Annotated in this window: 53 protein-coding genes, 1 tRNA gene and 3 riboswitches (2 of these 57 cut by a window edge); of the genes, 6 read left to right on the top strand and 48 right to left on the bottom strand. The window is 34.1% G+C overall.

Going from position 1 to position 57,671, the window contains the following annotated elements:
- The 7 genes from HSACCH_RS08085 to HSACCH_RS08055 all read right to left on the bottom strand — a co-directional run.
- Positions 1-126 carry the 5' portion of a metal ABC transporter permease gene (locus HSACCH_RS08085; protein ID WP_005489096.1) on the bottom strand. 681 nt of this gene lie to the left of the window's left edge, so 126 of the gene's 807 nt are visible here — the first part of the coding sequence; it begins with the start codon at positions 124-126; its stop codon lies off the left edge, out of view.
- Positions 119-889 carry a metal ABC transporter ATP-binding protein gene (locus HSACCH_RS08080; RefSeq protein ID WP_005489095.1) on the bottom strand — a complete coding sequence of 257 codons (771 nt, stop codon included), beginning with the start codon at positions 887-889 and terminating at the stop codon, positions 119-121. The genes HSACCH_RS08085 and HSACCH_RS08080 overlap by 8 nt, the downstream gene beginning before the upstream one ends.
- Positions 889-1,785: a metal ABC transporter solute-binding protein, Zn/Mn family gene (locus HSACCH_RS08075; protein ID WP_005489094.1), complete on the bottom strand. Its 897-nt coding sequence runs from the start codon at positions 1,783-1,785 to the stop codon at positions 889-891. The genes HSACCH_RS08080 and HSACCH_RS08075 overlap by 1 nt, the downstream gene beginning before the upstream one ends.
- A 24-nt stretch (positions 1,786-1,809) precedes the next feature.
- Positions 1,810-5,559, bottom strand: coding sequence for a DUF445 family protein (locus HSACCH_RS08070; protein ID WP_005489093.1), 3,750 nt, complete (start codon positions 5,557-5,559; stop codon positions 1,810-1,812).
- On the bottom strand, positions 5,550-6,602 hold the full coding sequence (corA, locus tag HSACCH_RS08065) for a magnesium/cobalt transporter CorA (protein ID WP_005489092.1): 1,053 nt from the start codon (positions 6,600-6,602) through the stop codon (positions 5,550-5,552). Before corA ends, HSACCH_RS08070 begins: the two co-directional genes overlap by 10 nt.
- 241 nt (positions 6,603-6,843) lie before the next feature.
- Positions 6,844-8,688, bottom strand: a complete 1,845-nt coding sequence (locus HSACCH_RS08060; RefSeq protein ID WP_005489091.1) for a sensor domain-containing diguanylate cyclase/phosphohydrolase — start codon at positions 8,686-8,688, stop codon at positions 6,844-6,846.
- 35 nt (positions 8,689-8,723) lie between these two features.
- Complete coding sequence (locus HSACCH_RS08055) at positions 8,724-9,611, bottom strand: cation diffusion facilitator family transporter (RefSeq protein WP_005489090.1); 888 nt, start codon at positions 9,609-9,611, stop codon at positions 8,724-8,726.
- 157 nt (positions 9,612-9,768) lie between these two features.
- Between HSACCH_RS08055 and HSACCH_RS08050 the strand changes: the two genes are divergently transcribed.
- The 3 genes from HSACCH_RS08050 (at position 9,769) to HSACCH_RS08040 (ending at position 13,785) form a co-directional block, all read left to right on the top strand.
- Positions 9,769-11,475, top strand: coding sequence for a LytS/YhcK type 5TM receptor domain-containing protein (locus tag HSACCH_RS08050; protein WP_005489089.1), 1,707 nt, complete (start codon positions 9,769-9,771; stop codon positions 11,473-11,475).
- Positions 11,475-12,242: a LytR/AlgR family response regulator transcription factor gene (locus tag HSACCH_RS08045; protein WP_005489088.1), complete on the top strand. Its 768-nt coding sequence runs from the start codon at positions 11,475-11,477 to the stop codon at positions 12,240-12,242. The genes HSACCH_RS08050 and HSACCH_RS08045 overlap by 1 nt, the downstream gene beginning before the upstream one ends.
- Before the next feature lie 106 nt (positions 12,243-12,348).
- A complete protein-coding gene (locus HSACCH_RS08040; protein ID WP_005489086.1) occupies positions 12,349-13,785 on the top strand; it encodes a carbon starvation CstA family protein in 1,437 nt (478 codons plus the stop codon).
- A 114-nt stretch (positions 13,786-13,899) separates the two neighbouring features.
- On the opposite strand, the gene HSACCH_RS08035 is transcribed toward HSACCH_RS08040, so the two are convergent.
- The 26 genes from HSACCH_RS08035 to pdxR form a co-directional block, all read right to left on the bottom strand.
- The gene (locus HSACCH_RS08035; RefSeq protein ID WP_005489084.1) at positions 13,900-14,193 is read right to left on the bottom strand and encodes a DUF2325 domain-containing protein; all 294 of its coding nucleotides are present in this window, start codon (positions 14,191-14,193) and stop codon (positions 13,900-13,902) included.
- A gap of 55 nt (positions 14,194-14,248) precedes the next feature.
- Entirely contained in the window at positions 14,249-14,401 is a 153-nt protein-coding gene (locus tag HSACCH_RS13935; protein WP_005489083.1) for a hypothetical protein, read from the bottom strand.
- A gap of 25 nt (positions 14,402-14,426) precedes the next feature.
- On the bottom strand, positions 14,427-14,600 hold the full coding sequence (locus HSACCH_RS14025) for a hypothetical protein (protein WP_005489082.1): 174 nt from the start codon (positions 14,598-14,600) through the stop codon (positions 14,427-14,429).
- A 95-nt stretch (positions 14,601-14,695) separates the two neighbouring features.
- Positions 14,696-16,744 carry a ferrous iron transport protein B gene (gene feoB, locus HSACCH_RS08030; protein ID WP_005489081.1) on the bottom strand — a complete coding sequence of 683 codons (2,049 nt, stop codon included), beginning with the start codon at positions 16,742-16,744 and terminating at the stop codon, positions 14,696-14,698.
- Entirely contained in the window at positions 16,744-16,974 is a 231-nt protein-coding gene (locus HSACCH_RS08025) for a FeoA family protein (RefSeq protein WP_005489080.1), read from the bottom strand. The genes feoB and HSACCH_RS08025 overlap by 1 nt, the downstream gene beginning before the upstream one ends.
- A gap of 5 nt (positions 16,975-16,979) precedes the next feature.
- Positions 16,980-17,663, bottom strand: coding sequence for a metal-dependent transcriptional regulator (locus HSACCH_RS08020; RefSeq protein WP_235044006.1), 684 nt, complete (start codon positions 17,661-17,663; stop codon positions 16,980-16,982).
- A 262-nt stretch (positions 17,664-17,925) separates the two neighbouring features.
- Positions 17,926-18,561 carry an ABC transporter ATP-binding protein gene (locus tag HSACCH_RS08015; RefSeq protein WP_005489076.1) on the bottom strand — a complete coding sequence of 212 codons (636 nt, stop codon included), beginning with the start codon at positions 18,559-18,561 and terminating at the stop codon, positions 17,926-17,928.
- Positions 18,561-20,198 carry an ABC transporter permease gene (locus HSACCH_RS08010; RefSeq protein WP_005489075.1) on the bottom strand — a complete coding sequence of 546 codons (1,638 nt, stop codon included), beginning with the start codon at positions 20,196-20,198 and terminating at the stop codon, positions 18,561-18,563. The genes HSACCH_RS08015 and HSACCH_RS08010 overlap by 1 nt, the downstream gene beginning before the upstream one ends.
- Positions 20,199-20,271: 73 nt before the next feature.
- Positions 20,272-21,291, bottom strand: coding sequence for a Fe(3+) ABC transporter substrate-binding protein (locus HSACCH_RS08005; protein ID WP_005489074.1), 1,020 nt, complete (start codon positions 21,289-21,291; stop codon positions 20,272-20,274).
- 449 nt (positions 21,292-21,740) lie between these two features.
- Positions 21,741-22,937, bottom strand: coding sequence for an EAL and HDOD domain-containing protein (locus tag HSACCH_RS08000; protein ID WP_005489073.1), 1,197 nt, complete (start codon positions 22,935-22,937; stop codon positions 21,741-21,743).
- A 321-nt stretch (positions 22,938-23,258) separates the two neighbouring features.
- Complete coding sequence (gene purH, locus HSACCH_RS07995; protein ID WP_005489072.1) at positions 23,259-24,833, bottom strand: bifunctional phosphoribosylaminoimidazolecarboxamide formyltransferase/IMP cyclohydrolase; 1,575 nt, start codon at positions 24,831-24,833, stop codon at positions 23,259-23,261.
- Positions 24,834-24,835: 2 nt separating this feature from the next.
- Complete coding sequence (gene purN, locus HSACCH_RS07990) at positions 24,836-25,450, bottom strand: phosphoribosylglycinamide formyltransferase (protein ID WP_005489071.1); 615 nt, start codon at positions 25,448-25,450, stop codon at positions 24,836-24,838.
- Between the two features lie 13 nt (positions 25,451-25,463).
- On the bottom strand, positions 25,464-26,498 hold the full coding sequence (gene purM, locus HSACCH_RS07985) for a phosphoribosylformylglycinamidine cyclo-ligase (protein ID WP_005489070.1): 1,035 nt from the start codon (positions 26,496-26,498) through the stop codon (positions 25,464-25,466).
- A 2-nt stretch (positions 26,499-26,500) separates the two neighbouring features.
- On the bottom strand, positions 26,501-27,976 hold the full coding sequence (purF, locus tag HSACCH_RS07980) for an amidophosphoribosyltransferase (protein ID WP_005489069.1): 1,476 nt from the start codon (positions 27,974-27,976) through the stop codon (positions 26,501-26,503).
- Between the two features lie 212 nt (positions 27,977-28,188).
- Positions 28,189-28,908, bottom strand: coding sequence for a phosphoribosylaminoimidazolesuccinocarboxamide synthase (gene purC, locus HSACCH_RS07975; protein ID WP_005489068.1), 720 nt, complete (start codon positions 28,906-28,908; stop codon positions 28,189-28,191).
- Between the two features lie 3 nt (positions 28,909-28,911).
- On the bottom strand, positions 28,912-30,324 hold the full coding sequence (purB, locus tag HSACCH_RS07970) for an adenylosuccinate lyase (protein WP_005489067.1): 1,413 nt from the start codon (positions 30,322-30,324) through the stop codon (positions 28,912-28,914).
- Positions 30,314-30,844 (bottom strand): 5-(carboxyamino)imidazole ribonucleotide mutase, encoded by a 531-nt coding sequence (gene purE / locus HSACCH_RS07965; RefSeq protein WP_005489065.1) that lies wholly within the window; start codon positions 30,842-30,844, stop codon positions 30,314-30,316. Before purE ends, purB begins: the two co-directional genes overlap by 11 nt.
- Before the next feature lie 102 nt (positions 30,845-30,946).
- Positions 30,947-32,110 (bottom strand): 5-(carboxyamino)imidazole ribonucleotide synthase, encoded by a 1,164-nt coding sequence (locus tag HSACCH_RS07960; protein WP_005489064.1) that lies wholly within the window; start codon positions 32,108-32,110, stop codon positions 30,947-30,949.
- Between the two features lie 21 nt (positions 32,111-32,131).
- Complete coding sequence (gene purD, locus HSACCH_RS07955) at positions 32,132-33,403, bottom strand: phosphoribosylamine--glycine ligase (protein WP_005489063.1); 1,272 nt, start codon at positions 33,401-33,403, stop codon at positions 32,132-32,134.
- A gap of 269 nt (positions 33,404-33,672) precedes the next feature.
- Positions 33,673-33,773, bottom strand: a riboswitch (purine riboswitch).
- Between the two features lie 116 nt (positions 33,774-33,889).
- Positions 33,890-34,381: a YbhB/YbcL family Raf kinase inhibitor-like protein gene (locus tag HSACCH_RS07950; RefSeq protein ID WP_005489062.1), complete on the bottom strand. Its 492-nt coding sequence runs from the start codon at positions 34,379-34,381 to the stop codon at positions 33,890-33,892.
- Between the two features lie 233 nt (positions 34,382-34,614).
- Positions 34,615-35,832: an ABC transporter substrate-binding protein gene (locus tag HSACCH_RS07945; protein WP_005489061.1), complete on the bottom strand. Its 1,218-nt coding sequence runs from the start codon at positions 35,830-35,832 to the stop codon at positions 34,615-34,617.
- A gap of 66 nt (positions 35,833-35,898) precedes the next feature.
- Positions 35,899-36,852, bottom strand: a complete 954-nt coding sequence (locus HSACCH_RS07940; RefSeq protein ID WP_005489060.1) for a branched-chain amino acid ABC transporter permease — start codon at positions 36,850-36,852, stop codon at positions 35,899-35,901.
- Positions 36,853-36,856: 4 nt separating this feature from the next.
- Entirely contained in the window at positions 36,857-37,717 is an 861-nt protein-coding gene (locus tag HSACCH_RS07935; protein WP_005489059.1) for a branched-chain amino acid ABC transporter permease, read from the bottom strand.
- Positions 37,718-37,721: 4 nt separating this feature from the next.
- A complete protein-coding gene (locus tag HSACCH_RS07930) occupies positions 37,722-38,420 on the bottom strand; it encodes an ABC transporter ATP-binding protein (RefSeq protein ID WP_005489058.1) in 699 nt (232 codons plus the stop codon).
- Positions 38,421-38,432: 12 nt separating this feature from the next.
- Positions 38,433-39,191, bottom strand: coding sequence for an ABC transporter ATP-binding protein (locus HSACCH_RS07925; protein WP_005489057.1), 759 nt, complete (start codon positions 39,189-39,191; stop codon positions 38,433-38,435).
- A 209-nt stretch (positions 39,192-39,400) separates the two neighbouring features.
- The gene (gene pdxR / locus HSACCH_RS07920; protein ID WP_005489056.1) at positions 39,401-40,837 is read right to left on the bottom strand and encodes a MocR-like pyridoxine biosynthesis transcription factor PdxR; all 1,437 of its coding nucleotides are present in this window, start codon (positions 40,835-40,837) and stop codon (positions 39,401-39,403) included.
- A gap of 174 nt (positions 40,838-41,011) precedes the next feature.
- Here pdxR and pdxS point away from each other — a divergent pair, with 174 nt between their 5' ends.
- From pdxS to HSACCH_RS07905, 3 genes are all read left to right on the top strand, one after another.
- Positions 41,012-41,890 carry a pyridoxal 5'-phosphate synthase lyase subunit PdxS gene (pdxS, locus tag HSACCH_RS07915; protein ID WP_005489055.1) on the top strand — a complete coding sequence of 293 codons (879 nt, stop codon included), beginning with the start codon at positions 41,012-41,014 and terminating at the stop codon, positions 41,888-41,890.
- Position 41,891: 1 nt separating this feature from the next.
- Entirely contained in the window at positions 41,892-42,479 is a 588-nt protein-coding gene (gene pdxT / locus HSACCH_RS07910; RefSeq protein ID WP_005489053.1) for a pyridoxal 5'-phosphate synthase glutaminase subunit PdxT, read from the top strand.
- 156 nt (positions 42,480-42,635) lie between these two features.
- Positions 42,636-43,097: a PTS sugar transporter subunit IIA gene (locus HSACCH_RS07905; RefSeq protein WP_005489051.1), complete on the top strand. Its 462-nt coding sequence runs from the start codon at positions 42,636-42,638 to the stop codon at positions 43,095-43,097.
- Here the strand turns inward: HSACCH_RS07905 and HSACCH_RS07900 are convergent.
- From HSACCH_RS07900 to selD, 15 genes are all read right to left on the bottom strand, one after another.
- Complete coding sequence (locus tag HSACCH_RS07900) at positions 43,092-43,676, bottom strand: DUF3841 domain-containing protein (protein WP_040477250.1); 585 nt, start codon at positions 43,674-43,676, stop codon at positions 43,092-43,094. The two genes, HSACCH_RS07905 and HSACCH_RS07900, sit on opposite strands and share 6 nt — an antisense overlap.
- A complete protein-coding gene (locus tag HSACCH_RS07895; protein ID WP_005489049.1) occupies positions 43,660-44,250 on the bottom strand; it encodes a DUF3841 domain-containing protein in 591 nt (196 codons plus the stop codon). Before HSACCH_RS07895 ends, HSACCH_RS07900 begins: the two co-directional genes overlap by 17 nt.
- 82 nt (positions 44,251-44,332) lie before the next feature.
- The gene (selB, locus tag HSACCH_RS07890) at positions 44,333-46,258 is read right to left on the bottom strand and encodes a selenocysteine-specific translation elongation factor (protein WP_005489048.1); all 1,926 of its coding nucleotides are present in this window, start codon (positions 46,256-46,258) and stop codon (positions 44,333-44,335) included.
- On the bottom strand, positions 46,258-47,673 hold the full coding sequence (gene selA / locus HSACCH_RS07885) for an L-seryl-tRNA(Sec) selenium transferase (RefSeq protein WP_005489047.1): 1,416 nt from the start codon (positions 47,671-47,673) through the stop codon (positions 46,258-46,260). The genes selB and selA overlap by 1 nt, the downstream gene beginning before the upstream one ends.
- 110 nt (positions 47,674-47,783) lie before the next feature.
- Positions 47,784-47,882 (bottom strand) — tRNA-Sec (locus HSACCH_RS13870).
- 53 nt (positions 47,883-47,935) lie between these two features.
- Positions 47,936-48,838, bottom strand: coding sequence for a DMT family transporter (locus tag HSACCH_RS07880; protein ID WP_040477248.1), 903 nt, complete (start codon positions 48,836-48,838; stop codon positions 47,936-47,938).
- Between the two features lie 156 nt (positions 48,839-48,994).
- Positions 48,995-50,134 (bottom strand): glycine/sarcosine/betaine reductase complex component C subunit alpha, encoded by a 1,140-nt coding sequence (grdD, locus tag HSACCH_RS07875; RefSeq protein ID WP_005489044.1) that lies wholly within the window; start codon positions 50,132-50,134, stop codon positions 48,995-48,997.
- Positions 50,135-50,144: 10 nt separating this feature from the next.
- A complete protein-coding gene (gene grdC / locus HSACCH_RS07870; RefSeq protein ID WP_005489043.1) occupies positions 50,145-51,686 on the bottom strand; it encodes a glycine/sarcosine/betaine reductase complex component C subunit beta in 1,542 nt (513 codons plus the stop codon).
- A 32-nt stretch (positions 51,687-51,718) separates the two neighbouring features.
- Positions 51,719-52,924, bottom strand: a complete 1,206-nt coding sequence (gene trxB / locus HSACCH_RS07865) for a thioredoxin-disulfide reductase (RefSeq protein WP_005489042.1) — start codon at positions 52,922-52,924, stop codon at positions 51,719-51,721.
- An 86-nt stretch (positions 52,925-53,010) separates the two neighbouring features.
- Positions 53,011-54,336, bottom strand: coding sequence for a glycine reductase complex selenoprotein B (grdB, locus tag HSACCH_RS07855; protein ID WP_005489038.1), 1,326 nt, complete (start codon positions 54,334-54,336; stop codon positions 53,011-53,013).
- Between the two features lie 38 nt (positions 54,337-54,374).
- Positions 54,375-54,845 carry a glycine/sarcosine/betaine reductase complex selenoprotein A gene (grdA, locus tag HSACCH_RS07850; protein ID WP_005489035.1) on the bottom strand — a complete coding sequence of 157 codons (471 nt, stop codon included), beginning with the start codon at positions 54,843-54,845 and terminating at the stop codon, positions 54,375-54,377.
- Between the two features lie 51 nt (positions 54,846-54,896).
- Positions 54,897-56,183, bottom strand: a complete 1,287-nt coding sequence (locus tag HSACCH_RS07840) for a glycine/sarcosine/betaine reductase component B subunit (protein ID WP_005489034.1) — start codon at positions 56,181-56,183, stop codon at positions 54,897-54,899.
- A 21-nt stretch (positions 56,184-56,204) separates the two neighbouring features.
- The gene (trxA, locus tag HSACCH_RS07835; protein WP_005489032.1) at positions 56,205-56,522 is read right to left on the bottom strand and encodes a thioredoxin TrxA; all 318 of its coding nucleotides are present in this window, start codon (positions 56,520-56,522) and stop codon (positions 56,205-56,207) included.
- Between the two features lie 26 nt (positions 56,523-56,548).
- Positions 56,549-56,914 (bottom strand): GrdX family protein, encoded by a 366-nt coding sequence (locus tag HSACCH_RS07830; RefSeq protein WP_005489031.1) that lies wholly within the window; start codon positions 56,912-56,914, stop codon positions 56,549-56,551.
- Between the two features lie 61 nt (positions 56,915-56,975).
- Positions 56,976-57,055, bottom strand: a riboswitch (glycine riboswitch).
- 3 nt (positions 57,056-57,058) lie between these two features.
- Positions 57,059-57,165: riboswitch (glycine riboswitch) on the bottom strand.
- Between the two features lie 120 nt (positions 57,166-57,285).
- On the bottom strand, positions 57,286-57,671 hold the end of the coding sequence (selD, locus tag HSACCH_RS07825; protein ID WP_005489028.1) for a selenide, water dikinase SelD. Its footprint extends 655 nt past the window's final position; 386 of the gene's 1,041 nt are visible here — the last part of the coding sequence; its start codon lies off the right edge, out of view; its stop codon occupies positions 57,286-57,288.

The following is a 57,671-nucleotide window of genomic DNA, read 5'->3' as shown; positions in this document are numbered from 1 at the left end:
CCCACTTAGCATCACCAGTTTCTTCTCTACAATAATTGTTCCAATCAAACCACAGACAATACTGGCCAGTATCGCTGCAAAAAAAGCATTCTGCATAAATTGATAATTTAAAATTGCATCAATCATTATTTTCCTCCTCTCCGTGAGGAGCAAATACATGGTGAGGATGACCGTGAGCAATTAAATCAACCGGACAGCCAAAAACCTGTTTAGTTGTTTCCTGGTCCAGATGTTTATCTCCATGATGATATAATTTTTCATTTAGACAGGCCAAACTATCAAAATAAGAAGAAACTGCTGCCATATCATGAGTTACCACAATAATTGTTTTTTCCTTATTTAATTCTTTTAATAATTCATAAATTTGGGAGGTTGAACTAGCATCAACACTGGCTGTTGGCTCATCTAAAAGCAAAATTTCTGGCTCAACTGCCAATCCACGGGCAATTAAAACCCTCTGCAGCTGCCCTCCAGAAAGCTTACCAATTTGCCTCTCCTTAAGATGCAATAGATTAAGTTGATCCAAAACAGATTCCGCCTGCTCAATATCCTCTTTTCGATATTGATGAAAAAACCTAACTTTCCCACCAAGTTTAGCCATTAAAACAACATCTAAAACATTGATTGGAAAACTGCGGTCAAAATTAGAGACCTGTGGAACATAACCAATTTTATCAATTGCCTGACTCAGAGGACGGCCAAAAATCTTGACCTCTCCCTCTGGCTTAATCAAACCCAGAATAACCTTTAAAAGAGTAGTTTTACCAGCACCATTAGGTCCAATAATACCTAAAAAAGAACCTTCTTCAACCTGAATACTGACATCTTTTAAAGCATCTAAATTACCATATTTAACTGAAACATTTTTCAATTCAACTGCATAAGCCACTACTGACCATCTCTTCCTGCTAGCTCAGCGGCCATTTCTGCAGCCATTTTTTCTAAGTTTTCAATATAATTTTCTGCTAAAGGATTAAGTTTTACAATTTCTCCACCAAGTTCTTCGGCTACCGCCCTCGTTTTAGTACTGTCAATTTCCGCCTGATAAAAAACATTTTGGATTCCCTGTTCTTTAGCATTTTCTATAATTTCCTGTAGATGCTGTGGGCCAGGTTCTTTACCATCTTTTTCAATCGACAGCATTTTTAATCCATAATGCTCGGTAAAATAACCAAAAGAAGGATGATAAACTAAGATTGCCTCTCCTTTGTATGAAGATAATAATTCTTTATTTTTCCGATCAACTGCAGCTAGTTTTTCTAAATACTGATCTGTATTTTCTTTAAATTCAGCTTCATATTCTGGTAAAAGCTCTATTAATTCATCTCTCATAATTTCTACCATATAACTTGTACGGGCTGGAGATAACCAGATGTGAGGATCTCTGCCCCCAGCATGACTGTGTCCATGATCAGCATCCTCTTCCCCAAAGTAGCGGTGGGGATATTTGGCTTCAATTCTTTCAAATAATTTTACCACTTCTAAATCAGATCTTTCTTCTGCCCGTGGTAAAATATTCTGCATATCTGCCGGGACTCCAATCGAAAAATAGATGCTGGCTTCACTAAAAGCTCTCATTTTTGATGGAGAAGGAGAGTAATTAGCCGGACTAAATCCTTTGGGAATCATCTCTATAACTTCTACTCTTTCTCCAGCAATGGCCTCTAACATTTCTATCTGAGGTACAATAGTCACAGCTATTGTTGCTTCAGCTGCTCCAACACTTAGATTAACTAAGATTAATAATAACAAAAAAGCAATGATTGTTATACTCAAATTTTTCATTTTTTTCATCTCCCAATTATCAGTTTAAATCAAAGACCTAATTAAAAGCTGCAGCAGACCAAAGATCCCGCCAAACCACCCGTACTGTTTAAGATGGGCAAAATAGCGGCCAGCAAAACTGTCAAAAACCTCTTCAATCTCTGCTGGATTCATTTTGCTTATTTCTTCGGCTGTCAACTTCTTTAACTCCAAACTTTTAAGCAGAGCTTCCGAATTAGCCTTAAAGCTATCAACTCCGCTTTCTATAAATAATTCAAGCAGATATTCTAAGCTGGCTCTGTCCATTTTTTCTAACAGCAACTCAGTTCCTCCAGCAATATCTGCTGCTGACTGAGATAAAATGAGTTCATTTAGCTCAGGTTCTTTAATTAACTCTGAAATATTATTTAAAATTTCTTTTAACTGCTGATCATCTATTAGTGCAAAAGAAATAAGTTCTTTATTCTTAAAAAGCTGACTGAGTTCACTGTTAAAACTTTTAAGTTCTACCTCACTTAAAAGCTGTTCTACTTCCCCTTCAATTAAATCCTCTGCCATCAGATTTTTCAATTTAAGCAGAAGCTGTAATTTCTGTTCAATTTTTAAATGATGATTGATAAAATACTCAATCTTATCTGCTTCTATTTCCAGCTCAAAGATAAATAAATCCTCTTTTTCCTCCCTCAAGCCTGCTTCCAGCAGCTCATTTATCTCAGCTTCACTTAAGTAAAGAACTTCTGTCAATAAATCAGATCCCTGCCTGGAAGCAAAGAAATTACTTAAAAGCTGGCTTAAATTAATCTTTTCACTACTCAAAAATTCACTCTCATTTGTCTCAGCAAGCAGTTTAAAATACATATTTTCTAACTTAGACCTTTTTTCTACAAAATACTCCGTTTCTAAACGTTCAAAAACCCTTGCTGTAACGGAATCAACAAATTCATCCAGATCAGCCATATAAACGGCACCTGAAATCATAGTATTTTTTAAAAGCCCGCCTTTTTTCTCTTTTTCCGCCTCAATAATCTCATCTTTTTTGAAGTTAATTAGCTGAGCTGTTTTTTCCTGCTGCTGATTGATAAAATTCAGTCCCTGATCAAGATAATACCCAGAATTTGTTTCTAAAATTTCTATTAGCTTTCCTTTTAAATTATAATCAATTTCTGTATTTAAAAGTTCCGGCATAATGAATTTCAAAAAGGGATAAAGTTCTTTATTCTTAAGCAATTTTTTTAACTGAGCTGAATTAAGATTAAAATTATATTCTCCCCCCAAGGCTGCTGTAATTTTTCCTAGATCAAACTTTGAAATAAGCTGATCCTGCAGTCTTGTCAAATCAAGTTCGTTATTTACAAGATAAGAATTAATCATTTCTGCAAAATTTATTCCTGAAAGCTTTTTATCTAGATATTTATTTAGTTTTTGATTAAATGGTTCTTTAATCTCTGCTAGATTTTCATCATCAAAATTCAAAATTAGCTTATCAATTTTCGCCAATACTTCGGCAGCCAAAAAATTATTATTATCTTTGAGCAGATCAAAAAACTGCTGATAATCATTCTGCTCAAAATACTCTAATATAGTTTCTTTAATATGACTGCGATTTTTTTCAATGATCTCTGCAGCTGAATCTGCTTTAAGCAGTTCTTTTTCTACAAATTTACCCATTGAATCAGCAAAACGACTCCTGTTTTTGGCTACAACTCCAGGCGTAAATGGAATTTTTAAGCCTCCAACTCTTTTTGCTGCATAGGGATGAAAAATCATCCAGATGGCCAGCACATTGGTTAACCAGCCCACACCCCCATATAATACAGCGGAACTCAAATAATTCAACCAAAGAGGGGTGGAATTAAAGATTGCTGCCTCTGCCCCACTAAAAGCAAAGATTAGACCGGCTGCTGCACCTAAAAGTGCACCTAAATAAGTAATTGGTTTTAACTCTTTCCCCATAAAATCCTCAATCGCCTGCTGAACTTCCTGATCAGAAAGCTGATGTAAGTTTGCTGCTGCTGCCTGGGCCACCCGACCTTCGATTAGTTCAGGTAGATTATTATAAAAGAAAGTTGTAATTGAATCAGTTAACTTAACAACAGTTCCTTCGCCTTTAAGTAATTGATAAAGCTCTTTTAACTCTCTGTCAGCAAAATTCTGTTCAATACCTTTAAAATAATTTCCTGCTTCCTGCTTAAGCTGAGACTGATTGGCAGTTAATTCGGAATTAACGAGAGCAAAAAATTCATTATTTAGATACTGACTCAGCTCGCCTGCAATAAAATTATTTTGGCGTAGATACTGATAGATTTGATCTGAATTTTGTCTGCTTTTTTCAATCAGATTTTCTTTAGTAATCACATCCTGCAGTTTGAATTCAGCCAAATAGTCACCGACTAAATCTACTGATTCTTCTTTACCAATCAACTTCTTGAGCAGAGAAAACAAAAACTCAATTATTTTTTCTTCAAACTGCTGCTGTTGAAAAACATCGTCTGAGAAAAGCTCAAACAGCTGTTTTTCTTGATTTTGCTGATAAAAATCCCAAATAATATTTTCTAATTCACCGGCCTGAGCTTTAAAATCAACCCCGTTAAGCAGCTGCTTTAAACTAAAATCTTTAATTTTGGCCAAAAGAGACTCTGCCAGCTCTTGGCTCTCAGAATTCAATTTTTCTGAAAGCGATTTTTTTAAATGGGTTACAGGTAAACCGTATTCTTCTATGTTTTCTTGGTATTTACTGTAAATCCCCTGCCGGCTCATTGCCTTAAAACCAGTGCTGGCTTCAATCTCAGCCTCCACTGATTCTAAAATAAGTCTATTTAAATCTTCTGCTTCAGACTCCAAGAAGCTTAAAATTTTAGTTTCTGATTCACTAATAAGAGCCGTCAGATCTGCAACTATCTTTTTTTCCAGCTTCTCAGTTAATAAATTTTCAATTTTTAAGTCAGAGTTATCAACTTCAATTTTTAAGTTGAGCAAAATCTCACTCAAAGTCTTCTGCAAAATTTTATTCTGCTTCAATTCATCCAGTTCTGCAGCTGTTTTAAATAAATCACTAATTTTAATTTCTTTTAGCTCTTCCATTAAAGAACCAGCTAGATTTTCTAGATTAAAAAGCTCCTTAATTTTATCTTTAAATTCAGTTCTGCTTTGCTGATCTAGATTCTGATAGTTTTCAGCAAAAAAACTGATTCCCTCTTTCATAAAATTCTTTAACTCAAACTGAAGCTCACTGCTTAATAGCTGCTCCAGCTTTTTATCTTTTAGTTCCTGATAAAGACCAAGGCTGACGTTTTCAAGGCTTCCTTTTTGCTCTGCCTCATCTATAGTTTTGAGATAGATTTCCTGCAGCAGACTCTGTAGTTCAGACTGAGAAATTATTTTATCAAGTTTCTCCTTAGTTAGATATTCTGTAATTTCCTGTAGAACCTTAACTGAACTATTTCCAAGAAGAGATGCTAAAAGTTCATAATTTTCTTCCCAGCCAGGAAGATCACTTAAAATAACTTCTTTAGTTCTCTGATCTAAATAAATATTTAAAAAATCATTTAGGCTCCGAGTAAAATTTTCTTTAAACTCCGGACGAGAAAATTCCTCCTTCAAAGTCTGGTGGTTAATTAGATCCCTTTCTACCAGGTCAGAAATACTATCAATAAATTCTTCTTTAGTCTTAATAACCACTCCCCCAAGTGGTCCATACTCTTTGAAAATCATCTTTAGTGCCAGATTATTTGTTAGATAACCAGTGACTGCTCCTGTACCAGCTGCTGAAATAATTGCTAATAGATCTAGAGCCATTTCTTTTTCCTAAAATAAATAAGTTGAATAATTGCAATTACAAACATCAGAAACATTACAACTGGATAAGCAATTTTATAGTCTAATTCTGGCATATAACTAAAATTCATTCCATACACTCCAGCAATAAAAGTAAGGGGAATAAAAATCGTTGAAATTATTGTTAAAAATTGCATTACTTCATTCATTTTATTACTTTTATTAGAAAGATAAATATCCAGCATACTGGATAGCATATCACGACTGACATCAATTTCATCCATTAACTGACCTATATGATCATAAACATCACGCAAATAATAGTCTGTTTCTTTAGATAACAAAGGTGATTCAACCCGATAAAGATTACCAAAAATAGTATTTAAAGGCCAAATAGTTTTACGTAAAAATACTATTTCCTGCTTTAAATCCTGTATATTTTCTAAGGTATCAGGTCCGGTTTTAGCTGCAACAACCAAATCATCTAATTCTTCCAGCACCTCTTCATTTCGTTCTAATATATGAAAATAATTATCCACTATTGAATCTAAAAGAGCATAAAATAAGTAATCAGCCTTCTTCTTTCTTATCTGCCCTTTATTTTCTTCAAGTCTAGTCCGAACTGGATTAAAGTCATCTCCATGAGCCTCCTGGAAGGTAATAACTGTATTTTCTAATAAAATTAAACTAACTTGTTCTGACTTTATGTATTCTCCTTGATAACTCAACATATCTAAAATAGTTATAATATAATTATCAAATTCTTCCTTTTTGGGACGCTGTCTAGTATTAGTAATGTCCTCTAAGGTAAGCGGATGTAGATTTATTAAATTGCCAATCTCTTTAACTAATTCTACATCATGGATACCTGTAATATTAATCCAACTAATATAATTATCATTTTCAATAGTAGCTAGAGAAAATTCTTCAATCATTTTTCTCTCTACTTGATCAGCATTAAATTGAATTAATTCAATTTCTGCATCAATTTTTTTATCTATACCATGTAAAGTTCCCGGTGTATGACCAATCTCACTTGATTTAATTCGAGAAAATTTTCTCATTTTTTACCTCCCTATTAGTTATCCACATTTATTTTTTTATACCCTGATAAAATGGTAATTTATTACAAATTATTGCCTATTGTAAGTAATAATCATTTTTAATATCCACAGATTGTGGATAAGTTGTTGGTAACTGCTGATATTTATCCACAATTTTTGTTAATTAAATGTTAACAACTGTGGATAAAACACCTGTTTTGTTAGTAACTTGTGGATAACATCAAATTAAATTCGTTATTTTCTATTTATTTTCATTATTTAAAAAATCAATGAATCTATCCACAATTTCTGGATCAAATATCTTTGATTTATAGTGATTAAATTCTTTAATGATTTCTTGATCCTCCAAAGCACCAAAATAATATTTATCTTTAAGCAGAGGAAAGTAAATATTTGATTTCACCTTGCTGTAAAAATTAATTACAGCAAATAATCTGCTCAAATAAGGTATTTGATCACCATTTAAAGCTTCCGGCCAACCACTTCCATCATAATGCTCGTGATGAGAATAAATAAGATTACATATACCAATTAAATCATGATAATAAGCCACAAAATTTGTTGAATTTATTACATATTTTTGATATTCATCCCATTCTTCTGTTGTTAATTTTTCACCTTTTTTAACAATATTTTTATTAAGAGTTAATTTACCCAGATCATAATGCCTTGCTAAAAGCAATAAATCAGTCTTTTCTTTTTGATTTAAATTAAAATAATCTGCAGCCTTTTCTGATATTTTTAATAACTCACCACCATTACGTAAATTTATATAATTATTGTCTTCTATGTAGTTCATTAATGAATTGTAAAATTTACTTTCTTGGCTCTGTTTATGTCTATTAAAATTTATTTTTGAAATCCCATCACAAAAAAAGTCTTGAGCAGTTGTTTTATTATTACTTTTAAACATTGAAACTGCAGCAGTATCTATATAAATTCCATTAATATTTAATTTTGCAAGTTCGTTTTTAATAAAATCTAGTGTTTGATCTACTTCAGAATCATTTTTGTTTTTCAAAATTACAGCAAAGTGATCATTAGATAAATGAGCTGCAATTTTATCTTTTCCTCTGATTTTAACAAGAATAGAAGCTATTTCTTTTAAAAGTACATTACCCTGCTGATAACCAAAAAATTTATTTACTAAATGAAAGTTTTCTACATTAATTAAAATTAATGCTAAATTATCTTTTTTACTTTTATTCAACTCTTCAAATAGATGATTAAAATATTCTTTATTATATAAGCCAGTTAGCCTGTCATATCTTTTTATATAATTTAATCTTTCCTCTTTTTCTTTTAAGTCACTGATATCATAAGAAGCTCCCACAATTTCTTCAACTCTGCCATTTTTCATAACTGGATATAATGTAGTCTGCCATATTTTTTCCCCAGCAGGAAAATCTAATTTTTCAGTATAATTAATTCTCCCTTTTTTCTTTAAGCATTTACTGTAATTTTCTTTTAACTTTTCTGCAACTTCTTTATCAAAAATTTCTTTAATTTTTTTACCCCTTATCTCTTCATTAGTTAGTGCTGTTAAACGTTGATGAGTTCCATTAATTCTTTTATAATAAAAATTATTATCACAGTCAACTTTAACTAAAAATATCGCATCATGTGTATGGTCAATAATTGTACGATAATCATTTAACTTATCTTCTTCTTTTTTCAATTTATCATTTTTTCTTTGCTGCTTAAGCATTGTTAGCAATAAATGATTAGCAAATAATGAATAGCTTTCATTTTTATTGAAAATAGCTGTTAAATTATTAATGTTTTCATAATTAAGCTCTAATTCATTGTCAGTCTCGTTTAAAAGCATAATACTTGATTTAGTAAATTCTTTTTCTGCCAAAGTTAATAAATCAAGCCCTGAAAAAATTTCTCCAGCCTTATTTTCAACTATTATTATATCAATATCATCATTTTGATAAAGATAATTAACTGCCTGCCGATTATCATCAAATTCTTTAACTAGCTCAAAATCTATATTTTTAATCTTTCTTTTAGCACGATTGAGATAAGTTTTTATTTTATTTTTTTCTATTACATCTTTTATTATAGTAATTATTTTTAACAATGCTTTTCTCTCCTATATTGAAAATAGTGAAATTCTTAATTTTGATGGATGGAAAGCGGATCTACATGTACCATTACATCCTTTACATCTTCACTGTTATTTATAATTTCATTTTCTACCCGACAGGCTATATTGTGTCCCTCAACTACTGAAAGTTGATCCTCAACAACTATTTTTAAATCAACAATATAATTTGGGCCATAACTTCTCAGCTTAATATCATGAATTTCAATAACTCCATTTATTGCTGCTGCCAACTCTCGAATTTCATTAATTTTTCCTTTTGCTGGACGACCATCCATTAATTCATAAGAAGTATCTCTCATAATTTCATAACCAACTTTTAAAATTAGAAAAGCTACAACTAAACCAGCAAGCGGATCTAAAAATCTAAATCCCAATTTTGCTCCCCCAATTCCAATTAAAGCTGCAATTGATGAGAATGCATCTGAACGATGATGATGAGCGTCTGCGATCAAGCCTCGACTGTTAATTTCTTCTCCAATTTTTATAGTAAATCTATATAGTAATTCTTTTACTATAATTGAAATAAAAGCGGCAAACAAAGCCCAGCTCCCAGGCTCAGCAATATTACCACTCATAATTGTTAAAATTGCATCTCTTCCTAGAAAAACAGCAGTTAAAATTAAAATAACTGCTAAAATATTGGTTCCAAGAGCCTCAGCTTTTTCATGGCCATAAGGATGATTTTTATCTGCTGGTGTTTCCGAAAATTTAATACTAGCCATTACAATAATAGTTGATGCCATATCTGAAACTGAATGAAAACCATCTGCAATTAAGGCTTTGCTATTGGCAAAAAATCCTATTGATATTTTTAGTAAAGCGAGTAAAGTATTACTTAAAAGGCTGATTATTGATATTTTTTTACCCTGTTGATAACGCATATTTTCTTTTTCCATTTTTACCACCTAAATTATTTTAATATTATTATTCTCTACTATACCCTTTAGTATATCAATTAAGCTAAATAATAGCAATCAATCAAATTTGAATAAAAAATCAGATTGTAGTATCATTGAATTAGATATTAAATTTGACTTTTTAAAGGAGTGGATCATGTTTAATAATCGAATTTTAGAATTATTATTTACTTTATTTAAAAGCATGAGTGTTATAGCTACTTTTGCATATATTTTAAGTCGTCTCAGTAGTGTAAAACACATTTTTGATGATAATTTTAATAAATATGAAAAAATATTCCTCAGCATCTTTTTTGCTATCTTATCTGTTACCGGAACTTTTTTGGGTATCATAATTATGAATGCTTATGCCAACATTAGAGCAATTGGCGCTGTAATGGCAGGAATTATTGGAGGACCACTTGTAGGTGTTGCAGCAGGTTTAATTGCAGGATTACATCGTTTTTCGTTGGGAGGATTTACTGCACTAGCTTGTGCAATTGGTACAACTAGCAGTGGTTTAATTGGTGGATTTTTTTATAAAAAATATAAAAATGATGAAATAAACTTTAAAAATGGGTTTTTAATTGGGATTTTCGCTTTAACAATTGAAATGATAATTGTGGTTCTTTTCAGTCGTCCACTAGCTCAGGCGGTAGAACTAGTTAAAATCATTGGGATTCCGATGATTTTAAGCAATAGTATGGGTATTGCAATTTTTATTAGTATTTTAAATAAAGTTAAAGAAGATAATCAAAAGATTAGAGCTTTACAGGCAGAAAAAGTTCTTTCGATTGCTGACCGTTCTTTACCTCTGCTTCAAAATGGCATAAATCAAAGTTCAGCGGCAGAAATTATTAAAATGATTAAAAAAGAAAGCCAGGTTGATGCGGTTGCAATAACCAATAAAGAAAAAGTGCTAGCTTTTACAGGAGTTGCTGAAGATCATCATCTGACCGGAGAAGAAATTAAAACTGAAGCCAGCCAAAGAGCTATAAATGAAAAAAAGACAATATTGATTGACAGTAAAAAGGATATCAACTGTAACCATCCGGATTGTAAGCTGACAGATGCTGTAATTACACCTCTGAAAATTGAGGATAGTATTTATGGCCTGCTTAAACTATATCGTTGTAACCAGAAAATAACTGTACTGGATATTAAACTGGCAGAAGGAATTTCTAATCTACTAGCAACCCAGATTAAACTAGCTAAATTATCAAAACAGGCTGAACTTAAAAGTGAAGCTGAACTGAAGGCTCTCCAGGCTCAAATTAATCCTCATTTTCTTTTTAATTCTCTTAATGCAATTGCTGCTTCCTGCAGAACTCAACCGAAAGAAGCTAGAAAATTGCTGATTAAACTTGCTGGGATTTTTAGAAGGACTCTCAAAAGAGATGTTTATCAGATTACCCTGGCTGAAGAAATGCAATTCTGTCAGGATTATTTAGATATAGAAAAAGCAAGACTTGATAAAAGACTGCAGGTAGAATGGAAAATACCGAATAAGTTAAAACAAATTATTATTCCACCCTTTATAATTCAGCCCTTAATTGAAAATTCTATTAAACATGGAATTTATCCTCTAGAAAAAGGTGGTAAAATTATTATCAGTGCTCAAAAATCAGGTGATAAACTGCAGATCAAGATTGAAGATAATGGGCCTGGAATTACAGATAAAAAAATTGCTGAAATTGAAAATGGTAATAATGATCGGATAGGAATCAACAATATAAAAAATAGGTTGAATTCTGTCTATGGTAATAATGCAGATTTTGAAATTAAATCTAAAGCGGGAATGGGTACACAAAATATAATTAACATTCCTTCCGAATTTCTTTTTGAGAGGAGAAAAGCAAACTGATGATCAAAACAATGATTGTCGAAGATGAAAAACTAGCGCGAGATGAATTGAAATTCTTAATTGAAAAAGATCCTGATTTGGAAGTACTTTATGAAATAGCAGATGGAGAAAAAGCACTTAAAGTTTTAAAAGAAAATACTGTTGATCTGCTTTTTTTAGATATTCAAATCCCTGCTATTAGTGGAATTGAAATAGCTAGAATTTTAAATAAGCAAAAAAATTCCCCCTATATTATATTTACTACCGCTTATGATGAATATGCAGTTGAAGCGTTCCAACTTTCTGCAGTTGATTATCTTTTAAAACCAATTAGTGATCAACGTCTAGCAGAAAGTTTAGACCGAGCAAAAAAAGAAATCTATGCTAATCACACTTTTAATCAGAAGTTGGATAATTTATTTGCAAATCTCAATGACTCAAAACAAAAAGAATGTTTAAATAAAATTGCTGTTATGGAAAAAGATTATTATTTAATGCTAAATTTTGCAGATATCTACTATTTTTCTACCAAAGATAAAAAAGTATGGGCTCACTGTCATAAAAAATCCTATATGACAAGTTTTCAGCTCAAAGAGTTGGAAAAAATGCTGCCAGAACAATTTTTTAGAATCCATAAGAGTTATATTGTTAATCTTAAACACATCAAAGCTGTTATCCCTTGGTTCAAAGGTAAGTATCAAGTTTTAATGGAAGATTATTCAGAACATAAAATTCCAGTTAGCAGATCTAAGGTTGATCAAATTAATAAACTCTTAAATCTTAAATAATGCAATTGAGTATAATATTTTTACAATTCAGTCAAGATGCCTTTCCTTAATTCCCTATAGGAGTATAATTAAAGTGTAATAAAAAACTATTAGGGGGTTATATTAAATGGCATCTTTTCTTATTTCTTTAGCTGTATTAATTATTGGTTATTTTACTTACGGAAAAATTGTAGACCGAATTTTCGATTCACAGCCGGAGCGAGAAACTCCTGCAATTTCAATGGAAGATGGAGTAGACTACATGGCAATGGATTGGAAAAAGGCATTTTTAATTCAATTTTTGAACATAGCAGGTTTAGGACCAATTTTTGGGGCAATTGCTGGTGCTTTATGGGGGCCAAGTGCTTTTCTCTGGATAGTATTTGGTACAATTTTTGCTGGTGGTGTTCACGATTATCTTTCCGGAATGCTTTCTATTCGTTCTGGTGGTGCTTCAATATCAGAAGTTATAGGAGAAAATCTTGGTGGTACAATCAGACAGATTATGAGAGTCTTTAGTATTGTGCTTTTGGTACTTGTAGGAACAGTATTTATGACCGGTCCTGCAATGCTCTTAGCTAATCTAACTCCAGGATTTATGGGAGTTAATATCTGGCTGGTTATTATTCTAGGTTATTATTTCATTGCTACCTTCTTACCAGTTGATAAAATAATAGGTAAACTATATCCAATCTTTGGTCTGGCACTTTTAATTATGGCACTGGGTGTTGGTGGAGGCTTAATTTTTGGTGATTATAATATTCCAAACATTGCTTTAAACAACCTTCATCCTGGCGAACTACCAATGTGGCCTTTATTATTTGTAACAATAGCCTGTGGCGCAATCAGTGGTTTCCATTCAACTCAGTCACCGATTATGGCCCGCTGTACTACAAATGAAAAAGAAGGACGTAAAATTTTCTATGGTGCGATGGTTGCTGAAGGTATTGTAGCCTTAATCTGGGCTGCTGCAGCTATGACCTTCTTCCAGGGAACTGGAGGCTTAAACGAAGCGCTGGCAACTCTTGGTGGACCGGCCGGTGTTGTTCACGAAATTACAGGAACTATGATGGGTGTTGTTGGTGGAGTTTTAGCCATGCTTGGTGTAATTGCTGCTCCAATTACTTCTGGAGATACAGCTTTTAGAAGTGTGCGTTTAACTCTATCTGATATCTTTGGTTTAGAGCAGAAATCTATAAAGAATAGATTGTTGCTTGCTATTCCAATTTTTATTGTTGGTGGAGCCTTATCTCAGATCAACTTCGATGCTCTCTGGCGCTATTTTGCCTGGTCAAATCAGACAGTAGCAATGGTTGTTTTATGGGCCGGAGCAATGTGGCTTGCCAAACGAGGTAAAAACCACTGGATAGCTTCAATTCCAGCCTTCTTTATGACAGGTGTTTCTTCGACTTATATTCTTTATGCACCTGAAGGCTTCCAATTACCTTATTCTTTTTCAGTTACAGCCGGAATTATTATAGCAGTTGTGACTATGGGAATCTATATTAAAAAGATCAGCAGCACCCACTTTGAAGAAGAAATAATGATTAAAGAGGCAGTTTAGTAGGTACCGTTTACTTAGAAAATATTTGAAATAATATAAACGCAGAAACTGAGTTTATTCTTCAGGTTCTGCGTTTTTTGATTAAAATACTCAAGTTTAAAAGTAAAAAAATATTTACTGAATAAAAGCTGCTCTTCTCTGCAGCTTCTTATAAATAGAAGCCCAGCTTCGCCGAGCATAAATAACACTGACTCCTCGATCCTTAGCGGCTCTCTTCACTTTTCTCATTACAGCATGATTTATATAATCAGTCATTACTAGTACATAATCGGTTTTAGCTGGAATTTCAAAATTTTTAAATTTAGATTTTTTGCGGCCATTAAGATGAGTAATTTCTTCGAAACCTAATCTTTTTACATTATCTTTTATCGACCCTAAACTATCTGCGCCAACTATCATTAAAGACATTTTCTCTCCTCCTCGCTTAATTGAAAACCATTATCAATTGGCTTTAAATTTTTTTCTATTGATTTTTTTCTTCCTTCTCCTGCTCTTCACAACAATTTTCACTACCACAATCACAGTCCGGACATCCCTCGACAGCAAAATGCCTGAGAGAAGTTCCTGCATATAAAACACTTATCATTAATATCAAAACACTTATCTGTAATATCATTATAATCCTCCTCAATTATTTTTAGTTAATCATCAATAACTATTTCATCAAAGTTATATTCCTTACCACCTGCAATCGGACAGCTCTGATCACTACAACCGGCACAAGGACTGTCTGTTCCTTTAATTCCACCATAAACTTTCTTTCCTATATAGTAAAGACTACCAAAGCCTAAAATTCCTAAAAATAAATATTCCATAATTGGCTTAACCTCCTTAAACTAAAAAACATAAATCCAGTTTTAAAGAGCAGGCAATTTTAATAAATCAAATAAAACTGCCTGCTTAATATTATTTAAATCCCAATTCCAATCAGCATACCACCCTGATAGATTAAAAAGGATACTATCCAGGCTAAAACGAATAAGTATGAGGCTGTAATTAAGGGCCATTTCCAGCTCTGAGTTTCAGATTTTATTGCACCAAGTGTTGCTATACATGGAGTATAAATCAGAACCATAGTTAAGAAAGAATATGCCGCCAGTGGGCTGAAATTTGCTGTTAAGGCTGTTCTCAGACCTCCTTCACCTGCTGCATAAACAACTCCTAATGTACCAACAACTACCTCTTTTGCTAAAATACCAAAAACAAGTGATGATGCTGCCTGCCAGCTGCCAAATCCTAATGGTTCAAAAATTGGAGCTACCAGCTGCCCAAATTGACCAATCAAACTTTCTGCAGATGCATATTCTACTCCAAGTGGTAAGTTAGCTAAAACCCAGATTAAAACTACAACTGAAAAAATAATTGTTCCTGCTTTTTTGATAAAAGCTCCAACTTTTTCCCACATATGAATAAAAACACCTTTTAAAGTTGGAAATCTGTAAGGAGGTAATTCCATTACAAAATGAGAACGCTCACCTTTAAATAATAGCTTATTGAAAATACCTGCCATAATTACTGCCATTATAATACCTAAGGCATAAAGTGAGAAAACCACTGTGCTCGCATGATTGGAAAATAAAGCACCAGCAAAAACCACATAAACAGGTAATCTAGCCGAACAGGACATCAGCGGATTGATTAAAATAGAAATTATGCGATCCCGCTTACTGTCTAAAGTCCTAGTAGCCATTACTCCGGGAACATTACAACCAAAGCCAACAATCATAGGAATAAATGATTTCCCATGCAGTCCGAGCTTACTCATTACTTTATCCATTACATAAGCTGCTCTGGACATGTAACCGCTGTCCTCTAAAATACCAATCGCCAAAAATAATAAGAAAATATTTGGAATGAAAACTAGTACTGAACCTACACCACCAATTATACCATCAGTAATAAAAGAAGTAATTAATGGTGAAACTCCTGCCCCAACTAACAGACCTCCAATCCAACCACCTGCTGCTTCGAAAAAGGCCTCTATATAACCAATCAGTGGATCACCAATAGTAAATGTAAATTTAAAAATGGACCACATTACCACCATGAAAATTGGAATTCCTAAATATTTATTGGTTACTACTGCATCTATTTTATCAGAAATATTTTCTGGCTCATCTTCTGCTTTAGGACGCTGTACACTTTCTGCTATAACTTTATTTATAAACTCATATTTTCTATCAATTATAATATTATCAAAATCATCTTCTGCCTTAAGTTCTCTCTCAGCAATTAAACTCTTGATTTTTTTAGCCTTAGAAACTCCTATTTCTCTTTCTAAAAGTTTTACAGCTTCTGGATCATGTTCAATCAATTTAATTGCTGCCCAGCGTTGATTAATTTGCTTAGAAAAATCATATTCTTTAAGCATTTTTATTGTTTCAGAAATTAAATTTTCTACTTCTTGACCATAATCAATTTTTAGGGCTGTTTCGGACAAATCTCTATTTTTAACAGTTTGTTCTAAAAGCCTGTCTATTCCTTTACCGCGACTGGCTACTGTTTCAACTACAGATATTCCTAGCAGCTGACTCAATTTCTTTTTATCAATTTTGATTCCCTTTTTTTCAGCCTCGTCTGCCATATTTAAGACTGCAATTAAATCTACTCCCATTTCTAAAAGTTGAACTGTAAAATAAAGATTTCTATCAAGATTAGCCGAGTTTATAATATTTAAAACTATATCATAATCACCAGCTGTTAAAAAATCACGGGCAACTACCTCATCTTCAGAATATGCTCCAAGAGAATATGTACCCGGAAGGTCAATTACTTCTAAAGAATAATCCTGGTAAAATGCACTACCTGTTTTCTTTTCAACAGTAACTCCAGGCCAGTTTCCAACATGTTGTCTGGATCCTGTTAGTTCATTAAACATTGTTGTTTTACCAGAGTTCGGATTTCCGGCTAAAGCAACTTTTAACTCTGTATTTTTTCTTTCTTTTTTATTTAAAGCCATTAATTTTCACATCCTTTTTGATCGACTAACACTTTATGAGCCATTCCTCTACCTATTGCAATTCTATTATCTCCAAGCCCGATAATTAAAGGGCCACCAGAACTGCTGTGAACTTTAACTGTCTTGCCATTAACAAATCCAAGGTCAGTAAGTTTTCCCTTGGCTGTTCTTCCACCAATAATTTCTTTAATGCAGGCTGTTTCACCCGGCCTTAACATCGCTAAAGGCATCAAATTTAAACCTCCTTTACCAGGATTTCTGCTGCTTCATCCCGGCGCAAACTAAGGCTATAACCTCTAACCTTAACTTCTATTGGATCACCCATTGGAGCCTTACCTTTAACTTCAACTCTAGCTCCTCTATTTAATCCCATATCCATTAACTTTCTCTTCAAACGGCCTTTTGACATAATTTTTACAACGTCTGCTTTTGAGCCAATATTTATTTCATTTAATTTAATTTCATTTATATCCATTTTGGCTTCCTCCCTGTTATCTATAAATTTAAAAGCACAATTTTGCTTATCTAAATAATCATTTACTATGAGGTACTTAACCATTTTTTCAAAACTTTCTTGGCTTAAGGCGTGTTCAAGACTACAAGCATCCTTATCAGCAATCTCTGAATTAACCCCAATTATTTCATGCAGAAAAAGATAAAGAATTTGATGTTTGCAGTTTATTTTTTCAGCTGCTTGAATACCATCTCTTGTTAATTTAATTGGGCCATATTTTTGCTGCTTAATTAATCCCTGTTGATTTAACTTTTTTAACCCTTGATTAACAGAAGAGGCTGCAATCCCAAGATAATTTGCAATACCTGTTACCCGAGCTGAACCATTTTTCTTAATTAAATTAAAAATAGCTTCTAAATAATCTTCCATAGATTCTGATAAATTAATTTTTGTTTCCACTTTCATTTCCCCCGTTTTTTAGGCTAACCTAAAACTATTATAAAAAAATAAATTAGCACTAATTGAATTGAAAACGATTCTCAACTTCAAGTAAAATTATATATAACTTAATTGCTTTTGTCAAGATATTTTTGCAAAAAAATTAACCATCAGGCCTGTTATAGCAGTAATTAGTAATTATTCCTGATAAGTGGATATTAAATATAATCTGCTCACTAGTTATTTTTCTTTTCCATTTAGCTGGCTTAATAGTTATATCTAGCAAAGACTAATTCATTAAAATTTCTCTAGCCTTCATAAATTCTGCATCTTCTCTATCGTGAGAAACAAGAATAGTTGTAATTCCAATTTTTTTAATTATTTCATTTAATTCTTTTCTAATTTTATCCTTCAATTCAGCATCCAGATTACTAAAGGGTTCATCTAAAAGTAGAATTTCTGGACCAGGAGCAAGGGTTCTTGCCAGAGCAATTCGCTGCTGCTGTCCTCCTGACAATTGATGAGGGTATCTTTTTTCAAAACCTGCTAAGTTTACAAGCTTTAAAAGCTCCTTGACTCTAGTTTTTCTTTTACTTTTACTTAAATGATCAATACCAAAAGCAATATTTTTTTCTACGCTCAAATGAGGAAAAAGGGCATAATCCTGAAAAACCATCCCCACTTCTCTTTTTTCTGCTGCTATAAACTTATGCTCATCAGCTACAGACTGACCCGCAATTATAATTTGACCACTGTCAGGTATTTCAAGACCGGCAGTCAGACGAAGAACTGTACTTTTCCCACTACCACTGACACCCACCAAAGCTACAACTTCTCCTTTTTGAACCTCTAAGTTAAAATTTTCAATTATTTTTTCTTCTTTTTTATTGTAAGCAAAAGTTAAATCATTAATTTTTAACTGCATTATTTTTTCCTCCTTTTACTTCGATGAGTAATTAAATAAATAGCTGCTGCTGAAAAGAAAATTAAAACAAGTGATAAATCAGCTGCACGATAAATCATCTCATCAGAAGCATATTCAAAGGCCTTAGTAGCTAGAGTGTCAAAATTAAAGGGTCTTAAAATCATAGTCAGCGGTAATTCCTTCATTATTTCTATAAAAACAAGTAAGAATCCACTCATCAAAGCTGGTTTCAGCATTGGTAAATCAATTTTGAAAAATGTTTCGGTTACCCCTTTGCCCAGTGTTCTCGAAGCTTCAAAATAACTTTCACCTATTTTTTCATAACCACTGTTAACTGAATTAAAAGCAATCCCCATAAAGCGCACTGCATAAGCAAAAATCAACATAACTAAAGTACTGCTTAAAATAATATTCGTTCCTATGCCAAATCCTGTCTGAAGAAAAATTAAAAGCTCATCAAGCTTCAACATAAAAAGTAAAATTCCTACAGCAATTACAGCACCGGGAATTGAATAACCCAGAATTGTAATCCTTGCTAAAATATTGGATATAAAATTAGAACTCATGCGAGCTGTTGTTGCAATTATAATCGCTCCGATCAGAATTAAAACTGCTGCACCACTACCAGTTAAAATTGAAGTAAAGGCAAAATTAAAAGTTTCAATCAATTCTCCACCTCTGCTTAAAAAGCTCCAGTATAAAAGCTGAGCAGTTGGAAGTAAAAAACCAAAAAAGAAAATCCCATAAGTAAAAAATTGAGCCATTATTTTTTTGCTGCCTTCCAGTTTTCTTCTGCTTAAAGGTCTAATATTTGAAGTGGAATAGCTGTATTTTCTGCCTCCCCGCAGCAGCTTTTCTAAAAAGAGAAGAACAAAAATCACCAGCATCGCCATTACTGCCAGTCTGACAGAAGTTGGTAGATCTCCCATTCCAAACCAGCTTTTGAAAATTGCTGTGGTAAAAGTGCTGATACCAAAATATTTAACAACACCATAATCATTTAAAACCTCCATCATCACCAGACTGCTGCCGGCAACTACTGCTCCTCTAGAAAGAGGTAGAATGATTTTAAAAAAGATAGTGCTGTCTCTTTTGCCTAAAAGCCTTGAACTTTCCAGTAAAGAAGCTGATTGTTTTGCCAGAAAGGCTTTAGTCATTAAAAAAACATAAGGAAAAAGAAAAATTGTATAGATAAAGATAGCACCTTTTAAGTTCATAAAATCAAAATATTTTTGATTTAAATTAATCTGAAAGTTATTGCGCAAAAATGTCTGTAGAGGTCCAGTGTAGCTAAACATTCCCTGGTAAACATAGGCGCCAATATAAGGTGGAATGGCTAGAGGTAAAATTAACCCCCAGCTCAAGAAATCCCTACCTGGAAAATCATAAGCAGCTATTAACCAAGCTAAGCCCGCTCCTAAAAATGCTGCAAGTAAACCGGTAGCAAGAACTAATATTAGAGAGTTTTGAAAGTAATTAATCAGTAAATAATCTCTTACATGCTCCCAGTTTTCACCTGCTGCTCCAAATAAATTAACAATAATATTAAGGTTTGGAATCAATAACATGGTTATAATTATCGCTGTCAGCAGAAACCAACCAGGCGAAGCTTTTTTTAACTTTTTTAACAGCTGCATTTTCACACCACCCTTATCAAAAAAATATCTTAATTATATATTTCATACTTAAAATTAAACTTATACTTTAAATTTACTGCCAGCCAACTCTATTAAAAATTCTAACTGCTGTCTGGTTGTGAATCCCTAGCTCAGTTAAGTTAATATTCTGTGGTTCGAAATCTCCCCAGGACTGCAGCAGCTCAGAAGCCTCAACTTTTGGGTTAACTGGATATTCATAATTAGCTGAAGCAAAAAATTCCTGTGCTGAAGCTGAACTCAGATATTCTAAAAGCTTAACAGCATTCTCTTTGTTTGGTGCATTCTTAACAACACCAGCTCCACTTACATTAATATGGGTCCCATTTTCACCATCTGGAAAGTGGATACCTACATTTTTAGCTACCTCAACCTCAGCTGGGTTATCAGAATTAATCATTTTACCTAAATAATAGGTGTTCATAATTGCCAGATCACCTTCACCAGCTGCTACTGCTGTGGCCTGGGCTCGATCATTACCCTGTGGTTTTCTGGCCATATTATCAACAACTCCAGCGGCCCATTCTTCAGCCCAATCTTCTCCATAAATTGCAACTAAAGAAGCTAAGAGAGACTGATTATAAATATTTGCAGATGACCTAACCAAAATTTCATTTTTCCATTTAGCTGAAGTTAAATCTGCATATCCACCCAGTTCAGCGGGATCAACCCGATCTTTGGCATAAACTATAACTCTTCCTCTCATTGTTAATCCATACCAATGATTAGATGTATCTTTTAAATTGTCAGGTACATTTTGAGCAAGCTTTTTGGTACTTACTGACTGTAAAATATCTCTTTCCTTTGCTCTATGTAATCTACCTGCATCTGCAGTGATTAAAAGATCAGCAGGGGAGTTTTTCCCTTCTCTGGCAATTCTTTCGATTAACTGGTCAGAATCACCCTTGAGAACATTAACTTCAATCCCTGTTTCTTCAGTAAAACGGTTCAAAATTTCCTCATCAGTATCATAATGACGATTTGTATATAAATTTACCTCTTCTGCTGCAAGCGCAGCTGTCCCCAGACCAACAACTAAACTAAATAAAATGGTAATTATAATTAATTTTTTCATCTAAATTCCTCCTAGATTTTATTTTATTTGAAAATGATTCTCAACTTCAGACGATTCTAATTATAACTAAACCTATTTGTTTTGTCAAGATTATAATCAAAAAAATATTGGTGTAAGGCTTGATATATCAGTAATTGGTAATCATTACTGATAATGAAATGAGAGCAATCAAATTTAAATCTTATACTTTACATGAACTAATTTATTATCCAAAAATCTTAAGATTGTTATCTTTTTAATCTTTTTCTAATCTTTATTTAAAGTTCTTTTAATAATATATTGATATTCTATAATTGTAGCAAAGAGATAGAAATTTGTTATCCCCTTTTTAAAAGCTGTTGCAGAGGACAGCTTTAAGCATAGATAAAAGTAATAGATACTTTTCTCCTTGTTTTAACCGCCTTTTTCCCGAGGCGGTTTTTTTATTTTATAATCTAAATAATCTTTAATTAATAAGTAATCTCAAAAATTTCTTCAGCATTTTCTATTGCCTCGAGATAATCATTAGAAACTGCTTTTTTATCTAAAGAATATTTATTTAAATCTTGCCAATTCGACTTTTCGTAAATCTCAATTATTTTTATAACCTCGCCTAATTTACCTTCTTTGGAAATTAAAGCATCTTTAAACTTTGATTTCATTGATATCAGAGGAAGAACATCTTTTAAATCTCTATCTAAATATGCATTTATTAGAGAAAACATTCCAAGTATAAATAAATCTTCATCTATATCTAAATGCTGCTTAAGTGATTCAGCAAAATAAGCTCTTGTTAACGATGTAATTAATAAAATATCTGGTTTTTTACTGTTTAAACTTTTAAAAGAATATAGGAGACTCCATTTTTTTAACTTATCCACCCCTAAAAGCACTATTCCCTGTCTAATTGAGTTAATGTCATATCCATACGCAGCTGAATTTACAAGTCTTAAAAGACTATAAGACATAGATAAGTCTTGTTTTATATAATTTTCTATTTGTCTAAAATCTGGATATTCTTTATTTAACTCTTCTAATATATTAACATAACTTTGTTTAAAAGGTTCTACTTTTCTACCAGATATGATATCTGGCTTAGTAAAATAAAAACCTTGGTAATAATCATAATCAAATTTTTTCGCTTCTTTTAGGTGTGAATAATTTTCTATTTTTTCAGCCAAAAATTTTACATCTTTGTTATATTTACTTTTAATTAAATATAGAGTTTCTTTTCTAACTTTTTTAGTCGTGTTCAAAAAATCAATTTTAATAATATCAGCAATTTTAACAAGTTCTATTAGTGATTCTTTGAATTCAAAATCATCTAACACTATTTTAAACCCTTGACTTTTCAATTCTTTACAAATTGATAAAATTTCTTCATCAACTTCAACAGTTTCTAGTATTTCAATATAAATAGAATCACTTGATAATATATCAAATATTTTGTTTTTAATCATTTTTGTATTAAAATTAATAAAAGCTGGCTTGTTTTGAGTTAAATTAGGGAGACCAATTGATTCTAAACTATTCATTATAACTTCTGCAGTAGCCTTCTCGCCATCAAAAATTTCATTATTTTTGGGTGATCTAAACAACAATTCGTAAGCAAATAAATTTTCTTTTTTATCTAATATAGGTTGTCGACCCACCATTATATTTTCCATCTTTAGCATCTCCATTTTTTTGACGATTAAATTAACATAAATAAGTATTTAAACTTACTACCTATTAGATAATATTCTTTGTTAATACTTAGATTCCTTTATGAAATATGTCATTCCTTAAATGTTTTATACATTTTTTCTCAAATTATTTTATAATAAAAATTCTCCATTCTGATATTAATGGCTGAGTAGAGTCCATTAATAAAGAATGGAGAATTGATTAGGAAAATTTATATCAATCCAGTCAGACTGAATTTTATTTTTAAACTTAATTAATTATAATAATAAGTTTTTTATTAAAAATTTTACTTGTCGTGATATTTAATGTCTAAAATGTCTCTTGCCGGTAAAGACCATTGCAATTCCAAGTTTATTGCAGGCTGCTATAACTTGGTCATCACGAATTGAGCCTCCTGGCTGAATAATTGCTTTAACCCCTAGTTCAGCTGCTTTCTCTACAGCATCCGGGAAAGGAAAAAATGCATCTGATGCTACAACTCCACCTTCCTGACGTCCTTCAGCTTTACGTCCAGCAATAATCATTGAATCAACTCTACTCATCTGACCTGCACCAACTCCAACTACCATCTCATCTTTAGCCATTACAATCGCATTTGATTTAACATGTTTTACTACTTTCCAGGAAAATAGTAAATCTTTAATCTGCTCTTTAGTTGGCTCTTTTTCAGTTACTACTTCCAATTCTTCTGCAGTCGTTTGAGCTAAATCTCTATCCTGAACTAAAAGCCCACCTGTTACCTTTTTCATACTGTAACCCGGCTTATTTTTATTAATGGAAAGTTCCCCTGTTTTTAAAATACGCATCTTATCAGAACGCTCTTTTAAAATTTCTAAAGCTTCTGGCTCATAATCAGGTGCAATTACAACTTCTATAAATTTATCCTGATCGGCAATTTCTCTGGCTGTTGCTGCATCAATTGTTCTATTAGCAGCTACAATTGAACCAAAGGCAGATAATGGGTCACCTGCATGTGCATTAATAAAAGCCTGTTTTAAACTATCAGCTGTTGCCATTCCACAGGGATTAGCATGTTTGATTACTGCTGCTGTTGGCTTAGCTTCAAATTCTTTAACTAACTCTAAAGCTCCATCTGTATCATTAATATTATTGTAAGACATTCCCTTACCATGCAGCTGTTCAGCAGTAGAAATTGATGGTTCATTCTGCTCATCTTCTAAGTAGAAAGCTGCTTTTTGATGAGGATTTTCTCCATAGCGGAGATCTTCTCTTTTATCATAACGAGCAAGCATTGTTTCAGGCAGTTCTTTTTTTTCATCAGCCAACACAATTTCGCCTAGATAATTCTGGATTCTCTGATCATATTCAGCAGTGTGATGGAAGGCTTTATAAGCAAGTTTCAACTTTTGAGTTTTAGTTAAACCGCCATCACCCACTTTCATTTCAGCTAAAAGATTATCATAATCAGCTGGATCAACTACTACTGCAACATCGTTGCTATTTTTGGCAGCTGAGCGAATCATTGTTGGACCACCGATATCAATATTTTCTATTGCTTCTTCTAATGTCACATCATCTTTAGCAATTGTTTCAGCAAAAGGATATAAATTACAGACAACAAGGTCAATTGGCTCAATATCCTGAGCTGCGATTTCTTTTAAGTGCTGCTCATCATCTCTAACTGCTAAAATGCCACCGTGAACTGCAGGATGAAGAGTCTTTACTCGTCCATCCATCATTTCCGGAAAATTGGTTACCTGATCAATGTCAATAACGTCAATGTCATTATCTTTTAATATCCGGCCTGTACCACCAGTTGAAATTATTTCTACTCCAAATTCTTTTAAAGCTTTTGCAAACTCCACAATACCTTCCTTGTTTGAAACACTGATTAATGCTCTTTTAATTTTAGACAAAGTTATTTTTCCTCCTTTAGAATTTTAACTTTCCGTCCTTCAATTTCAATTTTATCTTCTGCAATCAATTTCACTGCCTCAGGATAAATTTTATGTTCTTGTTTTAAAATTCTTGCTGCCAGGTCATCTGGGCTGTCATCAGCTTTAACTTCCACCACTGCCTGTTTGATAATTGGGCCAGTATCCATACCCTGATCTACAAAATGAACAGTACAGCCGCTGAATTTAACCCCATAATCAACAGCCTGTTTTTGAGCATCAAGCCCCTTAAAGGCAGGTAAGAGTGAAGGATGAATATTGATAATCTGATTTTTAAACTCTTTCACAAAAACTGGGGATAAAATCCGCATATAACCGGCCAGAACAATAAGTTCCACTCCAGCATTTTTTAAAAGTCCAATTAATTCTTTTTCATAATCTGCTTTTGTTTCAAAATGAGCAGGATCAATAAATACATGCTCTACATTTTCATGCTCTGCTCGCTTTAAAGCGCCAGCTTGCTGACGATCACTAATTAAAAGTTTAACTTCTGCTGATATCTCACCACTTTTTATGTGATCAATAATTGATTGAAAATTCGAGCCTCGACCTGAGGCGAAAACAGCTATTTTTAGCATTTTTACACCTTCTTTATTTTATTTCGAGAGATGTGTCCCCAGCTCCTGCTTTTATTTTGCCAATCAGACAGGCTTTTTCCCCCATTAACTCAAGTTCTTTAAGTATTTGAGTTTTATCATCTTTATTTATAACTAAACACATTCCAATCCCCATATTAAAGGTTCTGTACATTTCCTCTTTTGCAATTTCTCCAGCTTCCTGAATCAGCTCAAAAATATTTTGCGGCTGCCAGCTGTCTTTTTTTATTTCAGCTTTTAAGCCATCCGGCAGAATTCTGGGCAGATTTTCGATTAAGCCTCCACCTGTGATATGAGCAATTCCTTTTAGCTTGAATTTCTCCAGCAGAGCCATTACAGTTTTAACATAAATTTTAGTTGGTCTGAGTAATTCTTCTCCCAGATTCTTTTCCAGATCCTCGATTTCTGCAGTATAGTCAAAACCGGCTTTATCAAAAAGTGCTGCTCGGGCTAGAGTAAAACCATTGCTGTGCAGACCCTCTGATTTAAGACCAATCACTAAATCACCTGCTTTAATATTTTCACCTGTGATAATCTGATCTTGGTCTACAATCCCAACTGCAAAACCTGCCAGATCATATTCTCCCGGCTGATAAAAACCTGCCATCTCGGCAGTTTCTCCACCGATTAAGGCCGCTCCGGCTTCCTTACAGCCAGCTGCAATACCTTTTACAATCTCAGCAGTCTTTTCCGGCTCCAGTTTGCCTGTTGCCAGATAGTCTAGAAAAAATAAGGGTTCTGCCCCCTGTGCTAAAATATCATTAACTGACATTGCTACTAAATCTATCCCAATTGTATTGTGAAGATCAAGTTTAAAGGCCAGTTTAAGTTTTGTGCCAACTCCATCTGTTCCTGATACTAAAACAGGATTTTTGTATTTGCTTAAATCAGGTTTAAAAAGTCCACCAAAGCCTCCCAGTCCAGTCATTACTTCCGGCCCAAAGGTCGACTGTACATCTTTTTTTATTAATTCAACTGCTTGATTGCCAGCATCGATATCAACACCAGCCTTTTTGTAATCTAAACCCACTATTAATCCTCCTCACTTAAATAACGGCTGTCTATCGGATAATCTCCATCAAAACAGGCAGTACAAAAGCCCAATTCAACATCAGTTTTAATTGATTTAAGCATCCCTGCCTGAGATAGATAATGAAGACTATCTGCGCCAATGCTCTCACTAATTTCTTCTACTGTACTACGGCTGGCAATTAGTTCCTGTCTCCGTGAAGTATCAAGTCCAAAATAACATGGATGTTCAACAGGTGGTGAGGAAATCGCCATATGAACTTCTTTGGCTCCGGCTTCTTTGATTCTACCAATAATTTGTTTGCTTGTTGTTCCTCTAACAATTGAATCATCTATTAAAATAACTTTTTTATCCTTTATAATTTCTTTAATTGGAGATAATTTAAGCCTAACTTTTAAATCCCTAATCTCCTGAGTCGGCTGAATAAAGGTACGACCCATGTAACGGTTCCTTAAAATTCCCTGAGCATAGGGAATTCCCGATTCTTCAGCAAATCCTAAAGCTGCTGCAATTCCTGAATCCGGTACCGGCACTACAATATCTGCCTCAATATCCATCTCTCGGGCCAGCTGTTTACCCATTTCTTTACGGGCTAGTAAAACGTTTTGACCTGCTATGTTGCTGTCAGGACGGGCAAAGTAGATATATTCAAACACACAGAGGCTGGTTCCATTTTCACCGGTATAGCGTCTGCTTTTTATTCCATCTTCATCAATTACTACAACCTCACCCGGGGCCACATCACGCACAAATTCAGCCCCAATGATATCAAAGGCACAGCTTTCTGAAGCAACGATATAGCTATTGTCCAGTTTTCCAATTGAAAGTGGTCGAAATCCACGCGGATCACGAATTGCAACCAACTGATCTTTGGTCATTGCCACCAGTGAAAAACCACCTTTAAGCTGATGCAGGCTCTGAATTAAAGCTTCAACAATATCATCTTCAAAAGAGCGGGCCACCAGATGAGCAATTACTTCGGTATCTAAAGTAGAATGAAAAATTGAACCATTACTCTCTAAATTGTTTCTGAGTTCTGCTCCATTAGCCAGATTACCATTATGAGCTAAGGCTAAATCACCTTTCATACTGTTAATTAAAATTGGCTGAGCATTGGCCAGCTTACTGGAACCGCTAGTTGAATAACGGACATGACCAATAGCCATCTCACCTTTTAAATTCCTAATATCTTCTTTTTCAAAGGCACTTTCTACCAGGCCCATACTCTTATGGAGATTAAAATCCCCTTGATGATTGGCACAAATGCCTGCACTTTCCTGGCCTCTATGCTGCAGGGCAATTAACCCAAGATATGTTAATTCTGCTGCACTGCTATCACCATCAGCATTAAAAATACCAAAAACTCCACATTCTTCACTCATTTTATCTTCATTCAGCTCAGACTGAGTTAACTTTAAATCAGCTGAAATCTGCTTAACTTTATTTTTTTGCTTAGAGAAATTACAACTTTCTCTCATCAATTTTCCTCCCTTAATGATAAACCATAATTTAAAATTAAATTTTTTCCTAATCTAACCTCCGCTAAAAATTACTGTCATCCCTAATCCAACTACCGCCAGACTGGAAATAAGCTTCTATTCAGGCTGGAATAAGCTAATCAGGTAGAAATATTATTAAATGAGATCTGTTTTAATAAAATAGAATCCTTATTTATTATTAGCTGATTAGCTTATTTCCAGTCCTGGCCGGTAATCCGCTTATACATTTCATGATAAGCTTCTTCTACATTACCAAGATCTCGACGAAAGCGATCTTTATCCAATTTTTCTTTTGTCTCACTATCCCAGAAACGACAGGTATCAGGAGTAATTTCATCGGCAAGAATAATTTCTCCCGCTGATGTCTTTCCAAATTCAAGTTTAAAATCAACTAAATCTACATTCCGCTCTTTTAAAAATTTAACTAAAATATCATTTATCTTATGACCAAGTGCAATTAATCTTTCTAATTCTTCCCTTCCTGCTAATCCTAAAAGTTCAATATGGGAAACATTAATTAAAGGATCTCCTAAATCATCATCCTTATAGTAAAATTCGATTACCGGCTGCTTTAGTGGTTCTCCCTCTTCCATGCCGATTCTTTTGGCCAAGCTTCCTGCCGCAACATTTCGCATTACAACTTCTAAAGGAATAATTTCTACTTTTTTAACTAGAGAATCACGCTCGTTCAGTTCCTCAATTAAGTGAGTTTTAATCCCCTTTGCTTCTAAAAGTTTAAAAAAGAAATTGCTAATCTTATTATTGATCATACCTTTTTCTGCAATCTGACCTTTTTTCTGACCATCAAAGGCAGTAGCATCATCTTTAAAATGAACAATTACCTGGTCCTCTTTATTTGTACTAAAAATTTGTTTGGCCTTACCTTCATAGAGCATTTCATTTTTTTCCATCTTTTATAAAACCTCCGTTTTTAACTCATATTCAAATTTATGCTGCCAGTTTTTAACTATCTTTTCAGTTTTCTGAGCTGCTATTCCTGTATACTTTTCTGGTTTTAAAATTAATTCTTTCTGTCGCTCAGCAAAACTTTCCCAATAACCCTGCAGTTCCTGACTTTGGTCAACCAGCTCTCTTAAGGAAAGATCTGTCTCCTGAGCTCTTAAGGTTAGCTTTCTTACTGCCTCATGTGCATCTGGATGACCTGATGCTGCTAAAAGAATATATAAAGGCTCAGCTACAATCATCTTTTTATTCTGTTCAAAATTTTTCTTAATATTTTCCTGATCAACTGCCATCTTAGAGCTGACTCTGGTTAAACGGGCTGCTGCTGAAAGCAAAGCTGTTATCAGTTCAGGAATAAAGCGAGAAGAAGCTGAATTTGTAAGATCTCTCTGATGTTCTGATAACTGATCCATATAAATTGTGGTCATCTGGGGCATAAAAGCCTTCCATAAGCTCTTTACATTTTCATAATTAATCGGATTCCGCTTGTGGGGCATGGTTGAAGATCCAACCTGATCTTTGCCAAAATGCTCACCAATTTCTGCAATTTCCGATCGCTGCAGCTGACGCATATCATCAGCAAAGGCTGCCAGCACACTAAAAGTTGAAACTAAAGAGTGGATAAAATCTGTCATCGGCTCAGCCTGCACAATCTGAGTTGAATGCTCACCCGGCTTTAAACCAAGCTCAGCTAAAACTTCTTTTTCAAACTCTTCCGGGTCTTCAAAAAAGATACCGCTGGCATTATAGGCACCAACTGCTCCAGCAAATTTACCAATAAGTTTGGCTGCCTTTGCTTCGATTTCTTCTATTCTTTCTCCCAGGCGGGCAACATATTCAGCAATAGTAAAACCAAAAGTCACTGGTACTGCATGCTGGCCGTGAGTTCTTCCAATCTGAACTCTATCTTTTTCTCTTAAGGCAATCTCTGCCCAGCTTTTATGTAGTTTTTTTAATTTCGGTATGATTAATTCTGAAGCTGCCTTCTGATAGCGAAGTGAATTTGCTGTATCTACAATATCATATGAAGTGGCTGTAAAGTGAATATAGGGGCGGGTTTCTTTACTTACCTTTTTTTGAATACAATTAACTAAGGCTCTAATATTATGTTTGGTTTTTGCTTCCTCATCATAAACCTCTTCAGTAGTTAATTTATCAATCGCTTTTTCAACTTCAGCTGGCGCCTTCTCCGGTGCCATTCCTCTGCTGGCCAGCACCTTAACTAAGGCCAGCTCAACCTCTGCCTGAAACTTAATAGTCGCATTCTCTGAAAGGTATTTCCCAATCTCCTCAAAACTCTTTTTCCGCCTTGAATAACGGTGATCAAGGGGGCTTATATTAGCAAAAATATCTCTAGTCTGCAAATTTTTCGCTCCTCTCAAAGTATTCCTGATATCCTTGTTCTTCCAATTTTTCTGCTGTATCTAGTACTTTTTCTTTCATTTCTCTGCGATATTCTTTCTGTTTTTGATTTAACTCTTCGTCACTGCGTGCTAAAATTTGTACTGCCAACAGGGCTGCATTTTTGGCTCCATTAATCGCAACTGTGGCCACTGGAACTCCAGGCGGCATCTGAACTATAGAATAAAGTGAATCAAGTCCACTTAATTTTGAAGTTTTAACAGGTACTCCAACTACAGGTACAGTTGTTACTGCTGCTACCATTCCTGGTAGATGCGCTGCACCTCCGGCGCCTGCTATTATCACATCTAAACCTTTTTCTTCTGCAGTCTCTGCATAATTATATAATCTATCAGGTGTACGGTGGGCTGAAACAACTGTCAGCTCATATTCCACTTCAAACTTATCTAAAATTTCTGCTGCCTCTTTCATTACCGGCAGATCAGAATCACTGCCCATAATAACTCCTACTTTAGGCTTCATAAAATTTTACCTCCCTAACTTTACTTGCTTAACTTAAATTTTTTTGAAATATATTTTTTCTTATATCTAAGTTTATTTAATCAAATTAGCGTTAAAAGAAAATTAAACTTCTCCTTTTATCTCAATTAATTGACTGGCCTCCAGAGCTCTTTCTACAGCCAGTTTCAGACTATCGGCTGTCACTGTCAGGTGGCCCATTTTACGACCAGGTCTGGCAATAGTCTTCTGATAAATATGAACCTTGACTCCTTCAATCGCAAGTGCCGGCTCCAATCCTATTATCTGAGCTTTACCTTCTTTTCCACTACCTAAGATATTGCGCATTACCGAAGGCCTAACTAAACTGCTATCTCCAAGCGGAAGACCAGTTATCGCTCTAACATGCTGTTCATACTGAGAAGTTACACAGCCTTCAATTGTATAGTGGCCTGAATTATGAGGACGAGGTGCGATTTCGTTAACCAGCAGTTCATCCTCTTCTGTCACAAACATTTCCACACAAAAAATTCCTATCCCCTCAAAAACTTTGAGTACTTCTCTGGCAAGCTCTTCAGCTTCTTTTTTCAGCTCCTCTGAAATTTCAGCTGGCACTTTTGTCTCATATAATATATTGTTTTGGTGCTCATTTTCTCCAACTGGATAAACCTTCATCTTGCCATTGAGGCCCCGAGCTGCAATAATTGATATTTCTTTTTTAAAAGGAATATATCTTTCTACCATCAGCGGAGTTTTTCCTGATCCCAGTTCCTGAAAAGCACTCTCTACTTCCGATTTATTGTCAATTAAGGCATTTCCCTTACCATCATAACCACCTGTACAGCTCTTTAACATCAGAGGATATCCAAAATCATCAGCCGCCTCTTTAATATCATTAGGATTAGAAACTTTTTTGAAATCCGGAACAGCTATCTGATCCTGTTTTAAAACATTTTTTTGATGATATTTATTTTGAATAATCTCCAGACTGCGGCCGGTTGGATATATCTTATAATCCTCAGCCTCTAACTCTTTTAAAACTTCAACATCTATATGTTCAAATTCATAGGTTATTAAATCAGATTTTTGGGCCAGTTTTTTTATTGCATTTTTGTCATCAAAATCAGCCACAAGGTGCTGATCTGCTATACTGTGGGCCGGGCATTTTTTTGTAGGGTCTAAAATGCTAACATAAAAACCCATTTTCTTGGCCTCTAAAATCATCATTTTCCCCAGCTGACCTCCACCAATAATACCAATTTTCTGTTTGGTCTTATCTTTAAATTTCAAATTATAACCTCCCGGTTAAATTTATTTTTTAAGTGCTTTCTGACCAATATCATTTCGAATCTGAAAATCTTCAAAATTTATTTTTTCTACACCACTGTAAGCCTTCTCAATTACTTCGCTAAAACTGTTTCCTAAAGCAGTTACAGCAAGTACCCTACCTCCATCAGTCAGCAATTTATCTCCTTCTAGCCTGGTTCCTGCCTGAAAAACAATTATTTCTTCAGCTGCTTCTGCTTCCTTGATTCCAGTAATTTCTTTTCCTTTTTCATATTCTACTGGATAACCTCCAGACGCCATTACCACGCAAAGAGCTTTCTGATTTTTCCACTTAATTTTAAGCTGATCTAATTTTTCATCAACCACAGCTTCCATAATATCTATCAGATCTGTTTCTAAAAGCGGGAGTACAACCTGTGCTTCCGGGTCACCAAAACGAACATTATATTCTAAAACCTTTGCTTTTTGATCTTTAATCATCAGCCCAAAATAAATAATCCCTTTAAAATCAAGGCCTTCACTCTGCAGTGCCTTAAGTGTTGGTTCCATGATTTCAGTTTTAAAATCTTCTTCGATCTGCTCAGTTACAACCGGGGCTGGTGCATAAGCGCCCATTCCGCCTGTATTTGGACCCTTACCACCATCATAGGCAGCTTTGTGGTCCTGCGAAGCTATCATCGGTACTATTGTTTTTCCATCACAGAAGGCAAGAATTGTAGCTTCTTCTCCTTCTAAAAATTCTTCGATAACAACTTTTTCTCCTGCATCACCAAATTTTTCATCTTTCATGATTGTTTCAACTGCTGCTAATGCTTCCGCCTCTGTCTGAGCCACAATAACTCCTTTACCTGCTGCCAGACCTGAAGCCTTAACAACAATCGGCGCTCCCTTACTTCTGATATACTCTGCTGCGTTTTTGGCGTCTGTAAAGCTCTGATAGGCTGCAGTTGAAATTTTATATTTTTGCATTAACTCTTTGGAAAAAGCTTTTGAACTCTCGAGCCGGGCAGCACTCTGATTTGGGCCAAAAACCTTCAGTCCATGCTCTTCAAAAAGATCAACAATTCCTGCTGCCAGTGGTGCCTCCGGCCCCACTAATGTGATATCAATTTTTTCTTTTAAAGCAAATTCTAATAGTGCTTCCTGATTACTTTCATCAAATTCAAGATTTTCACCATATGCTGCAGTTCCCGGATTACCTGCTGCTATATATAATTCTTCTACTCTGCTGCTCTGAGCTAATTTCCAGGCCAGTGCATTTTCTCTTCCACCACTTCCGATGAGAAGAATGTTCATGCTATCCACTCCCACTTTAATTTATTGGTACCAGGCCCATAAATTTTTTTGAACCAGGAACCTGAACGTAAAAATAAGTAAATTTCTCCAAAAATAAAAATAGCCCAGGTAGGAAGACTCTACATTCAATGAGTAGAACCTCCCCGCCTGGGCTTTTATCCCTTCGGTGTGATATATTAATATCTGTACCGCTCGGACCAGCCAGCAATTAGTGAGATATAATCTAATTAAATCTAAATAAACATAATTATCTCCTGAATACTGCGGAAACCTAGGTACACTTCCCTCATAGTCGAACAATTTACGGTGCTCGGTAGAGACTTGTGGGCCATATTCCCACTATTATATGAGGTACAAATTTAGTTTTTAATTTTACAATTTAATCTTAACAGATGCAAATTTTAAAGTCAAGCATGATTTAGTTGTCTTATTATTCAGAAAGAGACTGGAATAAAACTCCAGCCTCTCTTGGTTCTAAATATATTTTTATGGTTGATAGTTCCCACTCAAAAAACCTTTTTGAATAATCTTGCCTTTCATAGCCTCTAAAAGTTCTTTCTCACCTGCACCCGGTTCCAATTCTATAGCCTGATCAAGAACATAAACAATCAACCGATAAGTGTGCGGTTTTTCAAAAGTGCTGCTTGCTAAAGCAGGACCTCGATAACCAATATCTCCAAAATCATTTTTCCCTTGATAAGCCCCATCTAATTCTGGAACCTTTTTAAGATTCATCGGAATATTTCCCTGAATATTATCTATCACAGCTGGAATATTCCAGATTAACCAGTGCGTAGTTCTTTCAATTTCTGCATCTGCATCATTTAAAACAATAGCTAGAGTGTCAGCATCTTCATCAAGGTTTTCTATTCTTAATGGAGGTGAAATATTTTCGCCAATAGCAGTGTAACGAGAATCCACCTGATTATCATAACTAAAATCAGAAATAATCTTTAAATCTGCTCTTTCTGCACACATAATATCCCTCCTGTTAGGATAGTTAACTAACGACGAACTTTCTACATTACCATTATATGAAATAATCAGAAAACCATCAAATTATAATTTAAAATATTTTTTAAATTTGAAACTATATAATTTAGATCCTATTAAAATATACTTTAAAGCAAAAAAAGCCCCGAGTTTAAAATCTAAACCCGAGACTTATAGTAATTTCATCTAATTTATGCTATTAGCATATTTACAATTAGCTACTGTACTTCTACACTTTCATTTACAATATCTCCATCTTCAATCTTCCAGATACCAATTGCTCCCATGCTATCTCCAACATCATTAAATAATACTGGACCAGAAGCGCCTTCATAGCGGATTTTTTCTCCGGCTGCAATTAACTCTTTAGCCTTATCCCATTCATTAATATTAACCAACATTCCATCTTCAGCCAATACTTCATTAATTGCATCTCTGATAGCTGGACCCTCTGTGCTGCCAGCCTTCTCAATAGCTAAGGCCAAAACAAAGGTAGCATCAAAACTGGTATCAATATATGGCTTAGGAGGAATTTCTCCAAATTCTTCTTCATACAGCTCTGTAAACAATTCCGGACCTTTTCCTCCCGGCATTGAAGTTGGCGCTGTACCTCGCATTCCTTCTAAATACTGTTCAACACCTTCTGTAATTTCCGGAGCCTTTAAGCCGTCAGTAAAGATAAATTGATCAAAATAACCATTTTCTAAAGCCTGTCTGATAATTGTAATTCCTCCATCATCAGTATAAGCAATTAATAATAAAGCATCAGGATTTTCAGAAGCAGCATCCATCAGCTCACTTCTATAGGATACTTTATTAGGTTCAAAAGCAATAGATGCGGTTACTTCTCCACCTCTTTTTTCGAACTGCTCGATTACTGCATCATTTAAACCCTGGCCGTAATCATTATTAACATAGATTATTGCCAGTGACTCATGGTCTAAGTCAGCTGCCAGGTTTCCGGCAACTACTCCCTGCAGACTATCAGATGGTACTGTTCTAAATACATAACCATTATCATCTAAAGTAGTCAGTACCGGAGAGGTCGACGACGGAGAGATCAAAACTGCTTCTCCAGGAACTGTAACACTTTCAGCAACCGGGATTGTAACACCACTTGATAAAGCTCCCACGATTGCATTAATTCCATTTACAGAAACTAGCTTTTGGGCTCCATCTACTCCTGCCTGCGGATTTGTCTGGGTATCAACATTTACTAACTCCAGTTCTCTACCTCCTAAGAGGCCTCCCTGCTCGTTAATTATTTTCTGAGCCAGCAGAGTACCATTCCGGGTAAACTGACCATAAGACGCCAGCCCACCGGTAAGTGGCATTAAAGTTCCAATTTTTACAGTTTCTTGAGCAAAAACAGCACTAACAGTCAAAGACAGGAACAACATCACCAGCATAATAACAAATATTTTCTTTTTAAACATTACTTTTCCTCCTCTTATTCTCGCTACTTTTTCGTATTTAAAATACTCAACTAAGAGTAAAATTATTTAATTCTCAGCTGCTGTTTTTTTACTGCTGTACTTCTTTTCGCCAAATAGACCCTGAGGTCTGCTCAGTAAAATTATTTCCAAAAAGATACCGATTAAAATTACACGGACAGCAGCAGCCTGGGTTGTATAGGCAGCAGGCAGCATTCCTGTTAAAAACTCAGTCCCAGTCCAGATTCCCCAGGTTAAAAAAGCTCCAACAATAGAACCAAAGTTATTAGCACTACCACCAATGATCAGCATTATCCAGACTAAAAATGTAGCCTGCATTGGCCTAAAAGCTTCAGGTGAAATAAAGGAAGTAAAATGAGCATAAAGTGCCCCTCCAACCCCCATCATAAAAGCACCTAAAATAAAGGCCTCCATCCGATACCGAACCACATTTTTCCCTGCAGCTTTAACTACTTCTTCGTCTTCTCTAATTGCTCGTAAAACTCTACCCCAGGGAGAATTGATTCCTTTTTCACTTAAATAATAAAAAATAACAATAACTGTAATCACAATTAATAGAAAAAACAGGTTGTAATTTGAGCCAAAAATACCTGCCAGCGGTTTTGGAATAGCCGAAACACCTCTAACTCCATTAGTTAACCAGGCTTCATTTTTAACTACCAGCCTAATTATTTCAGCAATACCAATTGTTGCAATTCCCAAATAATCTTCCCGCAGTCGAATTGTTGGAATCCCCACCAACAGAGCCAGAACAGAAGCCACTAAACCTGCAGTCAGCAAACCTACAATAAAGGGCATTCCAAAGCCCCCCAGATGGTCCGGAGTAGGTCCTTTGGTCACAATTGCAGAAGTATAAGCTCCAACTGCCCAAAAACCAGCAATTCCTATATTAAAAAGTCCAGCAAAACCACGCTGAATATTTAAAGCAAGAGTCATGATTGCATAAATACCAACAAAGATTAAAAAGAAAACCAGATATGAAAAAACACCAGCAAAAGTCATCTATTTACACCTTCTTTCCCATTAAACCAGAAGGTCTAATTATTAACATTAAAATCATAATTGTAAAAGCTACTGCAGGTTTATAGGCTGCAGAAATAATCAAAGTTGACATTTCCTGAGAAATACCAATTACCAGACCACCAAACATTGCCCCATAGGGACTTCCTATTCCTCCCAGAATAACAGCTGCAAAAAGTGGAAGTAAAAGGTTCCAGCCCATTACAGGTGTCAGGTGAGTATCAAAGGCAAGTAATATCCCAGCAGCTGCTGTCAGCACACCACTCATTGCCCAGGTCCAGATAATTACTCTTTCTGTATTAATACCTGTTATCTGAGCCAGATCAATGTTATCAGCCATCGCCCGCATTGCCTTACCTAATTTAGTCCAGCTTAAAAACAAATGAACTGCAACTACCAGTGATAAAGCTAAAACTAAAATTATAATCTGATTTTCTTTGATCCTCAGTAATCCATCACCTAAGACAATTGGCATTTGAATAGCTTTTTCATAAAATTTATTCTGTGGCCCCCAAAATAAAAGGACAAAATTTCTAATTATTAAGGCAGCTCCAACAGAAGAAATCATTACAATAACAGAGTCTCTTTTCTTTAAGTGTCTGTATAAAATAAGATTTAACAGCACTGCTGTTCCGGCAGTTAAAGCTGCAGCTAAAACAAAAGCCAGCCAAAATGGCAGGCCTAATTGTACCTTAAATAAAAAAGCAAAATAAGCACCAAGTGTCATTAAATCACCATGGGCAAAATGTCCGAATTTCAAAATCCCATAAATTAATGACAATCCAATTGCACCCAGGGCAATAATCGATCCCAGTATTACTCCATTCAAAAAAAGCTGTAAGGCCATAGACTTATCCTCCCAAAAATAGCTGCGCTACTTCTTCATTCTCAAGTAAGCCTCTCCCACTATCCTCATATTTTTTTTCACCTGCTGCCAGTACATAACCTCGATCTGACATAGCAAGTGCTTTTTTAGCATTCTGCTCCACCATCAAAATTGAAACACCAGTTTTATTTATCTCTGCTACCTTCTCTAAAATAAGATCAATATACATTGGGGCCAAACCGGCTGTCGGTTCATCCAAAAGCAAAAGCTTAGGTTCAATTACTAAAGCCCGACCAAAAGCCACCATCTGACGCTGCCCACCACTTAAAGTACCTGCCTTCTTCTTCCTTTTCTCTACTAATGGTGGAAAAAGATTATAAATCAAATCAAATCTATCTTTAAGTTTTTTCTTTGATACATAGGCACCAAGCTCCAAATTTTCTTCCACAGTCAGGGTCGGAAAAATATTATCAGTTTGCGGTACAAAGGATAAACCTTTTTTTATCATCTGATCAGTATTAACCTGACTTAGATTACTATTTAGATAGTTGATTTCCCCGCCCATAATATCAACAAGAGAAAAAATAGATTTTAAAAGAGTAGACTTTCCAGAACCATTTGGACCCACAATTGAAACAATCTCTCCTTCATTAACTTCTAGAGAAATACCGTGGATAATTTCTATCTCACCATAGCCTGCATAGACTTCCTTAATACTTAACAATAAGACCACTCCTTAAGCCGTTTTCTCTCCCAGATAAGCTTCTAACACCTGAGGATTAGTTTTAATTTCAGCAGGTGTTCCTTCAACTAGATGCTTACCATCATTCATTACAATTACTCGATCACAGATATTCATTATCAGATCCATATTGTGTTCAATTAAAAGAATGGTCTTTCCTCTTTCTTTCAATTTTAGAATATTTTCGGCAATTTTATTTAATAAGGTCGGGTTAACACCAGCACCAGGTTCATCAAGTAAAATTAATTCTGGTTCTGCCATCAAGGCCCTACCCAGTTCAAGCAGTTTTTTCTGCCCACCTGATAAGTTAACGGCCATCTCATCTGCAAGATGTTCCATCTCCAAAAATTCAAGAGTTTCATAAGCCTTTGCTGCATTTACCTTTTCTTCGTTTTCTACCTTGGCACCTCTAAACCAGCTGTTCCAGATATTTTCACCACTCTGGCCGGAAGGCACAAGCATCAAATTCTCAAGTACGGTCATTTTCCTTAAAGTTTTAGGAATCTGAAAGGTCCTTGCCAGACCAAGTCGTGCAATCTGATGAGGCGCAAAATTATTTACTTTTTGCTCTGAAAAATATACTTCACCCTGATCCAATTTTAAAGAACCGGCAATTAAATTAAACATCGTTGTTTTCCCAGCTCCATTGGGGCCAATCAAACCTGTGATTGTATTTTTTTCCACCTCAAAAGAACATTCATCAACTGCCCTAAACCCACTAAACTCCTTTACTACACTTTTTACTTTTAACATAAAAGCTCACTCCTTTCTACTCAATTCTTTTTAGCTTCATGTTAAGTTGTATTAATCTTAATCCTTTTTCTGAGAGGTGTCAAGTATTCTATTTACAATGAAGAGCTTAATTCCTGTATACAATAATATTTTTCAGAATTATCCTTGTATACAGGGATAATAATTGTCAAAAGATCACCATATCTTTCTTTTCAAGCATTTTTTATTATTTAAAGCAGAGGACTATAATCATAATTATCAGCTGTTCCTCTAAAATCATTATAAACATCTCTTAAAATTACTATTCCTCTTTTTATTTGCTGATCATCTACCGCTGCAAAACTAAGACGAAAATAATTAGAATACTTTTTATTAATACTAAAAAGATAACCTGGAGAAAATACTACACCTTTTTGAGCGGCTTTTTCATATATTTCTTGAGCATCTCTATTTTCTGGTAATTTGATCCAAAAATAGAGTCCGCCTGTTATTTCAAATGTTATTTTTATCTCCTTCGGCAAGTGTTCTGTTATTTGATTTTTCATAAGTTTATACCTTTTTTGAAATAGATCTCTTTGTAAACTAATATGTTTATCTAATAATCCTTCTCTTAGATAATAATCAAAAGCACGCTGAGTCAGACCTCCACTGGAAATATCAGTAGCATATTTAGCTTCCAGCATCTCAGGCAAAAGTGTTTCAGGCAAAACTATAAAAGCAAGTCGTAAGCCAGGCATAAAGACTTTTGAAAAACTTTTAATATAAATTACCCTTCCCTGCTCATCATATTCCTTCAAATTATTAACTCTTTTCTGGTCATAATAAAGATCAGATAAAATATCATCTTCTATAATGTAAAAATCATATTTAGCTGCTAGTTCTAGCAGTTTAATTTGTTTTTTTCGACTCCAATTAATACCTGTCGGATTTTGAAAATTTTGCATAGTAAAGAAAAACTTTATTTCATTTTTTTTAAGATACGACTCCATTTCTTCCAAATCAGCTCCATCCTGCTCCATCTTGACACTTTTTATATCTGCCTTACGAGAATTGAAGGCCTGCAGGGCACCAAAATAAGTTGGATCTTCAACTATAATTTGATCTTTGTAATCTAAAAGAATTTTACTTATAATATCTATTGCCTGTTGAGCACCTGATACAACTTGAATTTGATTTAAAGAAGAATTGATTCCTCGTTTTGTGAAATATTTTCTGATTGATTTTCGTAAAGGCAAAAAGCCTTGACTTTTTTGATAACTAAAAGCTTCCCCTTGATCACGTTCTAAAACTTGATTAATCGCATATTTAAAATCTTCAACTGGAAATAAATCTGTACTCGGAGCAGCACTAGCAAAATTAATACTTTCTGCAAGTTTTATCTGTCCGTGTTTTAACATATCCTCTCTGTTTTTAGACTGAATTATTTTTCTGTCTGGTGCTACAAAACTACCGCTACCTACTTTTTTATAAATTAATTCTTCATCAGCAAGCATATCATAGGCTCGGACAACTGTAGCCGGATTAACTCCCACAGCCGCTGCCAGTTTTCTAATCGGCGGTAGTTTAGTGTCAACTTCAAGCTCACTTTTTATTTTATCTTTTAACTCTTTATAAAGCTGAAGATAAAGAGCAGAGCTGCTGTCCTCTTTTAAATTAATATTTAACATATTCTCACCCCTAAATTGTGTTGGTACAAAGTTTTTTAAAATTTATTGTATTAATCATTTGACATTTTGTATTACTTTAGTTTATAATTGTATTGTTGTTTGACCAAATACAAGCTTATTTAGGTTTATTGTATCATTACAATTATAATTAATCAATTAGGAGGAACAAATTTTATGTCAGAAAAATATCGTTTAAACAAAAACTTAGCTCAAATGTTAAAAGGTGGAGTCATTATGGATGTTACGACTGCTGAAGAGGCAAAAATAGCTGAAGAAGCTGGTGCAGTAGCAGTTATGGCCTTAGAAAAAGTTCCAGCTGATATTAGAAAAGATGGCGGAATTGCTAGAATGTCAGACCCAGAAATGATTAAAGAAATTGTTAATACTGTTTCTATACCAGTAATGGCTAAAGTTAGAATTGGACATTTTGTAGAAGCACAAATTTTAGAGTCTTTAGAAATAGACTATATCGATGAAAGTGAAGTTTTAACACCTGCTGACGAAGCTTACCATATTGATAAAAGAAAGTTTGAAATACCTTTTGTCTGTGGTGCCACTAATCTTGGTGAAGCTTTGCGTAGAATTGGTGAAGGTGCAGCTATGATAAGAACTAAAGGTGAAGCTGGAACTGGTAATGTAGTTGAAGCAGTTCGCCACATGAGAAAAATTAGTTCACAAATTAATAATTTAACAACTTTAAGTAGCCAAGAGTTAATGACTGCTGCTAAAGAGATGCAGGCTCCTTTTGAACTTGTAGAATACATAGCAAAACATGGTAAACTTCCAGTAGTTAATTTTGCAGCAGGTGGAATTGCGACCCCTGCGGATGCAGCTTTAATGATGCAGCTGGGCTGCGATGGTATTTTTGTTGGTTCTGGAATTTTCCGTTCTGGCAATCCGGCCAAAAGAGCTGAAGCAATTGTCAGAGCAACAACTCACTATCAGAATCCACAAATCATTGCCGAGGTATCAGAAAATTTAGGTAAAGCAATGTCTGGAATCGATATTAATGGCCTTACAGATTCAGAAAAAATGGCTGATCGGGGCTGGTAAAATGGAAACCAAAATAGGTGTTCTTGCTCTCCAAGGGGGAGTGGCTGAACATTTAAATCATCTAAATCAAATTGAAAATGTTCGGGCTGTAGCTGTTAAAAAACCTGAAGAATTAAATAGCTGTTTAGGATTAATTATCCCTGGTGGTGAAAGTACAACAATGAGAAAACTAATTAAAGATTACGATTTCAAAAAAGCAATTAAAGATTTTAATCAACAGCAAAAAGTCATCTGGGGTAGCTGTGCCGGCTTAATTCTGCTGGCAGCTGAAATTGAAGGAGAAAATGAAGAACAACTGGCACTTTTAGATATTAAAGTTAAAAGAAATGCTTTTGGAAGCCAGTTGGATAGTTTTATTGAAAAAGATATAATTCCAAAAGTTTCTACTGATCCTCAAGAACTAGTTTTTATCCGGGCACCGCTGATTACAGAAGTTGCTGAAAATGTAGAAATTCTTTATCAAAAAGAAGATCAAATTGCAGCTGTTGAAAGCGAATATATAATTGCTACTTCATTTCATCCCGAACTTACTGACAGTACAATTTTTCATCAATATTTCATTGAAAAAGTTAAAAGCTTAAGCAATTAGACTATATTTTGCATAAATAAATATAATAATATAACCCCCCTTATGGTCAACAGATAATATAATAAAATCTGTTCCAACCAGAAAGGGGGTTTTTTATTAATTGACTTAAGTAGAACAATTATTATATAATTTTTATAATACGAATGGAGGTAAAATATGAAAATAACTGAAATGATAGATAAAAATTTAATTGATCTTGATTTAAATATCGATAACAAAACTGATGCTTTAAGCAAAATTGTTCACCTATTAAAAAAAGAAGATAAAATTAAATCAGAAGATAAATTTTTAGCAAAAATTATTGAACGGGAAAGAGAAGGAAGTACTGGTTTTGGAAGAGGAATTGCAGTTCCTCATGGTAAAAGTGAAACAGTAAATGAATTATCTTTAGCCATTGTTAGATTAAATAAAGGTATTGAATATCACAGCATGGATGGTAGAAAAGTTAATTTAATATTCATGGTAGCAGATTACCAAGGATATTCGCCTGAATATTTAAAGCTAGTATCTAAACTTGTAAGCTGGTTGAGAGACAATGAATTTAGAGAAGATCTACTTTCTGCAGAAAATAAATCTGAATTCTTTGAACTTTTTCGAAAAAAAGAAGAAAGTTTATAAAAAATTATTTAAATTACTTTCAACAAACTCTTTGACCCATTCAGATCGAAGTTCCCAAATTGCTGCCCCTTTTTTCTCAGAATTAAAACCATCATTTTTGCCTTCGAAAAGCTTTTTCCAGCTTTTTTTAATTTTATTTTTTAAAACTGGATAATGTGGTGAAAGAATAATCTCTGAATCATCATTAATCCCATACTTTTCCAAAGTTTCTTTATGTTTTTTTAAATCTTCCTGGTCATCAGCAATGTAACTAAGATTTAAGATTTTATTCCACTTCTTTTTATCAAAAAAAACAACTTTATTTTGCGGAACTTTCAGTTTGATCAAAACTCCCTTACCGCCACTTAAGGCAGTCTGGGGATCAGCTGCAGCCCAAAATGGATATTCAGCATCTTTAGGTTTTTCAACTATTTTTTTAGCTTCTTTAACAAAAAAATTATATGCCGTTAAGAATATTTTAGCTTCTGAACCATATTTTTGTTCAATATAACTTTTTTTTACTGTCAACCGCTGCTGCTTAACAAGTAAATCTTTGACTTTTTTACTCTGCTGAGTCCAAATCTCAATTTTTGTACTCATAATCAACCACCCACTCCTCTTTCAGTTCCCAACTTACTGCAACTTTCTGATCTGAAAGCTCAATCTCTGGGTCAAATAGTCTTTTCCAACTTGAAGTCATTTCTCTTTTCAACCTTGGATAAAAATCCTGAAGATAAATATCAGATTCAACATTAATATTATACTTTTCAAGTTTTTGCTTAAATCTTTTTCTGTCCTCTCTATTTTTTGGTAGATAGAGATAATTAACAATATAATCCCATTTCATCATATCAAAGATCATTATTTGATCTCTTGGGATCTCAAGTTCAAAAAAGACCATTCCCTCAGCTTCGGGAAGTTTAAGTTCTTCCTCTACGCTAAGCCAAATAGGATATTTCAATTCTTCTGAAATTTCCATTCTTTTAGCGGCTTCATTTCTCAGCCATCTATAGACATCAAGATAAATATCGGCACAATCATCAAGTTTTTTTCTGATATATCTTTCCTTGACTCGATAAACTCCTTTTTCTTTAAGTGTTTTTAGTACATTTTTATGTTGTCTGGTCCAAACTTTAACTTTAGAATCACTATTATTATGAAGAACTTTATCCATAATTTGACCCTCCTCGGTGCAAGCCCACGAGGTTTGCGAGCAGACTTTCACTCTATCACCCCGAGTCCATTTTTGGATAATCTTAATTATATAGTACTCTTTTATCTCCATTCTTTTTAACTAATCTGTCCTTTTCAAATTTCTTTAGTAGTGCCAGGGCATATTTTCTGCTGCTTTCAATTAAATCTCTAAATTCTCCAAGTTCAATCTCATAATTTTTATTTAAATAGTCTTCTAATAATTTTCGGGATCTTTCTACAGCATCCTTATGAATAAGTATTTCATTGTTTAATCTGATTATAGTCTGCTCAGAAATCAAATAATTAATTATTGAATTAAATTTTTTTTCTTCCTGCTTAGCTATCTTTAATTTATCTTTAAGTTCTGATAAAGCTGGCGGATAATATAAATCATTTAGGAATTCATCAATAATTTTATTTTTTATTTCTTTTTCTTTTTCAGTAAAAGAAATTGTAAAATCAAAAAGAGCTACAGCATTTTCTTTCTCTTTGATTAAATTTTTGTCTGTTAAAATTTTAATTATTGTATTAAATTCCTGATTGTCAAAATTAAATTTAATTTTTGATCTTAATTCTTCTTTACTAATCCCTGTTTCCAGGTGATTATTCTGATGATAAGAAGCTATACAGTCAATTATTTGTTCTTTTACTTCTTTAAATTTATCTATATGAATCCACAAACTATTATTACCCTTTTTTAAACGAAGGATTTTTTTATCTTCTTTTAGATCTTGCAAAATATTAATTAATTCATCTTCCTGCAGTGATGATTTTTTAAGTAAATATTTTATAGAAGCAGATTCAAATTTTTTAGAATTAATAAATATTTCTATTCTTTTTTTCCAATCACCATTTTCTATTTTTTTAAGCAGCTCAATTACCTGATTCTCATTTCTTTTTCTTGGAGGTGGATCAACAATTATAACTTTCCCGCCACCTATTAAATTCATTGGAGAATATCGCCTAATAACAAATTTCTCACCTAAATAAGCCGCAATCTCTTCTTCTAAGCTAAACTGCACATAAGCTTCTTCCCCAGGAAAAAGCTCTTTTTTATCATAAAGATAAACCCTACCAATAATTTCTTTAGATCCGATATGAAATCTAATTTGATCACCATTTTTTAAAACAAAGCTTAAATCTTTTAACATCTTTAAATTTGCCTCAAAATATTTTGTTTTAAATAGAGAATCAACTTTGGCCAGAACATCACCTCTCTGCAGCTCGTCTTTATCAATACCCGAAAGATTAATACCTACTCTCTGACCAGGATATACTTTCTGAACCTGATTGTTATGAACCTGTAAACTTCTAACCCGTAATTTTTTAGACTCTGGATAAAGCTCAAGTTCGTCCTCAACCTCGATGACTCCTCGAAAAAGAGTTCCGGTTACTATTGTTCCAAATCCCTTAAGAGTAAAAACTCTATCAATTGGAAAGTAGGTATTACTTTCAGTTTCTTTACCACTAATTTTATCAACTATATTGTTAATTTCAGTCTTTAAATCAGCTATTCCTTTTTTTTCTACTGCAGAAACAGGAATAATTGCTGCATCTTCTAAAAATGAACCTGCTAGTTTTTCACGTGTATCTTCGATAACAAGTTTTTTCCATTCCTCATCTACCTTATCAGTTTTAGTTAAAGCCACAACACCATGTTTTACATCAAGCAAATCAAGAATTGCAAGATGTTCTTTAGATTGAGGCATCATACCTTCATCTGCAGCAACAACTAAAAGTGCCAAATCAACACCAGCCGCTCCCGCCAGCATATTTTTTATAAATTTTTCATGTCCTGGTACATCAATAATACCTACCTGATTCTGATTTGAAAGTTCAAAAGAAGTAAAACCAAGCTCAATTGAAATTCCACGTTCTTTTTCCTGTTTTAATCGATCTGTATCTGCACCGGTAAGGGCCTTAATTAAAGTTGTTTTCCCATGGTCAATGTGACCTGCTGTGCCAATAATAATATTTTTTTCGCTCATCAAAGTTCCTCCCTCAGCACCTGATTGATCTCTCCAGCTAATAGTTCGATTTCACTTTCCTGTACAGTTTTAAGATCAATTATTAATTTCTGATTTTTAATTCTACTAAAAATAGGCATCTCAGTCTGTCTCAATTTATAAGCCATTTTTTCTGAAGAAATTAATTTCGATTCAATTGTCAAAACATAAGTTTTTATTTCAGTTAGAGGATAACTACCCCCACCTATTCGAGCTGTATCTTTTTCAATTTCAAGAATAAACTTATCATTTTTATCTATGTAAGAAAGAAGTTTTTCAGCCCTCTTTTTAACTTTTAGATCTGTTTCTGTCAGCATTTTAAGAGTTGGTATTTTATCTACAGCTTCATCAAAGTTACGATAAAGTTTAAGCGTAGCTTCCAGTGCTGCTAGAGTAAACTTATCAACTCTCAAAGCTCTTAATAAAGGATGGTATTCTAATTTTTCAATATATTTTTTCTTGCCGACAATTATTCCAGCCTGAGGTCCACCAAGCAATTTATCTCCACTAAAGGTTACTAAATCAATACCTGCATCTATACTTTCTTTAACTGTAGGTTCATACGGAAGCCCATAAGACTGTAGATCGAAAATTATACCACTGCCTAAATCTTCTATAACTGGAATATCTCTTTGATGAGCATCATTAACCAGCTCTTCTGCATCAACAGTCGCTGTAAAGCCTTTAATTCTATAATTGCTGGTATGAACTTTTAAAAAAGCTCCTGTTTCTTCAGTAACTGCATTCAAATAATCTTTTAGATAAACTTTATTGGTTGAACCAACTTCTACTAATTTTGCTCCACTTTGTTCCATAACCTCTGGAACTCTAAATGAACCTCCAATTTCAACAAGTTCGCCGCGAGAAATTACAACCTCTTTATCTTCAGCTATTGCAGCTAAAACTAATGTAACTGCTGCTGCGTTATTATTTACTACCAGAGCAGCTTCGGCTCCAGTTAGTTTTTTAATTATATTTTGAACTGAAGAATAGCGGTCACCCCGTTCACCACTATCTTTATCAATTTCTAAAGTTGAATAATGTTTGGCCACATTATTAACAGCTTCTGCCGCACTGTCAGCAAGCAGTGATCGACCAAGATTGGTATGTATAACAACACCTGTAGCATTGATAGCCGATGACATTTCAGGCTGGTAGATATTTTTTAAATAATTATTTACCGAATCTAAAATATTATCTGTTTTTAATAAATCCTGGTCAAAATTAGTCTGCGAAAAATCATCAGCTAAAATTTTACTCCGCAATTTATCAGTTACATATCTTATTCCTTCTAATAAATCATTTCTAGAATATTCATTCTTTATTTTTTCTGATTTTTTTTCAGCTAATATATCATTTACAGCAGGTATTGACTTTAATAGTTCTTGTTTCCCCATGGATTCTTCCCCCTAAGATTAATAGCCTTATCACTTAAAAATGATTAAAAAAAATACACCTACCAAGATTATATAATCTAAATAGATGCCTAAAAATTTAAATATTTATATGGCGGGAATGTGTGGGAATCGAACCCACCGCAGACAGGTCCGCCTGCCTGCCGCTGGATTTGAAGTCCAGGATGTTCACCTTGAACATAAACACTCCCATATATCTTATGATCAATATAATTATAGCATTATGTTATTTATTTTACAAGCTTTATTTTGTAAAATTAAGGCTGCTATTTTCTTTAACTGTAACAATCATCGCTGAAATAATTACTATCATAATTCCAATTGTTTTTTTATAAGTAATAGTTGAATTCAATAAAAAATATGAAGCAACAAGAGTTATTATCGGCATTGTATTCATATACAATGAAGGTAAAGCAACTCCCAAATTTTTTATGCTCAAATTATACAGTAAATAGCCCAAAGCTGTTGCAATTAGACTTACAAATATTATATTTGAAATTATTAAAATAAAATCGTTAGAATTTAAAACAACTATTAAATCACTCATATCTTTAAAAGCAAAAACAGCCGTTATTAAGGAACCAAAAATACACTGATAAGCCAAAACTAAAATGCCATTATATTTTTCTAACAAATATTCTACTTTTATAGTATAGATTATCCAAGAGATCACTCCTAAAAGCATCAATAGAAAACCTTTAGCAGTAGCAAAAATATTAATAACCCCTTTTACATCTATAACTAAACAAACTCCAAAAATTGAAAGTAAAAATAAAAATACAGTTATTTTTTTAGCTTTTGTTTTATTAATAATACAATCAAATAATAAGGTTAAAATAGGAATTATTGAACAAATTAAAGAAGCTAAAGCTGGAGAAATATACTGCAGAGAGCTGGTAAAAAAATAATAATAAAGACTCATGCCAAATAAAGCAGAAATAAACAACTTTAATAAATCTGGTTTATTATTAACAAGAACATTCTTCTTTTTAATGATGAGAAATAAAAATAGAAATATTCCAGCTAAGCCAAATCTCAAAAAGACAATTAACATTGTAGGCAGAAACTTAGTTAATATTTTCATAGAAATAAAGTTTAAGGCAAATATTGAAGTCCCCATAAAAGCACATAGATTCCAAATAAACATTTTTATCACACTTCTAATTATAGTTTGAATTGATCTACAATGGCTGATAAATATTATTAAGAGCCTATCCCATCATTTTGGGGAATAGGCTCTTTTATATTCAGTTTTATTAATAATTATTAATAAAACTTAGCAAAATCACTTTTTAAGAATGATTTACTCAATAAAACCTGCCTTTTTTAGCTCTGCTCTTGCTTTTTCTTCATCTGCTTCAGCAATTAAGATTACTGGTCCTGTACATCCCATTCCTGTTTCTGCATATATATCTTTTTTCCAGAGACTTTCTTTGGCAGCCTCTATTTCTAGAATATCAATACCTGATATCTCTTCATCAGTTACTTTTTTGCTTGGTTCTTTTACTGCTTCAGCTTCTGCCGCTGAACTGCTGCTCTTAAGTTCAGATATTATATCTTTTAAACCAGCATTATTAGCTGCTTTAAGCTCAGCTTTAGTAATCTCTAATAAATTACCCTTACTTACTTCTGCCATAAATTTAATCGCATTAGCAATTACTGGGGCTCCAGAAGCACGTGAGATAATTCCGATTAATTTATCAAAATTGTCTCCAACTCCAGGACCATAACCATAACCAACTGCTTCGTACTGTCCACCTGTATTAAAGGCAGAAAATACTTTCATCAGCATATTCCCGGTTAGAGTATCGGTTACCATTACATCGGGTACTCCTAAAAGCAGATCATTTCCTCTCATCACAGAACCACCATCTGCTCTTACAGAAGTTGCAAATTCAAACTCATAACCATTTTCTTTTAACTTCTGCAGATTTTTTTCTACAAGTCTTGCTCCTTCTACATTTAAAATCCCTACTGTTGGTTTTTCAATCCCTAAAGATTTTGCAGCTGCTATCCCATAAATAGTATTTTTAAGCATTGAGGGAACTCGATTTGTATCAGTAGTTCCTGTAGTAGTAGCAATCAACATCTCTTTTCCCTGACCAGGAGTTACAACTCTACCTACTGTTGATACACCTAAAGGAAAACTATAATGCAAGGTAACTGCAGCATCCAGCTCATTATTATCTAATTTTTGATCCATTATAGAATGTGCATCTGCCAGACAGCTGCATTTTTCTTCCTCACAGCCAATTAAGTCTACCTCTAAATCATTATAATTATTTTCAGCGATTTCTGCAGCCTTTTTTAGTTCATCAACTCCATGTTCACTATCAAGTAAAGTCAGGCCAATTTTCTTTTTATCACCAAACTCACCTGATTCAATAGCTGCTGCAACCTCATTAAACACTCCGGCAACTCTTTTCTTTACATTTTCTGTCATTTTATCCACCTCACTCGGTTTCGCCGAGAAGATTATCTGCCATCTGGCGCATAGCACCGGCGATCATATTTTTGATTTCTTTATCACTTACACTGTTTTCTTCCTTTTTTGCTCCCGAATTCTTTTCAATTACAAAAGAAACTCCATCAAACTGGTTAGTCATTCTACCTAAGAAAAGACTTCCTTTACCAATAATCATTGCTTTTTCAATCTGGCCAGCCTTCATCATTTTGGCTGCTGGTCCAACGAATGGAACTCCTGAGGGGATATGGCCCTGAGTTGGCGCAAATCCTGGCATTCCGTGTTCTTTAACAAAGCTCATCAGTTCTTTTCTTTCTAAATCACCGCGTTTAACTCCTAAAGCAGCAATCATTTTGTAATTAGATTCTGGAACATCTCCTGCACCAGCAGGTTTTGTAACTTCTGGATTCTGCATTTCTACAGAATATTTATCGATATCTTTAATATTTAAATCATTTTCATCTAAAGGATCAGTTACCAAAGAACTAATTACGGCCTGTGGTGAAGATCCTGTTCCAACTTTATGACGACCGATAATATCAGTTCTAATAACTGGACTGGCTCCATCATTTTTAGAGATTAAGATTGCAAATCCACCTAGAGTATCTTCTAAAACAGGCATCTCTTTTTTGATGTGATCTTTACCGTTCATCCCTAGTTTTGCTACAGATCCACCGGCTGCAACTACAACATTATCATAAATTCCTGACTGAACTAAAGCAGCCGCATTAACAACAGCATGAGCAGGTGCTGCACAGAAACTTCTAACATCTGAACCATTAGCATTTTCACAGCCTGCCATTTCTGCTATAGCTTTAGCAAAGTTGCCTCCACCACGCTGATTAATATCTCCACATGCCTCTTCAGAACATTCAAGTACATAATCAACATCATTTAAGTCAATATCGTTTTTTGCAGCTAGATTTTTCACTGATAAAACTGCAGATGCTTTAGCGACTAAGTTCTCTAAAATAGTATGTGCATTAAGGTTGACATCACTTTCATGAGCTCTTTTTACACAGCCAACCAATTTATTATCTAAATAAAGTGGTTCTGCATGATTTTCTAATAGAGCTTCTAACTCAGAGACATCTTCGCCTTCACCCAGTTCAATCTCCATTTCTTTTAAAATAGGGTGTTCTGCAAGCTTAGGCTCAATCTCTGCAATAAAGTCTGTGCTTAACTTTACTAAATCAAAAACGTCAACATGTTTGATTAAAGCATAAAACTCATCTTCGGGCATTATTTCACCAAAATCGCCATACCTGCCGCTTTCAACAAAGTTTTCTTTTTCATACCAGGGTGTTTCAATATCTTTTAGCTCATCAGGTAAAATATTACCTATATAAGCCTGATTAGGCGCATAAGAAACCACTTCTGCAAAAGTTCTTAGATAGTCATCCAACTTCTTTAAATACTCATCATCAGGATTTTTAGCTCTGGTTGTTGTCTGGGTAGAGCCGCCCTCCTTTAAGATGTTTGGTGTATGTACTAAAACATAACCTGAACCTTTAATTACTGGAAAATCCATTTTCCCACCTCCACAAAATTTAGAAATACTCTTTAAAATATATTCTTTAATTCTTTTTCAGTTGGCGCAACTAGCTTTTCAGCAACTTTACCATCTTCAAGTTTTAATATTGTTGGTATTTCTTCAATATCATATCGACCAGAAATAAGTCTATTTTTATAAGTATCAATCTTTAAGAACTTATAGCCCTTGTCTTCAAGTTCCATATTTTCTAATTGACTCACCAGATCCATGCTTTCTTGATCGGTAACACTCCAGAAAGCTACTAAAGCTGGTTTATCAGCCTCAACAACATGATTCTGCCAGTATTCTTCTTCTTCAATATAGCCCTGAGCCATTACAGCTGCAGTCGCTCCATCACCAGCTGCTGTTATTACCTGACGTACAACTTTATTTCTCACATCACCAACTGCATAAACTCCCGGTTGGTTTGTTTCCATCTGTTTTGTTGTTTCAACATAACCATGCTCTGTTAAATCAACAACACCTTCTAAAAAGTCAGTGCTGGGAACTCTTCCTACAAAAAAGAAGACGCCTGAACAGTCAAGCTCAGATTTTTCACCATTTTTAATATTTTTAACAACAGCCTTTTCTACCAGTCCATCCCCCTTGATTTCTTCTAGAACAGAATTCCAGACAAAATCAATTTTTTCATTTTCCATTGCTTTTTCCTGCAGAATCTTTTCAGCATCCATTACACCTTCATCATGAATGACTATCATTGTAATCTTGTTGACAAATTTACTCAGATAAATTGATTCTTCAACAGCTGAGTTTCCATTACCAACTACAACTATATCTAAATCTGTAAAAAGATCTGCATCACAGGTTGCACAGTAAGATACTCCCTTACCTTTAAATTCTTCTTCACCTTTAATTCCTAACTTTCTGGGTTCAGCACCTGTAGCAATTACAACACTTTTTGTTTTGTACTCTTCGCCCTTTTTACATTTTACTACTTTTTCGAAACCATTAACTTCTAGAGATTTAACTTCCCCCCGCTTAAATTCAGTACCAAATTTTTCGGCATGACTGCGGAAGTTTTCCATCAATTCAGAAGCAGTGGTTTCTGGTACTCCAGGATAATTTTCCATATCATGATAAGTACTTGGCTGACCGCCAGTTTTTCTCTTGGCTTCTAAAACTAAGGTGTTTAGTCTGGAACGAGAACCATAAATTGCTGAGGCCATTCCAGCTGGTCCACCACCAAGTACAATCAGATCATATTCTTGACTCATATTTTTCCTCCTATGGATATTTTTATTTATTAGAATTAAAAGATACAGGCATAGAGCTATGCCTGTATCATCTTTATATTATTTAGCTATTCTTCATTAACAGAAAAAACTGTCTGCTCATCAATATCAGTCTGCAGAGCATCTAATGCTTTTTCCACAATATCTCTTCTTAATTTTTTTTCTTCTTTTTTGCCTAAATCAGGATCCCCTAGAGGATATGGAATGGCAATAGCTGGAACAATTCGATTTGCTCCTACTGTCATTGAAATTGGAACTACTGTTGCCACATGAACAACTGGAATACCAGATCTTTCAATTTCTTTCACCATTGTTGCACCGCAACGTGTACAGGTACCTCAAGTAGAAGTTAATATAACTGCCTGAACCCCATCAGCAAGTAAATTTTCCGCGATCTCCTGTGCATATGCTTTTGCATTTGCAACAGATGTACCATTACCTACTGTTGTATAAAATTTATTGTGAAGTTCACCAATTACTCCTTCTTTTTCAAGATCTCTTATAACATCTACAGGAAGAACACGATCGGAATCTTTATTTGCACATACTGGATCATATCCACCATGAGCAGTTTCATAGCTAGCTTCATCAAGATCCATTACACCTTCCAAGCTGTACTCTCCATATTTTGAAGCACTGGAAGATTCAATATGATCTGGATTTCCTTTAGGAACAATACCTCCTGAAGTAACAAGAGCAACCTTGGTCTCAGTCATGTTACTAATTGGATCAACTGGATCTACTCTGTCAAAAACAGGCATTGGATATTCAGTTTCAAATTCTTTCCCATCCAGTTTTTTTACAAGCATTTTAATAGCTCTAGCTGCTCCTCTTTCTTCAGCAAAAATATTTTTTCTGACTCCTCGAGACATATATCCCTCTTCTTCAGGACTGCCTAATTCACCATTTTTTTCAATATAGCTCTTAACAATTTTTATCATGTCAGGAAGTGCAGATCTCATTCCCGCTGCAGAATCAGGAGTTTCAACAAAATATGCATACTGTTTAAACATTTCATAACCAGGATTTTCTGGATAAATACCAGAAACTACATCTATCCCTAATTCAGTTTTAGCAATCTCAGCAACTGTTCCACAGGCTACACCATATCTACCTGCATTAAAGGCAGGTCCTGCGATTAATAAATCCGGTTTTATTTCTTCTAACATTTCTTTTATTTCACTTTTGCTTTCTTCAAGATTTTCATTAAAAAATGTGTCACCACAAATAATTGTATTCACAATTTCTGCATCTTCACCTAAGGAATTATTTAAAGCAGTTCCGGGACCTATAGATCCTTCTTCTATACGTGGTGGAATATCTGCTTTGTCTTCTCCCCCAATCTGTCCAAAAAACTGATTTAAATAATGAACAATTTTAAGTTTATTACTCATGTCTGCCCCCTTTCTTAAGGGTTGTTTATTTTAAATCCTTAAAGTTTATATTTTGAATACTTGTCTCTATAAGTTTTTACTTCTTCTGTAATAGCATCAACATCTATTACCATTTCCATCATACTAATCTGATCTTCGTATACTTCTGCGTCAACTTCACTCTTTATTTCTTCTTCAACTATATGATAACACGCGAGTCCCAACGGAACTCCTGCTAATGGTCCTGCGAAAGTTGGATCTCCATTTGTTACTGTTTCACAAGCTAATCCAGAAGCTTCTGCTTCTGCACCACCTAAGATAACAACGAGATTTTCCGCACCTTCTTTTTCAGCAAGATCTTTTATTCTCTGCTGATTTTCTAAGTCCATAGCTCCTGCGCTTGTTCAGACAAAACACTCAGTTGTCGTAAAAACCACTTCAGCACCAGTTGTCTCAATACATTCTTCAATCGCTGGTCCTGGAATTCCATCTCTATCGCCTAAAATGGCAATTTTTTTCCCTTTAAGCATTATCTTACACCTCCATATTTTTTTAAGAATATTATCATTATTTTAATTTTTTTAATAAGTTTTAGCTGTTAAATTATGAAATCCTAATTCATTTGTTGAACCAGTAATAGCCTGAATCTCAACTGAAATAGAACCATCATCTTCAAGGCTTCCATCAAACCCCCCAGCAATTACATCTGCAAAATTCTGATGCCCAATAACTTTTTCCATTGGAGGCAGAGTTATTACTTCATTTGCATTTCCTGCAGTTACAACAGCATCTGCCGAAGGATCTGCATCTGCAAGTGACTGAGAAGCTCCATCCCGTCCTGCATATTCATCAGTTAAAAGTACAGTTTCAATACCTTTTGCAGCCAGCTTTTTACTGTTCATAATCAAATCTGCATCAGGATTTCCAAAACCTTCTTCAGAAACAACTGCGGCATCTAAACTCAACATTTCTGCTAATTTTGCAGTGAAATTTGATGATCTTTCTTTATCTGCCAGGGTAACATTTTCATTTGTGATAATAACTCCCATAAAATTATATTTTTCTCCATGATACTTATAGAGTTCCTCAATTACAGGATTATTTTGATGTACATAAGTTGCATTTTTATCACAAGCAGATACACAGTTACCACTCAATATCGCACCATCCATTATTTCTGTTGGAGACATTAACGTTGGAATTATTTCTTTTGCATCAACACCATAAACATAGGTATCATGCAGTAAACCCTGACTCTGAAGCATATACACATAGCCTACTTTAGGAAGATCTGGATATTCAGCAGCAGCTTCTAAAAATGGTTTATGTTCATAAGTTTCTAACTCATCAGGTTCAATATCCTTAGCAGCTTTTCCTAAATAACTGGCAGTTTTAAGTCCAACCATTCTTAGAATTTCTTCGTGTTCATGCTGTTTAATATCTTCTTTTACATCACAATCAACAACTAGATTATGAAATTTAGAAAACGGAGTGTACTCTGATCCTGGACCAGTCATATCAATAATACCTTCCTGAAACCCAACAATTTCACCTGTTGTTACAACTGCAGCACCCTTAAGCACATGGGTACGACCTGAGCCAACCATTTCTTCACTGCTGATAAAGCCAGGGAATACGCCACCTGGTCCTTCAACTTTAACTCTTGGCTCAATAACATCTTTTACAGGGATAATTCTTACACTATCACCCGGGTGAACTATATCTAAATTAATATTAGTTATTCTGCTGTCTTCACCTATAATTTCCAAAAGTTCCTCTTGATTAATATAAAGTGTGGAGTCAGAAACTTTAGTTTCAGCAGCAAATTGAATATCTTCAATTTTGATTTTACCTAATTCTAATTGCATTATTTCACCTCCTTTTACTGATTAAATCATTTCATTCAAAGTATTTTCAATATCTTCAATTTCTAAATCTTCACCAGAAAGATGTTCAACTTTCTCGCCGTCTTTATAAAATACTATTGAAGGTAAGCCAAGTACTTTTTGACCAATAGCAAGCCTTCTATTCCCCTTAATATCTAACTTAGCAAATTTAGCACTATCTGAATAATTTTCAGCTAACTCTTTAACATCAGGCATAATTTCTAAACAGCGATCACAGCTTTCACTCCAGAAATCAACAACAACAAGACCCTCACTTTTTGTTACTTCTTTTTCAAAATTATCTTTTGTTAATTCTAACATAATTTACCTCCTTTCTAATTTTAAATTTAATTCTTCAGGGCAGAGTTTATTAATGTCAGATCAATGACCTGATAATCATCTTTTATTTTTTGCGAATATTCCCTCTTTTTATGATTTTTACTGAACTGATTTAATTTTTGAATAGCATTTTCTATAGTATTTAAACTATAAAAATCTAATTTATTTGACGGAGCTAAAATAATACTCCGGTAGGGATTCTGAGCCGGTTTAACACTCCCTGCCAGTGGATGAGATACTAATTTCCAATTTTGATGTACTAAATTCCTACTTTTACTATAAACATCAGAGAGATTATTTACAAAATCAATTTTTAAATCTTGAAATTCTTTTTTTACCCTGGGATTATTGGTAATAATAACTTGATCTTTCATAAACTCCTCCTTTTGGGAACAAAAAAAACAGAGCAGCAATGGAGTAATCAACCCATTACTGCTCTGTCCGTAAACCTGAGAGATTATCTGTATAAAACAGACTGCTCCGTCGGTGTTTTTGAAATAACAAACTTTCCAGAGTTATGTCCAGATACGGTCCTTTTACCTGAGAGTTTCAATTTCTATTTTGAGCAAATAAAAATTTTACTCCTTCGGTGGCATAATATTATGCTCTCTCCTGTATCCTTCAACCATAATATTCTATTTTCATAAAATTATTTTTTTCACAATCAATTGCAACTATTATTATACCGAAAGAAAATTGTTTTGTCAATTTATTTTTCAGAAATTTTTATAATATTAAGTTTTTATTAGTTCCAATTTATTTTAATACCTTTTTCACCTTTTTTAGCTTTTGCAATCACAGCAGCTTCAATATCTTCAGTATAAAGATCAATTAGTAAATCGGCAGCATCCTCTTCCGCCACTGAAATTAAAAGCCCACCTGAAGTCTGGGGATCATACATTAAATCATAAAGTGTCTGATCTCTTTCACCACTTTCAGCTACAAATTCCTGATAATTATCTCTATTCTTATAAGCACCAGCTGGCAGCAGGCCAAATTCACTAAATTCTCTTGCATCTGCAAAAACAGGGATTTCTTCAGCATCAATTTGAATTTCTAAACTGCTGTTTTCAGACATTTCAAGTAAATGTCCAATCAAGCCAAAACCGGTTACATCTGTACAGGCATTGA

Origin of the sequence: Halanaerobium saccharolyticum subsp. saccharolyticum DSM 6643, assembly GCF_000350165.1 — a bacterium.
GTDB lineage: Bacteria > Bacillota > Halanaerobiia > Halanaerobiales > Halanaerobiaceae > Halanaerobium > Halanaerobium saccharolyticum.
The sequence above is the reverse complement of the archived record's forward strand: the minus strand, read 5'-3'. Positions and strand labels throughout refer to the sequence as shown.

Bases quoted from the DNA above. Each gene is read 5' to 3' on its own strand.
- HSACCH_RS08075 (WP_005489094.1), bottom strand. From the start codon at position 1,785: ATGAAAAATTTGAGTATAACAATCATTGCTTTTTTGTTATTATTAATC.
- HSACCH_RS08070 (WP_005489093.1), bottom strand. From the start codon at position 5,559: ATGGCTCTAGATCTATTAGCAATTATTTCAGCAGCTGGTACAGGAGCA.
- corA (WP_005489092.1), bottom strand. From the start codon at position 6,602: ATGAGAAAATTTTCTCGAATTAAATCAAGTGAGATTGGTCATACACCG.
- HSACCH_RS08055 (WP_005489090.1), bottom strand. From the start codon at position 9,611: ATGGAAAAAGAAAATATGCGTTATCAACAGGGTAAAAAAATATCAATA.
- HSACCH_RS08050 (WP_005489089.1), top strand. From the start codon at position 9,769: ATGTTTAATAATCGAATTTTAGAATTATTATTTACTTTATTTAAAAGC.
- HSACCH_RS08045 (WP_005489088.1), top strand. From the start codon at position 11,475: ATGATCAAAACAATGATTGTCGAAGATGAAAAACTAGCGCGAGATGAA.
- HSACCH_RS08040 (WP_005489086.1), top strand. From the start codon at position 12,349: ATGGCATCTTTTCTTATTTCTTTAGCTGTATTAATTATTGGTTATTTT.
- HSACCH_RS08035 (WP_005489084.1), bottom strand. From the start codon at position 14,193: ATGTCTTTAATGATAGTTGGCGCAGATAGTTTAGGGTCGATAAAAGAT.
- HSACCH_RS13935 (WP_005489083.1), bottom strand. From the start codon at position 14,401: ATGATATTACAGATAAGTGTTTTGATATTAATGATAAGTGTTTTATAT.
- HSACCH_RS14025 (WP_005489082.1), bottom strand. From the start codon at position 14,600: ATGGAATATTTATTTTTAGGAATTTTAGGCTTTGGTAGTCTTTACTAT.
- feoB (WP_005489081.1), bottom strand. From the start codon at position 16,744: ATGGCTTTAAATAAAAAAGAAAGAAAAAATACAGAGTTAAAAGTTGCT.
- HSACCH_RS08025 (WP_005489080.1), bottom strand. From the start codon at position 16,974: ATGCCTTTAGCGATGTTAAGGCCGGGTGAAACAGCCTGCATTAAAGAA.
- HSACCH_RS08020 (WP_235044006.1), bottom strand. From the start codon at position 17,663: ATGAAAGTGGAAACAAAAATTAATTTATCAGAATCTATGGAAGATTAT.
- HSACCH_RS08015 (WP_005489076.1), bottom strand. From the start codon at position 18,561: ATGCAGTTAAAAATTAATGATTTAACTTTTGCTTACAATAAAAAAGAA.
- HSACCH_RS08010 (WP_005489075.1), bottom strand. From the start codon at position 20,198: ATGCAGCTGTTAAAAAAGTTAAAAAAAGCTTCGCCTGGTTGGTTTCTG.
- HSACCH_RS08005 (WP_005489074.1), bottom strand. From the start codon at position 21,291: ATGAAAAAATTAATTATAATTACCATTTTATTTAGTTTAGTTGTTGGT.
- HSACCH_RS08000 (WP_005489073.1), bottom strand. From the start codon at position 22,937: ATGGAAAATATAATGGTGGGTCGACAACCTATATTAGATAAAAAAGAA.
- purN (WP_005489071.1), bottom strand. From the start codon at position 25,450: ATGCTAAAAATAGCTGTTTTCGCCTCAGGTCGAGGCTCGAATTTTCAA.
- purF (WP_005489069.1), bottom strand. From the start codon at position 27,976: ATGAGAGAAAGTTGTAATTTCTCTAAGCAAAAAAATAAAGTTAAGCAG.
- purC (WP_005489068.1), bottom strand. From the start codon at position 28,908: ATGGAAAAAAATGAAATGCTCTATGAAGGTAAGGCCAAACAAATTTTT.
- purE (WP_005489065.1), bottom strand. From the start codon at position 30,844: ATGAAGCCTAAAGTAGGAGTTATTATGGGCAGTGATTCTGATCTGCCG.
- purD (WP_005489063.1), bottom strand. From the start codon at position 33,403: ATGAACATTCTTCTCATCGGAAGTGGTGGAAGAGAAAATGCACTGGCC.
- HSACCH_RS07950 (WP_005489062.1), bottom strand. From the start codon at position 34,381: ATGTGTGCAGAAAGAGCAGATTTAAAGATTATTTCTGATTTTAGTTAT.
- HSACCH_RS07945 (WP_005489061.1), bottom strand. From the start codon at position 35,832: ATGTTTAAAAAGAAAATATTTGTTATTATGCTGGTGATGTTGTTCCTG.
- HSACCH_RS07940 (WP_005489060.1), bottom strand. From the start codon at position 36,852: ATGACTTTTGCTGGTGTTTTTTCATATCTGGTTTTCTTTTTAATCTTT.
- HSACCH_RS07935 (WP_005489059.1), bottom strand. From the start codon at position 37,717: ATGGCCTTACAGCTTTTTTTGAATGGAGTAATACTGGGATCGATTATT.
- HSACCH_RS07925 (WP_005489057.1), bottom strand. From the start codon at position 39,191: ATGTTAAAAGTAAAAAGTGTAGTAAAGGAGTTTAGTGGGTTTAGGGCA.
- pdxR (WP_005489056.1), bottom strand. From the start codon at position 40,837: ATGTTAAATATTAATTTAAAAGAGGACAGCAGCTCTGCTCTTTATCTT.
- pdxS (WP_005489055.1), top strand. From the start codon at position 41,012: ATGTCAGAAAAATATCGTTTAAACAAAAACTTAGCTCAAATGTTAAAA.
- pdxT (WP_005489053.1), top strand. From the start codon at position 41,892: ATGGAAACCAAAATAGGTGTTCTTGCTCTCCAAGGGGGAGTGGCTGAA.
- HSACCH_RS07905 (WP_005489051.1), top strand. From the start codon at position 42,636: ATGAAAATAACTGAAATGATAGATAAAAATTTAATTGATCTTGATTTA.
- HSACCH_RS07900 (WP_040477250.1), bottom strand. From the start codon at position 43,676: ATGAGTACAAAAATTGAGATTTGGACTCAGCAGAGTAAAAAAGTCAAA.
- HSACCH_RS07895 (WP_005489049.1), bottom strand. From the start codon at position 44,250: ATGGATAAAGTTCTTCATAATAATAGTGATTCTAAAGTTAAAGTTTGG.
- selB (WP_005489048.1), bottom strand. From the start codon at position 46,258: ATGAGCGAAAAAAATATTATTATTGGCACAGCAGGTCACATTGACCAT.
- selA (WP_005489047.1), bottom strand. From the start codon at position 47,673: ATGGGGAAACAAGAACTATTAAAGTCAATACCTGCTGTAAATGATATA.
- HSACCH_RS07880 (WP_040477248.1), bottom strand. From the start codon at position 48,838: ATGTTTATTTGGAATCTATGTGCTTTTATGGGGACTTCAATATTTGCC.
- grdD (WP_005489044.1), bottom strand. From the start codon at position 50,134: ATGACAGAAAATGTAAAGAAAAGAGTTGCCGGAGTGTTTAATGAGGTT.
- grdC (WP_005489043.1), bottom strand. From the start codon at position 51,686: ATGGATTTTCCAGTAATTAAAGGTTCAGGTTATGTTTTAGTACATACA.
- trxB (WP_005489042.1), bottom strand. From the start codon at position 52,924: ATGAGTCAAGAATATGATCTGATTGTACTTGGTGGTGGACCAGCTGGA.
- HSACCH_RS07840 (WP_005489034.1), bottom strand. From the start codon at position 56,183: ATGCAATTAGAATTAGGTAAAATCAAAATTGAAGATATTCAATTTGCT.
- trxA (WP_005489032.1), bottom strand. From the start codon at position 56,522: ATGTTAGAATTAACAAAAGATAATTTTGAAAAAGAAGTAACAAAAAGT.
- HSACCH_RS07830 (WP_005489031.1), bottom strand. From the start codon at position 56,914: ATGAAAGATCAAGTTATTATTACCAATAATCCCAGGGTAAAAAAAGAA.